Annotated in this window: 52 protein-coding genes and 4 tRNA genes (2 of these 56 only partly in view); 35 read left to right on the forward strand and 21 right to left on the reverse strand. The window is 72.2% G+C overall.

Annotated elements, in window-relative coordinates:
- From sucB to FS793_RS01295, 3 genes are all read right to left on the reverse strand, one after another.
- A protein-coding gene (sucB, locus tag FS793_RS01285) for a 2-oxoglutarate dehydrogenase, E2 component, dihydrolipoamide succinyltransferase (RefSeq protein ID WP_144717787.1) crosses the window boundary here: on the reverse strand, window positions 1-869 show its start. 940 nt of this gene lie to the left of the window's left edge; 869 of the gene's 1,809 nt are visible here — the first part of the coding sequence; the start codon lies at window positions 867-869; its stop codon lies off the left edge, out of view.
- Between the two features lie 9 nt (window positions 870-878).
- Window positions 879-2,249: a dihydrolipoyl dehydrogenase gene (gene lpdA, locus FS793_RS01290; protein WP_144717789.1), complete on the reverse strand. Its 1,371-nt coding sequence runs from the start codon at window positions 2,247-2,249 to the stop codon at window positions 879-881.
- Window positions 2,250-2,369: 120 nt separating this feature from the next.
- Entirely contained in the window at window positions 2,370-3,842 is a 1,473-nt protein-coding gene (locus FS793_RS01295; RefSeq protein ID WP_144717791.1) for a leucyl aminopeptidase, read from the reverse strand.
- 69 nt (window positions 3,843-3,911) lie between these two features.
- On the opposite strand from FS793_RS01295, the gene FS793_RS01300 reads away from it, so the two are divergent.
- The 6 genes from FS793_RS01300 (at window position 3,912) to FS793_RS01325 (ending at window position 10,066) form a co-directional block, all read left to right on the forward strand.
- Window positions 3,912-4,823 carry a PAC2 family protein gene (locus FS793_RS01300; protein ID WP_144717793.1) on the forward strand — a complete coding sequence of 304 codons (912 nt, stop codon included), beginning with the start codon at window positions 3,912-3,914 and terminating at the stop codon, window positions 4,821-4,823.
- A gap of 51 nt (window positions 4,824-4,874) precedes the next feature.
- Window positions 4,875-6,197, forward strand: a complete 1,323-nt coding sequence (locus tag FS793_RS01305) for an MFS transporter (protein ID WP_260979967.1) — start codon at window positions 4,875-4,877, stop codon at window positions 6,195-6,197.
- 155 nt (window positions 6,198-6,352) lie between these two features.
- On the forward strand, window positions 6,353-7,684 hold the full coding sequence (locus FS793_RS01310; RefSeq protein ID WP_144717796.1) for an RNA polymerase sigma factor: 1,332 nt from the start codon (window positions 6,353-6,355) through the stop codon (window positions 7,682-7,684).
- Window positions 7,685-7,786: 102 nt separating this feature from the next.
- Complete coding sequence (locus tag FS793_RS01315) at window positions 7,787-8,617, forward strand: amino acid ABC transporter substrate-binding protein (RefSeq protein WP_144717798.1); 831 nt, start codon at window positions 7,787-7,789, stop codon at window positions 8,615-8,617.
- Window positions 8,618-8,640: 23 nt separating this feature from the next.
- Complete coding sequence (locus tag FS793_RS01320; RefSeq protein WP_144717800.1) at window positions 8,641-9,297, forward strand: amino acid ABC transporter permease; 657 nt, start codon at window positions 8,641-8,643, stop codon at window positions 9,295-9,297.
- Window positions 9,287-10,066: an amino acid ABC transporter ATP-binding protein gene (locus tag FS793_RS01325; protein WP_144717802.1), complete on the forward strand. Its 780-nt coding sequence runs from the start codon at window positions 9,287-9,289 to the stop codon at window positions 10,064-10,066. The genes FS793_RS01320 and FS793_RS01325 overlap by 11 nt, the downstream gene beginning before the upstream one ends.
- Window positions 10,067-10,150: 84 nt before the next feature.
- On the opposite strand, the gene FS793_RS01330 is transcribed toward FS793_RS01325, so the two are convergent.
- Window positions 10,151-10,366: a DUF7455 domain-containing protein gene (locus FS793_RS01330; protein WP_144717804.1), complete on the reverse strand. Its 216-nt coding sequence runs from the start codon at window positions 10,364-10,366 to the stop codon at window positions 10,151-10,153.
- A 156-nt stretch (window positions 10,367-10,522) separates the two neighbouring features.
- Between FS793_RS01330 and FS793_RS01335 the strand changes: the two genes are divergently transcribed.
- On the forward strand, window positions 10,523-12,625 hold the full coding sequence (locus FS793_RS01335) for a DNA gyrase/topoisomerase IV subunit B (RefSeq protein WP_144717806.1): 2,103 nt from the start codon (window positions 10,523-10,525) through the stop codon (window positions 12,623-12,625).
- A 6-nt stretch (window positions 12,626-12,631) separates the two neighbouring features.
- Here the strand turns inward: FS793_RS01335 and FS793_RS01340 are convergent, their stop codons facing one another.
- Window positions 12,632-13,540 carry a LysR family transcriptional regulator substrate-binding protein gene (locus FS793_RS01340; protein WP_144717808.1) on the reverse strand — a complete coding sequence of 303 codons (909 nt, stop codon included), beginning with the start codon at window positions 13,538-13,540 and terminating at the stop codon, window positions 12,632-12,634.
- 71 nt (window positions 13,541-13,611) lie between these two features.
- On the opposite strand from FS793_RS01340, the gene FS793_RS01345 reads away from it, so the two are divergent.
- Complete coding sequence (locus tag FS793_RS01345; protein WP_144717810.1) at window positions 13,612-14,550, forward strand: DMT family transporter; 939 nt, start codon at window positions 13,612-13,614, stop codon at window positions 14,548-14,550.
- 9 nt (window positions 14,551-14,559) lie between these two features.
- Here the strand turns inward: FS793_RS01345 and FS793_RS01350 are convergent, their stop codons facing one another.
- On the reverse strand, window positions 14,560-16,974 hold the full coding sequence (locus tag FS793_RS01350) for a DNA gyrase/topoisomerase IV subunit A (RefSeq protein WP_144717812.1): 2,415 nt from the start codon (window positions 16,972-16,974) through the stop codon (window positions 14,560-14,562).
- A gap of 11 nt (window positions 16,975-16,985) precedes the next feature.
- Between FS793_RS01350 and FS793_RS01355 the strand changes: the two genes are divergently transcribed.
- Both FS793_RS01355 and FS793_RS01360 read left to right on the forward strand, forming a co-directional pair.
- On the forward strand, window positions 16,986-18,080 hold the full coding sequence (locus tag FS793_RS01355; protein WP_144717814.1) for an alkaline phosphatase family protein: 1,095 nt from the start codon (window positions 16,986-16,988) through the stop codon (window positions 18,078-18,080).
- On the forward strand, window positions 18,080-18,853 hold the full coding sequence (locus FS793_RS01360; protein WP_144717816.1) for a phosphatase PAP2 family protein: 774 nt from the start codon (window positions 18,080-18,082) through the stop codon (window positions 18,851-18,853). The genes FS793_RS01355 and FS793_RS01360 overlap by 1 nt, the downstream gene beginning before the upstream one ends.
- A 29-nt stretch (window positions 18,854-18,882) precedes the next feature.
- Here FS793_RS01360 and FS793_RS01365 read toward each other — a convergent pair whose 3' ends face one another.
- The 3 genes from FS793_RS01365 to sepH form a co-directional block, all read right to left on the reverse strand.
- Window positions 18,883-19,806 carry an NAD(P)-dependent oxidoreductase gene (locus FS793_RS01365; RefSeq protein ID WP_144717818.1) on the reverse strand — a complete coding sequence of 308 codons (924 nt, stop codon included), beginning with the start codon at window positions 19,804-19,806 and terminating at the stop codon, window positions 18,883-18,885.
- Complete coding sequence (locus FS793_RS01370; protein WP_144717820.1) at window positions 19,803-21,161, reverse strand: MFS transporter; 1,359 nt, start codon at window positions 21,159-21,161, stop codon at window positions 19,803-19,805. The genes FS793_RS01365 and FS793_RS01370 overlap by 4 nt, the downstream gene beginning before the upstream one ends.
- Before the next feature lie 145 nt (window positions 21,162-21,306).
- Window positions 21,307-22,416: a septation protein SepH gene (gene sepH / locus FS793_RS01375; RefSeq protein ID WP_186329271.1), complete on the reverse strand. Its 1,110-nt coding sequence runs from the start codon at window positions 22,414-22,416 to the stop codon at window positions 21,307-21,309.
- Between the two features lie 162 nt (window positions 22,417-22,578).
- Here sepH and FS793_RS01380 point away from each other — a divergent pair, with 162 nt between their 5' ends.
- The gene (locus tag FS793_RS01380) at window positions 22,579-22,866 is read left to right on the forward strand and encodes a DUF4193 domain-containing protein (protein ID WP_092501522.1); all 288 of its coding nucleotides are present in this window, start codon (window positions 22,579-22,581) and stop codon (window positions 22,864-22,866) included.
- A gap of 98 nt (window positions 22,867-22,964) precedes the next feature.
- Here FS793_RS01380 and FS793_RS01385 read toward each other — a convergent pair whose 3' ends face one another.
- A complete protein-coding gene (locus FS793_RS01385) occupies window positions 22,965-23,402 on the reverse strand; it encodes a DUF3093 domain-containing protein (protein WP_186329272.1) in 438 nt (145 codons plus the stop codon).
- 31 nt (window positions 23,403-23,433) lie between these two features.
- On the opposite strand from FS793_RS01385, the gene dut reads away from it, so the two are divergent.
- The 8 genes from dut (at window position 23,434) to FS793_RS01425 (ending at window position 32,110) form a co-directional block, all read left to right on the forward strand.
- A complete protein-coding gene (dut, locus tag FS793_RS01390) occupies window positions 23,434-23,880 on the forward strand; it encodes a dUTP diphosphatase (RefSeq protein WP_144717826.1) in 447 nt (148 codons plus the stop codon).
- Window positions 23,873-24,460 (forward strand): DUF3710 domain-containing protein, encoded by a 588-nt coding sequence (locus FS793_RS01395; protein WP_144717828.1) that lies wholly within the window; start codon window positions 23,873-23,875, stop codon window positions 24,458-24,460. The genes dut and FS793_RS01395 overlap by 8 nt, the downstream gene beginning before the upstream one ends.
- Window positions 24,457-25,200 carry a DUF3159 domain-containing protein gene (locus tag FS793_RS01400; protein ID WP_144717830.1) on the forward strand — a complete coding sequence of 248 codons (744 nt, stop codon included), beginning with the start codon at window positions 24,457-24,459 and terminating at the stop codon, window positions 25,198-25,200. Before FS793_RS01395 ends, FS793_RS01400 begins: the two co-directional genes overlap by 4 nt.
- A gap of 157 nt (window positions 25,201-25,357) precedes the next feature.
- Complete coding sequence (locus tag FS793_RS01405) at window positions 25,358-28,219, forward strand: aconitate hydratase (protein ID WP_144717832.1); 2,862 nt, start codon at window positions 25,358-25,360, stop codon at window positions 28,217-28,219.
- Between the two features lie 119 nt (window positions 28,220-28,338).
- Complete coding sequence (locus FS793_RS01410) at window positions 28,339-29,532, forward strand: SPFH domain-containing protein (RefSeq protein ID WP_144717834.1); 1,194 nt, start codon at window positions 28,339-28,341, stop codon at window positions 29,530-29,532.
- A 19-nt stretch (window positions 29,533-29,551) separates the two neighbouring features.
- Window positions 29,552-30,931, forward strand: a complete 1,380-nt coding sequence (locus tag FS793_RS01415) for a TFIIB-type zinc ribbon-containing protein (protein WP_144717836.1) — start codon at window positions 29,552-29,554, stop codon at window positions 30,929-30,931.
- A 5-nt stretch (window positions 30,932-30,936) separates the two neighbouring features.
- Window positions 30,937-31,227, forward strand: a complete 291-nt coding sequence (locus FS793_RS01420) for a hypothetical protein (RefSeq protein WP_144717838.1) — start codon at window positions 30,937-30,939, stop codon at window positions 31,225-31,227.
- A gap of 22 nt (window positions 31,228-31,249) precedes the next feature.
- Complete coding sequence (locus FS793_RS01425; protein WP_313959357.1) at window positions 31,250-32,110, forward strand: ADP-dependent NAD(P)H-hydrate dehydratase; 861 nt, start codon at window positions 31,250-31,252, stop codon at window positions 32,108-32,110.
- Here FS793_RS01425 and FS793_RS01430 read toward each other — a convergent pair.
- The 5 genes from FS793_RS01430 to FS793_RS01450 form a co-directional block, all read right to left on the reverse strand.
- Complete coding sequence (locus FS793_RS01430) at window positions 32,071-33,594, reverse strand: DUF7059 domain-containing protein (RefSeq protein WP_144717840.1); 1,524 nt, start codon at window positions 33,592-33,594, stop codon at window positions 32,071-32,073. The genes FS793_RS01425 and FS793_RS01430 overlap by 40 nt on opposite strands.
- Window positions 33,595-35,736, reverse strand: coding sequence for a 3-hydroxyacyl-CoA dehydrogenase NAD-binding domain-containing protein (locus tag FS793_RS01435; RefSeq protein WP_440130434.1), 2,142 nt, complete (start codon window positions 35,734-35,736; stop codon window positions 33,595-33,597). It abuts the gene before it with no gap.
- Window positions 35,733-36,944 (reverse strand): thiolase family protein, encoded by a 1,212-nt coding sequence (locus FS793_RS01440; RefSeq protein ID WP_144717842.1) that lies wholly within the window; start codon window positions 36,942-36,944, stop codon window positions 35,733-35,735. The genes FS793_RS01435 and FS793_RS01440 overlap by 4 nt, the downstream gene beginning before the upstream one ends.
- A 74-nt stretch (window positions 36,945-37,018) precedes the next feature.
- Entirely contained in the window at window positions 37,019-38,272 is a 1,254-nt protein-coding gene (locus tag FS793_RS01445) for an HRDC domain-containing protein (RefSeq protein ID WP_440130435.1), read from the reverse strand.
- The gene (locus tag FS793_RS01450; RefSeq protein WP_260979968.1) at window positions 38,269-38,859 is read right to left on the reverse strand and encodes a DUF3000 domain-containing protein; all 591 of its coding nucleotides are present in this window, start codon (window positions 38,857-38,859) and stop codon (window positions 38,269-38,271) included. The genes FS793_RS01445 and FS793_RS01450 overlap by 4 nt, the downstream gene beginning before the upstream one ends.
- A gap of 22 nt (window positions 38,860-38,881) precedes the next feature.
- Between FS793_RS01450 and FS793_RS01455 the strand changes: the two genes are divergently transcribed.
- A complete protein-coding gene (locus FS793_RS01455; RefSeq protein WP_144717844.1) occupies window positions 38,882-40,021 on the forward strand; it encodes an alpha/beta hydrolase family protein in 1,140 nt (379 codons plus the stop codon).
- Here FS793_RS01455 and FS793_RS01460 read toward each other — a convergent pair.
- Both FS793_RS01460 and FS793_RS01465 read right to left on the reverse strand, forming a co-directional pair.
- A complete protein-coding gene (locus FS793_RS01460; protein WP_144717846.1) occupies window positions 40,018-40,449 on the reverse strand; it encodes a SufE family protein in 432 nt (143 codons plus the stop codon). The genes FS793_RS01455 and FS793_RS01460 overlap by 4 nt on opposite strands.
- Window positions 40,446-41,345: a sulfurtransferase gene (locus FS793_RS01465; RefSeq protein ID WP_144717848.1), complete on the reverse strand. Its 900-nt coding sequence runs from the start codon at window positions 41,343-41,345 to the stop codon at window positions 40,446-40,448. The genes FS793_RS01460 and FS793_RS01465 overlap by 4 nt, the downstream gene beginning before the upstream one ends.
- 140 nt (window positions 41,346-41,485) lie before the next feature.
- Between FS793_RS01465 and zapE the strand changes: the two genes are divergently transcribed.
- On the forward strand, window positions 41,486-42,490 hold the full coding sequence (gene zapE / locus FS793_RS01470; protein WP_144717850.1) for a cell division protein ZapE: 1,005 nt from the start codon (window positions 41,486-41,488) through the stop codon (window positions 42,488-42,490).
- 10 nt (window positions 42,491-42,500) lie between these two features.
- Here zapE and FS793_RS01475 read toward each other — a convergent pair whose 3' ends face one another.
- Window positions 42,501-43,697: a Na+/H+ antiporter NhaA gene (locus tag FS793_RS01475; RefSeq protein ID WP_144717852.1), complete on the reverse strand. Its 1,197-nt coding sequence runs from the start codon at window positions 43,695-43,697 to the stop codon at window positions 42,501-42,503.
- A gap of 167 nt (window positions 43,698-43,864) precedes the next feature.
- On the opposite strand from FS793_RS01475, the gene FS793_RS01480 reads away from it, so the two are divergent.
- Window positions 43,865-45,091: an ammonium transporter gene (locus FS793_RS01480; protein ID WP_144717854.1), complete on the forward strand. Its 1,227-nt coding sequence runs from the start codon at window positions 43,865-43,867 to the stop codon at window positions 45,089-45,091.
- Window positions 45,092-45,176: 85 nt separating this feature from the next.
- On the opposite strand, the gene FS793_RS01485 is transcribed toward FS793_RS01480, so the two are convergent.
- Both FS793_RS01485 and FS793_RS01490 read right to left on the reverse strand, forming a co-directional pair.
- On the reverse strand, window positions 45,177-45,764 hold the full coding sequence (locus FS793_RS01485) for a hypothetical protein (RefSeq protein WP_144717856.1): 588 nt from the start codon (window positions 45,762-45,764) through the stop codon (window positions 45,177-45,179).
- 138 nt (window positions 45,765-45,902) lie between these two features.
- Window positions 45,903-45,978: transfer RNA gene (locus tag FS793_RS01490), tRNA-Val, on the reverse strand.
- 243 nt (window positions 45,979-46,221) lie between these two features.
- On the opposite strand from FS793_RS01490, the gene FS793_RS01495 reads away from it, so the two are divergent.
- From FS793_RS01495 to FS793_RS01520, 6 genes are all read left to right on the forward strand, one after another.
- Window positions 46,222-46,293 (forward strand) — tRNA-Gly (locus FS793_RS01495).
- A gap of 50 nt (window positions 46,294-46,343) precedes the next feature.
- Window positions 46,344-46,414, forward strand: a tRNA-Cys gene (locus FS793_RS01500).
- 7 nt (window positions 46,415-46,421) lie between these two features.
- Window positions 46,422-46,496, forward strand: a tRNA-Val gene (locus FS793_RS01505).
- Window positions 46,497-46,634: 138 nt separating this feature from the next.
- A complete protein-coding gene (locus FS793_RS01510) occupies window positions 46,635-47,921 on the forward strand; it encodes an MFS transporter (protein ID WP_440130451.1) in 1,287 nt (428 codons plus the stop codon).
- Window positions 47,922-48,007: 86 nt separating this feature from the next.
- The gene (thrS, locus tag FS793_RS01515) at window positions 48,008-49,912 is read left to right on the forward strand and encodes a threonine--tRNA ligase (RefSeq protein ID WP_222123700.1); all 1,905 of its coding nucleotides are present in this window, start codon (window positions 48,008-48,010) and stop codon (window positions 49,910-49,912) included.
- A gap of 80 nt (window positions 49,913-49,992) precedes the next feature.
- Window positions 49,993-50,511 (forward strand): HIT family protein, encoded by a 519-nt coding sequence (locus FS793_RS01520; RefSeq protein WP_144719709.1) that lies wholly within the window; start codon window positions 49,993-49,995, stop codon window positions 50,509-50,511.
- A gap of 21 nt (window positions 50,512-50,532) precedes the next feature.
- Here FS793_RS01520 and FS793_RS01525 read toward each other — a convergent pair whose 3' ends face one another.
- The gene (locus FS793_RS01525; protein ID WP_144717862.1) at window positions 50,533-51,063 is read right to left on the reverse strand and encodes a hypothetical protein; all 531 of its coding nucleotides are present in this window, start codon (window positions 51,061-51,063) and stop codon (window positions 50,533-50,535) included.
- Window positions 51,064-51,135: 72 nt separating this feature from the next.
- Between FS793_RS01525 and FS793_RS01530 the strand changes: the two genes are divergently transcribed.
- The 7 genes from FS793_RS01530 to secD all read left to right on the forward strand — a co-directional run.
- Complete coding sequence (locus FS793_RS01530; RefSeq protein WP_144717864.1) at window positions 51,136-51,765, forward strand: hypothetical protein; 630 nt, start codon at window positions 51,136-51,138, stop codon at window positions 51,763-51,765.
- 32 nt (window positions 51,766-51,797) lie between these two features.
- Entirely contained in the window at window positions 51,798-52,565 is a 768-nt protein-coding gene (locus FS793_RS01535; protein WP_144717866.1) for a YebC/PmpR family DNA-binding transcriptional regulator, read from the forward strand.
- Between the two features lie 26 nt (window positions 52,566-52,591).
- Window positions 52,592-53,134: a crossover junction endodeoxyribonuclease RuvC gene (gene ruvC / locus FS793_RS01540; RefSeq protein WP_260979970.1), complete on the forward strand. Its 543-nt coding sequence runs from the start codon at window positions 52,592-52,594 to the stop codon at window positions 53,132-53,134.
- Between the two features lie 70 nt (window positions 53,135-53,204).
- Window positions 53,205-53,777 carry a Holliday junction branch migration protein RuvA gene (gene ruvA / locus FS793_RS01545; protein WP_144717868.1) on the forward strand — a complete coding sequence of 191 codons (573 nt, stop codon included), beginning with the start codon at window positions 53,205-53,207 and terminating at the stop codon, window positions 53,775-53,777.
- Window positions 53,774-54,787, forward strand: a complete 1,014-nt coding sequence (gene ruvB, locus FS793_RS01550) for a Holliday junction branch migration DNA helicase RuvB (protein WP_144717870.1) — start codon at window positions 53,774-53,776, stop codon at window positions 54,785-54,787. Before ruvA ends, ruvB begins: the two co-directional genes overlap by 4 nt.
- 74 nt (window positions 54,788-54,861) lie before the next feature.
- Window positions 54,862-55,245 carry a preprotein translocase subunit YajC gene (locus tag FS793_RS01555; RefSeq protein WP_144717872.1) on the forward strand — a complete coding sequence of 128 codons (384 nt, stop codon included), beginning with the start codon at window positions 54,862-54,864 and terminating at the stop codon, window positions 55,243-55,245.
- On the forward strand, window positions 55,245-56,720 hold the 5' portion of the coding sequence (gene secD / locus FS793_RS01560) for a protein translocase subunit SecD (protein ID WP_144717874.1). 201 nt of this gene lie beyond the right edge of the window; 1,476 of the gene's 1,677 nt are visible here — the first part of the coding sequence; its start codon is at window positions 55,245-55,247; its stop codon lies beyond the right edge, outside the window. The genes FS793_RS01555 and secD overlap by 1 nt, the downstream gene beginning before the upstream one ends.

Consider the following 56,720-nt stretch of genomic DNA (forward strand, 5'->3'; position numbering starts at 1 on the left):
GGTGCTGCCGGCGCCGGGGCTGCAGCCGGAGCCGCGGGGGCCTCCTGCTTCGGAGCGGCCGGAGCCTCGGGAGCCTTGGGGGCGGGCGGGATCTCCTGCACCGGGGCCGGTGCCTGCGCGGGAGCGGACTCCTGCTTCGGCTCCTCGGCCTTCGGCTCCTCCTGCTTCGGCTCCTCGGCCGGCGCCTCCTGCGCGGGTGCCTCGGCCGGAGCCGAGCCGCCTGCGGAGCCGCCGACGCGCGCGATGACCGAGCCGACGTCGACCGTGTCGTCCTCGTTCGCGAGGATCTCGGAGATCGTGCCGGCGACGGGCGACGGCACCTCGGTGTCGACCTTGTCGGTCGAGATCTCGACGAGGGGCTCGTCGACCTCGATCGTGTCGCCGACCTGCTTGAGCCAGCGCGTGATCGTGCCCTCGGTCACGGACTCGCCCAGGGCGGGCAGCGTGATGTCGGTCGCGTCGCCTCCTGCGTCGTTCGCACCCGCCTCGGGGGCGGCTGCGGGCTGCTCGGCCTCGGTCGACGGAGCCTCGGGCTCCTCGGTCTCGGCCTCCGACGTCGTGCCCTCCTCGGCGGCCGGTGCGGCCTCCTCGGCGGCGGGCTCCTCTGCGGGAGCGTCGTCGGCGGGAGCGTCGCCCGCGTCGCCCACTCGGGCGATGACGGCGCCGACGTCGACGGTGTCGTCCTCGTCGGCCAGGATCTCGGTGATCGTGCCCGCGATGGGCGACGGGACCTCGGTGTCGACCTTATCGGTCGAGATCTCGACGAGGGGCTCGTCGACCTCGACCGTGTCGCCGACCTGCTTGAGCCAGCGGGTGATGGTGCCCTCGGTGACGCTCTCGCCGAGCGCGGGCAGGGTGATGTCAGCCATGCGGGTCTCCTAGATGGCGTGGAGCGGCTTGCCGGCGAGCTTCAGCATCGTCTCGCCGAGCGACTCGCCCTGGGTCGGGTGGGCGTGCAGCAGCGATGCGACGTCCTCGGGGTAGGCCTCCCAGTTCACGATGAGCTGGGCCTCGCCGACGAGCTCGCTGACGCGGCGGCCGATCATGTGCATGCCGACGACGGGGCCGTCCTTCACGCGCACGGCCTTGACCGTGCCGGAGGTGCCGACGATCTCGCTCTTGGCGTTGCCGGCGAGCGAGTACTCGTAGGCCTCGATCGCGTCGGCGCCGTACTGCTCCTTCGCCTTGGCCTCGGTGAGGCCCACCGACGAGATCTCGGGGTCGCTGTACGTGACCTTGGGGATGTTCACGTCCTCGACGATGCGCGGCTCGAGGCCCGCGATCTCCTCGGCCACGAAGATGCCGTGCTGGTAGCTGCGGTGCGCGAGCTGCAGGCCGGGGGTGATGTCGCCGATGGCGTACACGCCGGGCACCGACGTCTGCAGACGGTCGTCGACCGTCACGAAGCCGCGGTCGGTCGCGATGCCGACGTCCTCGAGGCCGATGTCCTGCGTGACGGGGCCGCGGCCGACGGCGACGAGCATGAGGTCGGCGTCGATCGTCTCGCCCGACTCGAGCGAGACGTGCACGCCGGAGTCGTCCTGCGTCACGCCCGAGAAGCGCGCACCGAGCTTGAACTGGATGCCGCGCTTCTTGTACTGGCGCTCGAGCTGCTTCGAGATGGACTCCTCCTCGTTGGGGACGAGGTGGGGGAGGCCCTCGATGATCGTGACCTCGGCGCCGAAGCCGCGCCAGACGCTCGCGAACTCGACGCCGATGACGCCGCCGCCGAGCACGATGACGTGGCGGGGGATCCAGTCGAGCTGCAGCGCCTGCTCGCTCGTGATGACGCGGCCCTCGATGGCGAGGCCCGGGAGGGTCTTCGAGAACGAGCCGGTCGCGAGCACGACGTTGCCGGCCTCGATCGTCTGGTCGCCGACCTGCACGGTCGTCGGGGACGTGATGCGGCCCGCGCCCTCGATGACGGTGACGCCCTTGGCCTTGATGAGGCCCTGGAGCCCCTTGAACTTCTTCGCGACGATCTCCTCGCGGAAGCCCTTCACGGCCTCGATGTCGATGCCCTTGAGCTCGGCCTGCACGCCCGCGTGCGCGGCGTCGCGCACGACGTCGGCCACCTCGGACGAGTGGAGCATGGCCTTCGTCGGGATGCAGCCACGGTGCAGGCACGTGCCACCGAGCTTGTCCTTCTCGATGATCGCGGCGGTCTTCCCGAGCTGGATGGCGCGCAGCGCGACGGCGTAGCCGGCGCTGCCACCTCCCAGCACGACGATGTCGAACTTCTCGGCCACGTGCACGCACTCCTCGATGTCTCGCTGGCGGGCGTCGGCGCGTCGCCGCCGCCGTCTCCCAACCCTACCTGCTGGCGTCCGCGTGCTGCGTCGCCCTGGAGAGCGCTGAGAGCGGACGGGCTATCGGCCGGCCTCCGCCGTCCGCGGAGCCCTCGACAGCGCCGTGAGCGAGCCGAGCAGGCCGCGCACGACCACGCCCGTCGCGCCCTTCGGCGCCGTGCCCTTCGCGGCGCCCGTGTTCATGGCGGGTCCCGCGATGTCGAGATGCGCCCACGGGATGGGCGCGCCGTCGCGCTCGCCGACGAACGTCGACAGGAAGACGCCGGCGAGCAGCATGCCCGCCGAGCGGTTGCCGATCTTCGCGTTGGCGATGTCGGCGACGGGCGAGTCGAGCACGGGCAGCAGGTCGTCGGGCAGTGGCATGGGCCACACGTCCTCGTCGGCGGCGTCGTGCGCGGCGCGGATGGCGTCGACGAGCGCGTCGTCGTTGCCCATGAGCCCGGAGTAGCGGTCGCCGAGCGCGATGACCTGCGCGCCGGTGAGCGTCGCGACGTCGATGATGGCGTCGGCGCCCGTCTCGGAGGCGAGCGCGATGGCGTCGGCCATGACGAGGCGGCCCTCGGCGTCGGTGTTCGTGACCTCGACGGTGCGGCCGCCGCGGATCGTGAGCACGTCGTCGGGGCGGATGGCGGTGCCCGAGGGCATGTTCTCGGCGAGGCACAGATAGGCGGTGACGCGCACGGGCAGCTGCAGCGCCGCGGCGGCGGCGGCGACGGCATAGACCGTCGCGGCGCCCGTCATGTCGAACTTCATGTGCTGCATCGACGCGGCGGGCTTCAGCGAGAGGCCGCCGGTGTCGTACGTGATGCCCTTGCCGACGAGCGCGACGTGACGCTCGGCACCCGCGGGCGCCCACTCGACGGTCACGAGCCGCGGCGGCCGCGACGATCCCTGCCCGACGCCCACGAGGCCGCCGAAGCCCTCCTGCGCCAGCGCGACCTCGTCGCGCACCGTCACCGTGAGGCCCGTGGTCGACGCCTCGTCGCGCACGAGGTCGGCGAAGATCGCGGGGCTCAGGTCGCGCGGCGGCGTGTTCGACAGGTCGCGCGTGCGCTCCACGGCCTCGGCGACGATGCGGGCCCTGCGCACGACGGCGTCGGTCACGTGCACCTCGCCGACCACGACGGCGACCTCGGCCGGAGGCGTCGAGGACGCATCCTCTGCCTTGTAGCGGTCGAAGCGATACGCGCCCAGCGCGGCGCCCTCGAGCACCGCGGCGACGTCGTCGGCGTCGGTGACGGGGAAGGCGATCGCCACGGTCGGCGTGCCGGCGAGCGCGCGCGTCGCGGTCGCGGCGGCGTCGCGCAGGGAGCGCGTCGTCGCCGCGGCGCCGAGGCCGACGAACGCGACGGTGCGGCCGTCGACGACGGCGCGCACGACCTGGCCGGGCTTGCCGGTCGCGCCGATGGCGACGAGCAGGTCGGCGTCGACGCCCGACGCTGCGGGCGCGTCGCCTGCGAGGACGCCGCGCACGAGGACGTCCGCGGTGGCGTCGTCCGAGGCGGCGATGAGCGAGAGTGCGGGGATGGGCATGCCTCGAGCCTATGCGCGCCCGTCGGGGCCGCGGCATCGTCGGCGTCGAGCGCTGGCTACGCTGGATGCATGGTCAGGCCCGAGGATCTCATCGCGTTCTCCGACGAGGAGTCGGTGCCCGCAGGCCTCGACCTCGTCGTCGCGATGCACGGGTTCGCCGATGCGGGGGCCGCCGCCGAGCTGGCGGCCGCGACCATCGTCTCGACGCTGCCGCACACGTCGGTCGTCGAGTTCGACACCGACCTGCTCGTCGACCACCGCTCGCGCAGGCCGCACATCCTCTTCGACGAGGACCACATCGAGGAGTACGTGCCGCACGCGCTCACGCTCTCGCTCTGCGAGGACGACGCGGGCAAGCCGTTCCTGCTGCTCTCGGGCCCCGAGCCGGACTGGATGTGGGAGCGCTTCGCCGACGCGGTGCGCACCGTGGCGGAGCGCCTGCAGGTCGCGGCGACGACGATCGTGCTGTCGATCCCGATGCCCGTGCCGCACACGCGTCCGCTGGGCGTCACGGTGTCGGGCAACCGCAAGGAGCTCGTCGAGGCGTTCTCGGTGTGGAAGCCCACGTCGACCGTGCCCGCGTCGGTCATGCACCTGCTCGAGCATCGGCTCGCGCCCGAGATGCCCGTCGCGTCGTTCGTGGTGCTCGTGCCGCACTACGTCGGCGAGTCCGGCACCGCCGGTCCCGCGCTCGCCGCCCTCGACGGCGTCACGAACGCGACGGGGCTCGTGTTCCGCACCGAGGAGCTGCGCGGCACCGAGCGCGAGTTCCAGTCGCTCGTCGCGCAGCAGATGGCGACGAACGAGGAGCTGCAGCGCCTCGTGGCGACGCTCGAGGCGCGGTACGACGCGTACATGGAGAACGCCGGCGTGCGCTCGCCGCTCACCGACGAGGACGGCTCGCTGCCGACCGCCGACGAGATCGCCGCCGAGCTCGAGCGCTACCTGGCTCGCAGGCGCGCCGACCCGACGCAGCCGTGACCCGCGCGACCGGGGCTCGTTCGTGACCGGGGCAGACGGATGAACGGGCGGATGGCCTGGATCACGTGGGTGGTCTGCCTCGTCGCGTACCTCGTCTCGACGCTGCACCGCTCGTCGCTCGGTGCCGCGGCGCCCGACGCGATCGTGCGATTCGACGCCACGGCGGCGCAGCTCTCGAGCCTGGCGGTCGTGCAGCTCGTCGTCTACGCGGCCCTGCAGATCCCGGTCGGCGTGCTCGTCGACCGCTTCGGTCCACGCACGCTCATCGCCGTCGGCGGCGGGCTCATGGCCGCGGGCCAGGCCCTGCTCGCCGTCACGGACCTCGTGCCCGTCGCGATCGCGGCGCGCATCCTCGTCGGCATGGGCGATGCCGCGACGTTCATCTCGGTGCTGCGCCTGCTGCCGTCGTGGTTCTCGGGGCCCCGGCTGCCGCAGCTGTCGCAGTGGACGGGCAACATCGGCCAGCTCGGGCAGCTGTTCTCGGCCGTCCCGTTCGTGTGGATGCTGCAGCACCTGGGGTGGACGCCGTCGTTCCTCGCCATCGCCGGCTCGGGAGCGGTCGTCGCCGTGCTCGTGCTCGTCGTGGTGCGCAACGCGCCGCGCGGCGTCGACGCGCCGCGCACCGACAGCATCCAGCTGCCGGCGTCGTGGTGGCGCCGACTGCGCTCGGCGATCTCGCTGCCCGGCACGCAGCTGGGCTTCTGGGCGCACTTCACGACGCAGTCGCCCGGCACGGTCTTCTCGCTGCTGTGGGGCTTCCCGATCCTCGTGTCGGGCCTCGGCTACACGCGCGGCGAGGCCTCGGGGCTCGTCGTCGTCATCATCGCGACCGGGCTCGTGTCCGGCCCGCTGCTCGGCCTGCTGTCGGCACGGTTCCCGAGCCGTCGCTCGAACCTCGTGCTCGCGATCGTCGCGCACATGGCGCTCGCCTGGGCCGTCGTGCTGCTGTGGCCGGGACTGCCGCCGACGGGCGTCGTCGTGTGGATGCTCATCGCGATCGGCATCGGCGGCCCGGGCTCGCTCATCGGCTTCGACTTCGCGCGCACGTTCAACCCCGTGCGATCGCTCGGCTCCGCGAACGGCTTCGTCAACGTCGGCGGCTTCACGGCGTCGTTCTGCCTCATGGCGCTCATCGGCATCGCGCTCGACGTCATCCATCACGTGCGCCTCGATGCGGGGGAGCAGGCGGGCCTCTACGACTGGGAGGCGTTCCGCATCGCGCTGTCCGTCCAGTTCGTCGCGCTCGCGCTCGGCTCGGCGATGCTGCTGCACGCGCGGCACCGCACGCGCAGGCGCATGCAGGAGGAGGACGGCGTGACCGTGGCACCATTGTGGACGGCGCTGCTCGGCGTCCTGCGACGACGCCGGGGCTGATCGGCGGGAGCCCGCCGGGGAGCCGATGCGGGCGAGCGGGAATGCTCGAGCCCTGCGCGGCGCTATAATGGTACACATCGGCCCGTCGGGCGCAAGAGGCATCTTGTCGTCGACGGGCATCCGCATCCTTGCCCGCCGAACCTCCAGGAGGTGCCATGGCGACCCGCACCAGCACGAAGGCGAAGACCGACGTCGAGGCCGAGGCCACGACGACGACCGCTGCGAAGACGACGACCGCGAAGACCACCGCGGCCAAGAAGACGACGGCCACGAAGGCCACCGCCGCCAAGACGACCGCTGCCAAGAAGCCCGCGGCGAAGGCGCCTGCGAAGGCCCGCACGACGGCGAAGGCCCGCACGAAGGCTGCATCCGAGACGGCTGCCGACGCGGCCGACGAGGACGCTCAGGTCGCGCCCGAGACGCCCGACGTCGAGGACGACGACGACGAGACGGCACCGCGCCGCCCCGGCCAGAAGTCGGCCGACACGTCGTACGACGAGAAGCTGCCCACGGGCGCCCTCGTGCTGTCGACGACCGACGACGAGGAGGTGCCGGTCTACTCCACGACGATCACCGGCGCCACCGCCGACCCGGTCAAGGACTACCTGAAGCAGATCGGCAAGGTGCCGCTCCTCAACGCCGCAGAGGAGGTCGACCTGGCCATGCGCATCGAGGCCGGCCTGTTCGCGGAGGAGCGTCTCGGCAGCGACGAGAAGATCGCACCGAAGCTCACGCGCGAGCTCAAGTCGATCGCTCGCGACGGCAAGCGCGCCAAGAGCCACCTCCTCGGCGCCAACCTGCGTCTCGTCGTCTCGCTCGCGAAGCGCTACACGGGTCGAGGCATGCAGTTCCTCGACCTCATCCAGGAGGGCAACCTGGGCCTCATCCGTGCCGTCGAGAAGTTCGACTACACGAAGGGCTTCAAGTTCTCGACCTACGCGACGTGGTGGATCCGTCAGGCCATCACCCGCGCCATGGCGGACCAGGCCCGCACGATCCGCATCCCCGTGCACATGGTCGAGGTCATCAACAAGCTCGCCCGCGTGCAGCGCCAGATGCTGCAGGACCTGGGTCGCGAGCCCACGCCCGAGGAGCTCGCCCGCGAGCTCGACATGACGCCCGAGAAGGTCGTCGAGGTGCAGAAGTACGGCCGTGAGCCCATCTCGCTGCACACGCCCCTGGGCGAGGACGGCGACAGCGAGTTCGGCGACCTCATCGAGGACACCGAGGCCGTCGTGCCCGCCGACGCCGTCGGCTTCACGATGCTGCAGCGTCAGCTCGAGTCGCTGCTCGACTCGCTCTCGGAGCGCGAGGCCGGCGTGATCAAGATGCGCTTCGGCCTGGGCGACGGCATGCCGAAGACCCTCGACCAGATCGGCGACACGTTCGGCGTCACGCGCGAGCGCATCCGCCAGATCGAGTCGAAGACGATGGCGAAGCTGCGCCACCCGTCGCGGTCGCAGGCGCTGCGCGACTACCTCGAGTAGGCCGACCGCGAACACGCGTCGTCGTGGGGCGTCATCCGTCAGCGGATGGCGCCCCATCGTCGTATGATCTCCTTCTACCCCCAAGAAGGAATGCCGATACCCATGCTCCGTTCGAAGTCGCTGCGCATCGCAGCCGTCACCGCCGCCGTCGCGTCCCTCGCCCTCGTGGGCTGCTCGTCCGACTCGTCGCCCGAGGCGTCGGAGGAGGCGGGCGGCCTCACGCTCGCCGACGTGCAGGAGGCCGGCGTGCTCGTCGTGGGCACCGAGGGCACGTACTCGCCGTTCTCGTTCCACGCCGACGGCGGCACGGGCGAGCTCACGGGCTACGACGTCGACGTCATCACCGCGATCGCCGAGGAGCTCGGCGTCGAGGTGCAGTTCGAGGAGACGCAGTGGGACGCGATCTTCGCGGGCCTCGACTCGGGCCGCTGGGACGTCATCGCGAACCAGGTGTCGATCAACCCCGAGCGCGAGGAGCGCTACTCCTTCTCGACGCCCTACACGTACTCGCCTGGCGTGCTCATCGTGCCGACCGACAGCGACATCCAGTCGTTCGCCGACCTCGAGGGCGCCACGAGCGCGCAGTCGCTCACGTCGAACTGGGCCGAGGTCGCCGAGGAGAACGGTGCCACCGTCGAGGGCGTCGAGGGCTTCGCGCAGGCCGTCGAGCTGCTGCGCACGGGCCGCGTCGACGCGACGATCAACGACCGCCTCACGTTCCTCGACTACGAGACGGCGCAGGGCGGCGACATCGGCGTCGAGATCGTCGACGAGACCGACGAGGTGTCCGAGAGCGCCGTCACCTTCCGTCAGGGCAGCGACGACCTCGTCGCCGCCGTCGACGAGGCGATCGCGACGCTCACGGCCGACGGCACGCTCGCCGAGATCTCCGCGCGCTACTTCGGCGAGGACGTCTCCGTCCCGGAGGCGTGACCTCCCGGCCATAGGCTCTCGCCATGGACTGGGACCTCGTCCTCGAGTCGATCGGGCCGATCGCCCTCGGTGGGCTCACCGCGACGATCCCGCTGACCCTCATCACGTTCGCCCTCGGGCTCGTGCTGGCGATCGGGCTCGCACTCATGCGGATCTCGGGCGTGCGCGTCCTCTCGGGCATCGCGCGCGTCTACATCTCGCTCATTCGCGGCACCCCGCTGCTCGTGCAGCTGTTCCTCGTGTTCTACGGCCTGCCGTCGGTCGGCATCGTCATCGACGCGTGGCCGAGCGCGATCATCGCGCTCTCGCTCAACGTGGGCGGATACGCGGCCGAGGTCGTGCGCGCAGCGATCCTCTCGATCGCTCGGGGGCAGTGGGAGGCTGCGTCGATGCTCGGCATGAGCCGCGGTCAGGCGCTGTGGCGCATCATCCTGCCGCAGGCGTCGCGCGTCGCCGTGCCACCGCTGTCGAACACGTTCATCTCGCTGGTGAAGGACACGTCGCTCGCGTCGGTGATCACCGTCACGGAGCTGTTCCGCACCGCGCAGCAGATCGCGGCGCCGAGCGGCGAGTTCCTCGTCATCTACGGCGTCGCCGCCGTCGTCTACTGGGTGCTGTGCACGATCCTCGCGTTCGGCCAGGACCTGCTCGAGAGGAGGCTCGACCGCCATGCCGTCTGACGTCCCCACCGCGTCGCAGCCGCTGCTCGCCGTGCGCGGGCTGCGCAAGTCGTTCGGTGACCTCACGGTGCTGCACGGCGTCGACCTCGACCTGTGGCCCGGGCGCGTGCACGCGCTCATCGGCCCCTCGGGGTCGGGCAAGACCACGGTGCTGCGCTCGCTCAACGGCCTCGAGGTCGCCGAGCAGGGCACGCTCACGACGCCCGACTGGTCGATCGACCTCGCGCGCGGCCTCTCGCGCGCCGACCGCGCCCGTCTGGCGGCGCTGTCGTCGATGGTCTTCCAGCAGCACCACCTCTTCCCGCACCTGACGGTGCTCGACAACGTCGTCGTCGGCCCGAGCGTCGTGCAGAAGGTGCCGCGACGCGAGGCCGTCGAACGCGCCATCGCGCTGCTCGAGCGCGTCGGCCTCGCCGAGAAGGCCGCTGCTCGCCCGTCGGAGCTCTCCGGGGGACAGCAGCAGCGCGTCGGCATCGTGCGTGCTCTGGCGATGCGTCCGCAGATGCTGCTGTTCGACGAGCCGACGAGCGCCCTCGACCCCGAGCTCGTCGGCGAGGTGCTCAAGGTCGTCGGCGAGCTGGCCGATGACGGCTGGACGATGGCGATCGTCACGCACGAGCTCGCGTTCGCCCGCGCCGTCGCCGACACCGTCTCGTTCTTCGACCACGGCGTCGTCGTCGAGCAGGGCACGCCCGAACAGCTCTTCGACGACCCGCAGTCGGAGCGTCTGCAGCGCTTCCTGCGTCGCCTCACCGACCCGCTCGGCTGAGTCGGGATCCCGCGCGGCCGCTGGTCGCCGGACACGCAGAAGGGCCCGCCTCGCGGCGGGCCCTTCCTCGTCGTGCCAGCGGACTCAGTCCTGCTGCAGACGCTCGCTCTCGTCGTGCCACACCAGCGCGAGCGGCGCGAGCTTCTCGCGGTGCTTCGTCGCGTGGTGGGCGCAGAAGAGGAGGACGCCGGACTCCATGGTCGCTCGCACGTATGCCTGCGCACCGCAGCTGTCGCAGCGGTCGAGACCGGTGAGCGGTGCCGTGGCCTCCGACTCGATGGTCGAGATGGTGTCGTTCACGGTGTACCTCCTTCTCCTGACGTTCACCCACTCTGCCACGTCGTCTGTTGCATCCGCGTGACATCTGGCGTCGTTTCGCGCGCGGCGTACGCCGCGTGCCTGTGCCGTGGGTTCGTCGCCGGTCCATAGGCTGGATGTCGAGCAGAAGGAGCATCCTTGGCGTCGAACGACTACACCGCCAGGCACCTGTCGGTCCTCGAGGGACTCGAGGCGGTGCGCAAGCGACCCGGCATGTACATCGGGTCGACCGACTCGCGCGGCCTCATGCACTGCCTGTGGGAGATCATCGACAACTCGGTCGACGAGGCGCTCGCAGGCCACGGCACGCGCATCGAGGTGCAGCTGCACGCCGACGGCTCCGTCGAGGTGCGCGACCGCGCCCGCGGCCTTCCCATCGACGTCGAGCCCCGCACGGGCCTCACGGGCGTCGAGGTGATCTTCACGAAGCTGCACGCGGGCGGCAAGTTCGGCGGCGGCGCCTACGCGTCGTCCGGCGGCCTGCACGGCGTCGGCGCCTCCGTCGTCAACGCCCTGTCCGAGCGCCTCGACGTCGAGGTCGATCGCGACGGCGCGACGTGGGCGATGAGCTTCCACCGCGGCGAGCCCGGCGAGTTCCTCGACGGGAAGGACGAGGCGTCGCCGACCGCGACGTTCGTGCCGTTCGTCGACGGCTCGCGCCTGCGCAAGGTCGGCAAGGTCGCGAAGGGCGTCACCGGCACGCGCGTGCGCTACTGGGCAGACCCGCAGATCTTCACGCGCGACGCCGCCTTCCAGCTCGACGGGCTCGTGCGCCGCGCGCGCCAGACCGCGTTCCTCGTGCCGGGCCTCGAGCTCGAGATCGCCGACGACCGCACCCCCCTCGCCGAGGGCGAGGCGGCGGCCGACCGCATCCAGACCTTCCGCTACGACGGCGGCATCTCGGAGTTCGTCGACTTCCTCGCCCCCGACCCGTCGCTCACGGCCACGTGGCGCATCCAGGGCGAGGGCGGCTTCGCCGAGACCGTGCCCGTGCTCGACGAGCAGACGGGCCACATGGTCTCGCGCGAGGTGCAGAGAACGTGCGAGGTCGACATCGCCATGCGATGGGGCACCGGCTACGAGACCGTCGTGCAGTCGTACGTCAACATCATCGCGACACCCAAGGGCGGCACGCACCAGACGGGCTTCGACCAGGCACTCACGAAGGTGCTGCGCGACCAGGTCGCCGCGAACGCCCGCCGCCTCAAGGCCGGCACCGACAAGCTCGAGAAGGACGACATCTCGGCGGGCCTCACCGCCGTCGTGACCGTGCGCCTGCCCGAGCCGCAGTTCGAGGGCCAGACGAAGGAGGTGCTCGGCACGCCCGCCGTGCGCCAGGTCGTCTCGAAGGTGCTCACGCAGGGCCTGCTCGACCGCTTCACGTCTGCCAAGCGCGACGACAAGGCGCAGTCGGGGCTCGTGCTCGAGAAGGTCGTCTCGGAGATGAAGGCGCGCCTCTCGGCCCGCCAGCTCAAGGAGACGCAGCGCCGCAAGACGGCGCTCGAGTCCTCCTCGCTGCCGCCCAAGCTCGCCGACTGCCGCTCGTCGGACACGACGCAGAACGAGCTGTTCATCGTCGAGGGCGACTCGGCGCTCGGCACCGCCAAGCCCGCGCGCGACTCCGAGTTCCAGGCGATCCTGCCCATCCGGGGCAAGATCCTCAACGTGCAGAAGGCCTCGATGGCCGACATGCTCGCGAACGCCGAGTGCGCCGCGATCCTGCAGGTCATCGGCGCGGGCTCCGGCCGCACGTTCGAGCTCGAGGCCGCCCGGTACGGCAAGGTCATCATCCTGTCCGACGCCGACGTCGACGGCGCGCACATCCGCACGCTGCTGCTCACGCTGCTGCATCGCTACGCGCGTCCGCTCATCGAGGGCGGCCGCGTCTTCGCCGCCGTGCCGCCGCTGCACCGCACCGTGGTGAAGGCGCGCGGCCGCACGCCCGGCGAGGTCGTCTACACGTACTCCGACGCCGAGAACACGGCGCTGCAGGCGCGGCTCGCGAAGCAGGGCCGCACGTTCGACAAGCCGCAGCGCTACAAGGGCCTCGGCGAGATGGACGTCGACCAGCTGGCCGAGACGACGATGGATCGCCGCAAGCGCACGCTGCGCCGCGTGACCATCACCGACACGGAGCGCGCGACCGAGGTCTTCGAGCTGCTCATGGGCAACGACGTCGCCCCGCGCAAGGAGTTCATCGTGAACGCGCCCGGCTTCGACCGCGAGCGCATCGACGTCTGACCCGGGTCAGGGCGCGGCGCTCGACGCCCGTGCCGCCACGGCGACGAGCGCCTCGATCGTGCGGCGCACCGCGGCGGATGCGAGCGCGTCGGGCCTCGCCAGGGCGTCGACGTGCCGCACCAGGTCGACGTCGGCGAGGCGACGCAGCACCACCCCGTCGGTCGCGAGCGACCGCGCCGCCGCGCTCGGCATGATCGCGATCGCAGCACCCGCGCGCACGACCTCGGCCGTCACCGAGAAGTCGTTGATGCGGTGCAGGATGCGCGGCGGTCGCGCTGCGACGGCGCCGACGTGCGCGATGACCCCCGCGAGCGGGAACCCCTCGTGCACCGACACCCACGGCTCGTCGGCGACGTCCGCGGCCGTCAGGCGACCGCGGGCGGCGAGCGGATGCGTCGTGGGCATCGCGACCGCGAGGGGCTCGGCGAGCAGCGGCGTCGCGACGACGCGATCGCGCGGCCACTCGGCATCGTGCGACAGGCGGTGCGCGACGACGACGTCGTGGTCGAGCGTGAGCGCGGGGAAGTCGCGATGGGCGACGTCGGCGTCGGTGAGCAGCAGCGACGGGCCGTCGGCGACCGCACGCAGCAATGGGCCGAAGAGCATGAGCCCCGCGCTCTGGAACGCCGAGACGCGCACCGGACGCGCGACGTCGTCGACGAACGCGCCGACGGCCTCGCGGGCGCCGACGAGCGCCTCCTCGACGCGAACGCCGGCGGCGGCGAGCGCCTCGCCGGCGGGCGTCAGCACGAGCACGCGACCGCGTCGCATCGTGAGCGGCACGGGGGAGCGCGACTGCAGCACGGCCAGTTGCTGCGAGACGGCCGAGGCCGAGACGTGCTGCGCTGCCGCGACGGCGGCGACGCTGCCGCGTGCGGCGAGCTCGCGGAGGAGGCGCAGGTGCATGGGATCCATGAGGCTGACCTTACGGGTTCGTGAAGACACTGGCCGTTGCTCTCCCGCGTCTGCGCGGCGAGCGTAGGAGCATGCCCCGCTCCCGCATCCCCGAGTCGGTCGTCGACCTGCTGCTCGTGGCGGTGGCGGCGGTCTGGGGCGCGAGCTTCCTCGTCGCGAAGGAGCTGACGAGCGAGGTCGGCGTCGCCTCGACGCTCGCACTGCGCTTCCTCGCGGCGGCCGTCGGCCTCGCGCTCCTGTGCCTCGTCCGTCGCGAGCGACTGCCGCGCGGTCGAGGCCTCGCGATCGCGGCGGCGCTCGGCTGCTCCCAGGCGCTCGTCATCGGTCTCGAGACGTGGGGCGTGCACCGCACGTCGGCGACCAACGCCGGCCTGCTCATCAGCCTCGCGCTCGTGTGCACGCCCGCGCTCGAGAGCGTCGCGTCGCGATCGTGGCTGCCGCGCTCGTACTTCGTCGCCGCGGTCGCCGCCGTCGTCGGCGTGGCGCTGCTCGTCTCCGACGGCGGCCTCCGCATGCCGACCGTCGGCGATCTCCTCGTGATCCTCGCGGCGGTCGTGCGCGCGCTGCACGTCACGGCGAGCGCGCGCCTGACCCGCACGCGCACCGACTCGACGCTCGGCGTCGTCATGGTGCAGCTCGTGGTGTGCGCCGTCGTCTCCTGCGCGATCGCCGGCCCGCCGCTCGGCGACGCCGCAGCGCGGCTCTCGCCCGGCGGATGGGCGAGCGTCGCCTTCCTCGGTCTGCTGTGCTCGGTCTTCGCGTTCGTCGTGCAGCTGTGGGCCGTGCGCCGGACGTCGGCGACGCGCGCGAGCATCCTCATGGGCACCGAGCCCGTCTGGGCACTCGCGGCGGGCGTCGCGCTCGGCGGCGAGTCGCTGGCGCCCATCGGGCTCGCGGGCGCCGCGCTCATCGTCGCGGCGTCGTACGCGGGCCAGGCGATCGAGCGTCGGCATCGCCGCGCACAGGATGCGCCAGGCGTCGACGAGGAGCGGCTGACGACCGCGGCCTGACGGCCGCGGTCAGCTGCCGAGCGTCGTGCCGATCGCTCCGATGGGCTGCTCGACGGCGATGCCCGAGCCGGTGCGGGTCGTCGGCTCCGGCAGCGCGCGCTGGCTGCCGTCGCTGCCGACCGCGAGCGGCGCCGTGCCCGCCCATGCCGCGGCCAGGGTCGTCTCGCCCTTGAGGAAGCGGTGGCCGGCGACGCCGCCCGTCGCGCGCCCCTTCGCCGGGAACTCGTCGATGAGCGACACCTTCACGCGCGCGTCGTCGAGGCCCGCGAGCGTCTCGGCCGCCGCGGTCACCGTGACGATCGCCGCAGCGTCGGTCGCGACGCCTGCGAACAGCACGGTGGCGTCGCCCTTGAGCGAGATGCCCTTCATGCCCGCGGCGCCAGGCCCCTGCGGGTTGACGTCCTTCGCCTTGAAGCGCAGCACCTGCGCGTCGGAGGCGACGAGCACGACCCAGTCGTCGTCGGTCGCGTGCCCGACGCCCACGACGCGGTCCTTGGGCTTCAGCGCGATGATCTCGGTCTCGTCGCGGTCGGCGAGCGCCGACGGCAGCGTGCGCTTGACGGTGCCCTGCGCGGTCGCGACGAGGATCGGCCGCTCGTCGGCGAGCGACACGATCGAGACGACGTCCTCGCCGCGCTCGAGCGCCACGAGGTCCTTGACCTTGAGGCCGGCGGTGAGGCCGATCGAGGTGGCCGGCACCGACGGCAGGTCGACGGGCGTCGTGCGCAGCACGCGACCCGCGGTCGTCACGACGCCGAACGCGCCGCGCGTCGTGGTGCGCACCTCGGCGCGGATGGCGTCGTGCCGCGAGCGCCGAGCCGGCGCGGGCAGCGGCTCGGTCGTGTCGACGCGCACGAGGCGGCCCGTCGCCGACAGCACGACGGCGGTCGGCTCGTCCGCGACCTCGAGCTGCGCCTGCTGCGCCTTCGTCGTGGCCTTGGGGCGCGCCTCCGTCAGCAGCGTGCGGCGCGGCGTGCCGAAGCGCTCCGCGACGTCGTCGAGCTCGTCGGCGACGACGCGGTTCAGCAGGCTGCGGTCGGCGAGGATGCGCTCGAGCTCGGCGATGCGCCGCCGCAGCTCGTCGGCCTCCTGCTCGAGCTCGATGCGCGAGAACCGCGTGAGGCGGCGCAGACGCAGCTCGAGGATGTACTCGGCCTGCGCCTCCGACAGGTCGAAGACGTCCTGCAGGCGCGTGCGCGCCTGGCCGGCGTCCTCGCTCGTGCGGATGACCTGGATGACCTCGTCGATGTCGACGATCGCGATGAGCAGGCCCTCGACGAGGTGCAGGCGATCCTTCGCCTTCTGCAGCCGGAAGGCGCTGCGACGTCGCACGACCCGCAGGCGGTGGTCGAGGTAGACGCGCAGCAGGTCGACGAGCCCGAGGGTGCGGGGCGTGCCGTCGACGAGCGCGACGGCATTGATCGAGAACCCGTCCTCGAGCGGCGTGACGCGGTAGAGCTGCTCGAGCACCGCCTCGGGGCTGAAGCCCGTCTTCACGTCGACGACGAGGCGCAGGCCGTGCTTGCGGTCGGTGAGGTCCTGCACGTCGGAGAGCCCCTGGAGGCGCTTCGACTGCACGCCGTCCTTGATCTTCTCGATGACGCGCTCGGGCCCCACGAGGTAGGGCAGCTCGGTGAACACGAGCTGCGACCTGCGACCCGTGCGCTCGATCGACACGCGTGCGCGGGTCTTGAACGAGCCGCGGCCCGTCGCGTAGGCGTCGCGCACGCCGTCGAGGCCCGCGATGATGCCGCCGCCGGGCAGGTCGGGACCGGGCACGAACGCCATGAGGTCGTCGACGGTGGCATCGGGATGCTCGAGCAGGTGCTTCGCGGCCTGCACGATCTCGACGAGGTTGTGCGGCGCCATGTTCGTCGCCATGCCGACGGCGATGCCGGCGGCGCCGTTCACGAGCAGGTTCGGATACGAGGCGGGCAGCACGACCGGCTGCTGGAACTCGCCGTCGTAGTTCGGCTCGAAGTCGACGACGTCCTCGTCGAGGCCGGCCGTGAGCGAGAGCCCTGCGGCGTCGAGGCGCGCCTCCGTGTAGCGCGACGCGGCGGGACCGTCGTCGAGCGAGCCGAAGTTGCCGTGGCCGTCGACGAGCGGCACGCGCATCGTGAAGGGCTGCGCGAGGCGCACGAGCGCGTCGTAGATGGGGGAGTCGCCGTGGGGGTGGAGCTTGCCCATGACGTCGCCGACGACGCGCGCCGACTTCACGTGGCCACGATCGGGCGTGAGCCCCATCTCGGCCATCTGGAAGAGGATGCGCCGCTGCACGGGCTTGAGCCCGTCGCGCGCGTCGGGCAGGGCGCGCGTGTAGATGACGGAGTAGGCGTACTCGAGGAAGGAACCCTGCATCTCGGTCGCGACATCGACGTCTTCGATGCGCTCGCCGTCGGAGGGTGCTGCGATGTCGGTCATAGGCTGTCCAGATGCTACCTGCGGCCAGCCCTGCCGGCGTGCGCCTCGCCGACGTGCTCGCCTCCCAGGTGCTCTCGGCGACCGGCGCACGCAACGCCCTCGGCCTGCCGCGTGCGCGTCGCAGCGTGCTCGTCGTCGTCGACGGCCTCGGGGTCGCCAACCTGAACGCGAGGGCGGGACACGCGCGCACGCTCGTCGCCGGGCCGCGCAAGGGCATCGTGTCGGGCTTCCCGACGACGACCGCCGCGGCGCTCACGTCGCTGTACACCGGCACGGCGCCGGGCACGCACGGCATCGTCGGCTACGACGCGCTCGTGCCCGGCGTCGGCGTGCGCAACCAGCTGCGCGACTGGGGTGCCGACATGGAGCCCGAGACGTGGCAGCGCAGCGCCCCGCTGCTCGCCGACGTGCCCAGCACGGTCGTCAACGAGCCTCGCTACGTGGACTCGGGCTTCACCCGCGCCACGCTGCGCGGCGCCGACTACGTCGCCGCCCGCACCATCGACGACCGCATCGACGCCGCGATCGAGGCCGTGCACGCCCGTGACGGCATCGTGAGCTGCTACGTGCCCGACCTCGACCGCATCGGCCACGAGCGCGGCTGGCAGTCGGATGCATGGATCGACGCGCTCGAGCGCCTCGACGGCGCGATCGCGCGGCTCGCCGATCGCATCCCGGCCGGCGCCGGCATCCTCGTCACCGCCGACCACGGCATGGTCGACGTGCCCGAGCACCGCCACGTCGTCGTGCCCCCCGCGCTGCTCGACGGCGTCGCGCACGTCGCGGGGGAGCCGCGCTGCCTGCAGCTGCACCGCGACCCGTCGTGGAGCGGCTGGGAGGCGACCGTCGCGGCGTGGCGCGCGGCGTTCGACGACGTCGCATGGGTCGCGACGCGCGACGAGCTCGTCGCGTCGGGCTGGCTGGGCGACGTCGACGACGCGGTGCTGCCGCGCATCGGCGACCTCGTGGTCGCGATGCGCGGCAGCGGCGCGCTGTACGTGCGCGAGGACGACCCGGCGCGCGGGATGGTGGGCCAGCACGGCTCGTTCACGTCGGAGGAGCTGCGCGTGCCGCTCGTGCGCCTCGGCGCCTACTCGGGGTCCTGATGGCGCAGGCGGAGGTGCAACAGCCGGCGCGCGGCTGGCACGCGCGCCTCATCGTCGAGGAGCGGTACCGGACGCGCGCCCAGCGGCGGCGGCTGCTGGTGCTCGCCGCCGTGCTCATGGGCGTGGGGCTCGTCGGCTTCGCCGTCCTGCTCGCCGCCGTCGTGCCCACCCGCGGCCCGCTGCCGGTGGACCAGGCGGTCGACGCCTGGCTCGACGAGCGGCGCACGACCGGGCTCACGAGCGTCTCGACGGTGCTGGCGCTCGGCTTCGGCCCCATCGGCATGCCGATCGTCGTGCTCGTGACGCTCGCGATCTGGATCTGGCGCGCCCGCCACCTGTGGCGGCCGCTGCTCATCGCCGGCGGCATGCTCGTCGGCGTCGCCCTCGCGCAGGGCATCGCGCCGCTCGTGCAGCGTCCCAGGCCGCCGGCCGCGGAGATGCTCCTCGACGTCGACCGCACCTTCTCGTTCCCGTCGGGCCACGTGCTCGGGATGTCCGACTTCTTCCTGCTGACGGCCTTCCTGCTCGCGAGCCGCATCGCCGGGCGGTGGGTCACGGTGCTCGCGACGACCCTCGCCGTGCTGCTCGTCGCCGCGCAGGCAGCGAGCAGGCTGTACCTCGGCTACCACTGGCTCACCGACGTCAGCGCGTCCGTCGCGCTGTCGCTCGTCGTCGTCGGGGCGATCGTCGCCCTCGACACGCGGAGGACGGTGCGCGTCGAGGGCGAGCGGATCGACGGACCGCTCTCCGCGCCGCAGCACGACGGCACCTGACGATCCGGGATCGTCGCATGCCGTCGGCGCTACGCGTCGGTGGACGGGTCGAAGCCCTCGAGCGTGCCGTCGGGCGATGCGAAGCGCGCGACGAGCGTGCAGTCGAGGGCGCCGAGGCCCTCGGCCTGCAGCGCGCGCAGCTGCTCGAGCACGATGCGCGCCGCCGGCACGTGGACGCCCGTCTCGTCGGCGCCCGTGACGGCGAGCGACAGGTCCTTCTCGGCGAGGTCGGTCGAGAACCCCGGCGCGAAGCCGCGGTTCGCGGGGCTCGAGTCGACGATGCCGGGCACGGGGTACCACGTGCGCAGCGGCCACGAGTCGCCCGACGAGACGCTCGCGACGTCCCAGAACGCCTGCGGGTCGAGCCCGAGGTGCCTCGCGAGCTGCGAGCCCTCCGAGACGGCGAGCATGCCGATGCCGAGCATCATGTTGTTCACGAGCTTCGCGGCGATGCCGTGCGTCGCGGGACCGACCGCGATCGTCGAGCCCGCGAAGGGCTCGACGACGAGCGCCGCGTCGGCGACGTCGACCGTCTCGCCGCCGAGCATGACGGTGAGCGTGCCGGCCTCGGCGCCGCTCACGCCGCCCGACACCGGGGCGTCGACGAAGCGGTGGCCGCGTGCGACCGACTGCTCGTGGCACCACCGCGACGTCGCGACGTCGACCGTCGAGGTGTCGAGCACGAGCGTGCCGGGTCGCGCATGCGCCCACGCGCCGTCGGGGCCGTCGAGCACCTGCCGCACGTGCTCGCCCTTCGGCAGGCTCAGCACGACGACGTCGGCGTCGCGCACGGCGTCGGCGACCGACGCGGCCGCGACGATGCCGTGCGCGACGGCCGCGTCGACCAGCGCGGGCACGACGTCGACGCCGCGCACGTCCTGCCCTGCGGCGGCGAGATGCGCGGACATGCGTCCGCCCATCGCGCCGAGGCCGATCCAGGCGACGACGCTCATGCCTCGCCCCGCTCGGCCACGAGGCGCCGACGGTCCTCCTCGTCGACGGCGCGCAGCGACGTGCCCTTCGTCTCGCGCATGACGAGCACGGCGATGAACGTGACGGCGGCGGCGCACGCGAGGTAGATCGCGATCGGCACGGAGCTGCCCGCGGCGCTCAGCAGCGCGACGGCGATGATCGGCGCGAGGGATCCCGCGAGGATCGACGTCACCTGGTAGCCGAACGAGACGCCCGAGTAGCGCATGCGCGTCGGGAACATCTCGGCCATGATCGCCGGCTGCGGCGCGTACATGAACGAGTGGATGACGAGGCCGAGGCACACGGCGGCGATGATGATCGCCGGCTGCTCGGTGTCGAACATCGGGAAGGCGACGAAGCCCCATCCTGCCGCGAGCACGGCACCGATGCCCGACAGCGGTCGCCTGCCGACGCGATCGGAGAGGAAGCCGACGCACGGCACGACGAGCATGTGCAGCACGTGCGCCGCGAGCATGAACCGCAGGATCGACGCGGTGTCGTAGCCGTGCTGCGTCGCGAGGTAGGTGATCGAGAACGTGACGACGAGGTAGTACATGATGTTCTCGCCGAACCTCAGGCCCATGGCCGTGAGCACGCCGCGGGGGTAGCGGCGCAGCACCTCGAAGACGCCGTACGACTGCGCCTTCGACTCGGCGACCTCCGCCTTGACCTCCTGGAAGATCGGGGCGTCGTCGATGCGGGTGCGGATGTAGTAGCCGATGATCACGATGACGACCGACAGCCAGAACGCGACGCGCCAGCCCCAGCCGAGGAACTGATCCTCGGGCAGCGTGCTCGAGAGGATGAGCAGCACGATCGTCGCGAGCAGGTTGCCGATCGGCACGGCCGCCTGCGGGAAGCTCGACCAGAAGCCGCGCGAGCGGTCGGGGGAGTGCTCGGCCACGAGCAGCACGCCGCCGCCCCACTCGCCGCCGACGGCGAAGCCCTGCACGAAGCGCAGGAGCACGAGCAGCGCCGGCGCGAGGAACCCGACCTGGTCGAAGGTGGGCAGGCAGCCCATGAGGAACGTCGCGGCGCCGACCATGACGATCGCGAGCTGCAGCAGGCGCTTGCGGCCGTACTTGTCGCCGAAGTGCCCGAACACGATGCCGCCGAGCGGGCGGGCGACGAAGCCCACCGAGTAGGTCGCGAACGCCGAGAGGATCGGCACGAGCGGATCGTCGGTCTGCGGGAAGAAGATGAGGTTGAACACGAGCGTCGCAGCGCTCGCGTACAGGAAGAACTCGTACCACTCGACGACGGTGCCCGCCATCGAGGCGGTCACCACCCGTCGCAGTCCGCCGGGCTTGGTCGTCGTCGTCGTCGACGCGGTCATGCCTACCTCCTCGTAGGGCCAACGCTGGTCGCGAGCCACGGTACCTGACCGCTCGTTCAGGTCGCCGGAGGCGTGCACAGGTGCCGCGACGCGACGATGCCCGCCGCGCGAGGCGACGGGCATCGGTGGGGATGCGGCGAGGGCGTCAGGCGGGCTCGTCGTCGCCGCGGGCGCCGAAGACGATCTCGTCCCAGCTCGGCATCGACTGGCGGCTGCCGCGCTTGGTGCGACCGCCCGAGAGCGGGCTCGTGTGGTGCACGCCCGGCTGCTCGTCGTCCTTCGCAGGCTCCGCGGGTGCGTCGAAGAGCGTGTCCTGGCTCTTGGGCAGGTCGGGGACGGTGCCCGTCTCGGCCTGCTGCAGCGCTGCCTCCCGCTCGCCGCGTCGGCGTCGCAGCGCCTCGAGCAGGTCGGCGGTGTGGTTCGGCGCCTGCGCGGGACGGGCCGTCGACACGGCGGCCTCGACGACCGCCGCCGGCTGCCCCTGGGCGGCGTCGCGCAGCACCGGGTTCGGCGTCACGGGCTTCGACGGCCCCTGCTGGCCGACGCGGAACGCGCCGGAGTCGAAGCGCTCGCCCTCGACGCGCGGCTGCGGCCTCGTCTGCTGCGGCGCGGGCTCCTGCGGCGCGGCCTCGACCGAGGCGGGCCCGACGGGCGCCTGCTGCTGCTGCTGGTGGTCGACGGCCCGCAGGCGCGGCATGAGCACCGTGGAGGCGTCGCCGCGCGTGCTGAGCGCCGTGGCCTCCTTGTCGCGCGGCGTCAGCGCCGCCTTGCGCGGCTCGAAGGTCCAGGTCGCGACGTGGTCGATGCCCTGCGCGTGGAAGCGCAGTCGCACGACCCACGCTCCGGCGCCCTCGCGCCATGCGAACCAGGCCTCCTCGCTGGCGCCGAGGTCCTGCAGGCGCGCCTCGAGGGCGTCGCCGAACGTCGTCTCCTTCGCCAGCGGATCGATGTCGCCCGAGGCGACGGCGACCTGCAGCGCCTGGTCGAGCACGTGGTCGCGCTCGGCGACGACGGGGCCCTCGAAGCGGCGCACGAACTCGAGGTCCTCGCCGGTCTCGGCGGCGACCTCCTCGGCGGTCTGGCCGCCGCGCAGCGCCGTCTGGATCTCGCGCGGCGAGGCCTTGCGCTGCGACGGCTGCGCCTTGGGCCTCGGCAGGTCCGGCAGCGCCGCGACGTCGATCGCGAAGCGCGCGCCGTCGGCGGCCTCCACGACGAGCAGGTCGTCCTCGACCCCGATCACACTGAGCTTGTCCATGCGCCTCACGTCCCGGTCCATCAGGTCTCCGTCAGCATCCCACCGTCGTCGGATCGGACGCGGGAATGACCGTGGCGTGCCGCGAGTTGCAATCGACGGATCGAACGTGCAGACTGTGCGCCGAATCCCCCGAACACTGGCCGAAGGAACGCTGAGCACGCAATGGCAACCGACTACGACGCACCGCGCAAGAACGACGACGACGCGGAGTCGATCGAGGCGCTCAAGGAGCGCGTCCCCGCCAAGGCGCAGACGGCCACCGATGACGACGCCGACAACCCCGGCAGCTTCGATCTGTCGGCCGCAGACCTGTCGGACGTCGAGCTCGAGACGATCGTGCTGCCGGCGCAGGAGGACGAGTTCACCTGCGTGAGCTGCTTCCTCGTGAAGCACCGTCTGCAGTTCGACCACGAGTCGAAGCTGGGCCCGATCTGCAAGGAGTGCGCATAGCGCACGGGGACGCACGCGTGACGCCCTGAGCGAACGACGCGCAGCGCGAAGGCCGCCTCCCTCGGGAGGCGGCCTTCGTCGCGTCGGGCGTCGAGCGGTCAGGCCCGCGCGTCGCGGATCGCGGCGGCGAGCGCCTCGGGTCGTCGCGTCGACAGCACCCACGCCGACGTCGGGTCCGCGTCGTCGACGACGGGGATGCGCACGAGCAGCGGCGCCCACGGCACGGTCGAGTGGAACGCGCGCGCATCCCAGTCGGCGTGCAGCAGGGCGTAGGAGCCTGCGCGGTCGAGCACCTGCGGCTCGCCGAGGGCCGCGAGCGGGATGCGCGCCCGCCCGGCCGAGAGCGTGGCGTCGTCGACGGCGACCACGGGGGCGGCCACGACGAGCGCGCCCGCGATGCCGAGGTACAGGACGATGGCGACGATCCACCCCCACACGGGGTCGATCGGCAGGAAGACGAGCACGGCCGCCGGCACGACGAGCAGGCAGACGGCGAACAGCCAGACGGGTGGCAGGAGACGCTCACGATGACGCACCCCTCCATCCTGCCCGCTAGCCTTGGCTCCCGTGGACGAGGTCGAGGTGCTCATCGTCGGCGAGCCGCCGACATACGCGCATCCTGGCGACGCGGGTGCCGACCTGCACGCCGCGGAGGCGATCACGCTGCAGCCGGGGGAGCGAGCCATGGTCGGCACGGGTGTGCGCATCGCGCTGCCCGACGGCCACGTGGCGTTCGTGGTCCCGCGCAGCGGCCTGGCCGCCAAGCACGGGATCACGATCGTGAACGCGCCCGGCACCGTGGATGCGGGCTACCGCGGCGAGATCAAGGTCATCCTGCTCAACACGGGCAGCGAGCCCCACGGCATCGCGGTGGGCGATCGCATCGCGCAGGTGATCGTGCAGCGCATCGAGCGCGCGCGCTTCGTGCAGGTCGACGAGCTGCCCGGCTCCGACCGCGGCGAGGGCGGCTTCGGCTCGAGCGGGTTCGGACGGACGAAGGAGACGCATGCCTGACGAGATCGACGACCAGCTCGACGAGGAGTCGTACGAGAAGAGCGCGCCCGAGGATCGCGACGAGGCGGGACCGCTCGACGAGGCCGAGGCGCCCGTGCGCCCGTACATCGACCTCGGCGGCCTGCGCATCGTGCCCCGCCAGGGCCTGCAGATGCGGCTCGAGGTCGAGGAGGCGACGAAGCGCGTCGTGGCCGTGACCCTCGAGCACGACGGCTCGACCGTGCAGCTGCAGCCGTTCGCGGCGCCGCGCTCCGAGGGCATCTGGGGCGCCGTGCGCGCCGTGGTGTCGGAGCAGCTCACGCGCCAGGGCGCGACGGTCGAGGAGGCCGACGGGCTGCTCGGTCCCGAGCTGCGCTGCACGCTGCAGCCCGGCCCCGACGGCCAGCCGCGCGCCGTGCGCGTCGTGGGCGTCGACGGCCCGCGCTGGATGCTGCAGGGCATCGTCGGGGGCAAGGCCGCGACCGACGACGACGCCGTCGCCGGCATCGTCGAGATCTACCGCTCGACGGTCGTGTGCCGTGGCGAGACGCCGATGCCCCCGCGCGAGCTCATCCCGCTCCACGCGCCCAAGCCCGCATGACCGACGCGCAGCGACCGGCCGACGACGCCGAGGGCGTCGAGCGCGATCGCGCCGACGAGGCGATCGCGAACGCGATCCGTTCGTCGAAGCTGGGCCACATCGCCCCCGGAGAGGCGCCCTCGGGCGGCGCGATCCTGCGGGCGATGGGCGGCGTGCGCGGCATCGTCGAGTCGCTGCTGCCCGGCCTGCTGTTCCTCGTGCTCTTCACGATCACGCAGGACGTGTGGATCTCGGTGCTCGTGCCGCTCGCCGTGTCGGTCGTGGCGGTGCTGCTGCGCGTGCTCACGAAGGGGCAGCCGGTGCTGGCCTTCGCCGGTCTCATCGGCGTCGGCATCTCGGCGGCCGTCGCCCTCTTCACGGGCAACGCCAACGACAACTTCCTCTGGGGCTTCATCGTCAACTCGCTCGGCGTCGTCGCCCTGACGATCTCGCTCATCGCGCGACGGCCGCTCATCGGCCTCATCGCGGGCGGGCTCACGAGCACGCCCTACGCCTGGCGCACCGAGCCGGCGCGCAGGGCCGTGGCCGTGCGCGCGACGATCCTGTGGATCTGCGTGCTCGCCGCGCGCCTCGCGGTGCAGGTGCCGCTCTACGCGGCCGAGGCCACGCAGGCGCTCGCCACGACGAAGCTGCTCATGGGCGTGCCCCTCTACGGCGCAGCGCTGTGGGTCACGTGGCTCATGGTGCGCGCCGTGCCCGAGCCCGAGGCCGAGCAGCGCGACGCGCCCGCATCCGCCTGACGCGGCCCGCGACACGCCCGCATCCGCCGGTCGGGCGCGCGGTCGCCGCTCGGACGGCGTAGGATGTCTTGACGTCAAGATACTTTCGGCCGCGGCCTCCAGCCCGCGGCTATGCTCGGACGCGCACAGCGTCAGGACGATCGTGTGGGGAGTCACCGTGTCGGCAGTGGACAGCTTCGGAGCCCGCAGCACCCTTCAGGTGGGCGGCCAGGACTACGAGATCTTCAGGATCGACCAGGTCGAGGGGCACGAGTCGCTGCCGTTCTCGCTCAAGGTCCTCCTCGAGAACCTCCTGCGCACCGAGGACGGTGCGAACGTGACGAAGGCGCAGATCGAGGCGCTCGGCGCGTGGAAGGCCGATGCCGACCCCGACACCGAGATCCAGTTCACGCCCGCTCGCGTCGTGATGCAGGACTTCACGGGCGTGCCCTGCATCGTCGACCTCGCCACGATGCGCGAGGCCGTGACGACGCTCGGCGGCGACCCCGACAGGATCAACCCGCTCTCGCCCGCCGAGATGGTCATCGACCACTCGGTCATCGCCGACCTCTTCGGCACCGAGAACGCGCTCGAGCGCAACGTCGAGATCGAGTACGAGCGCAACGGCGAGCGCTACCAGTTCCTGCGCTGGGGCCAGACCGCCTTCCAGGACTTCAAGGTCGTGCCGCCCGGCACCGGCATCGTGCACCAGGTGAACATCGAGCACCTCGCGAAGGTCGTCTACGACCGCACCGTCGACGGCGTGCTGCGCGCCTACCCCGACACGTGCGTCGGCACCGACTCGCACACGACGATGGTCAACGGCCTCGGCGTGCTCGGCTGGGGCGTCGGCGGCATCGAGGCCGAGGCCGCGATGCTCGGCCAGTCCGTCTCGATGCTCATCCCGCGCGTCGTCGGCTTCAAGCTCACGGGCGACATCCCGGCGGGCGTCACGGCGACCGACGTCGTGCTCACGATCACCGACATGCTGCGCCAGCACGGCGTCGTCGGCAAGTTCGTCGAGTTCTATGGCGAGGGCGTCGCCTCGGTGCCGCTCGCGAACCGCGCGACGATCGGCAACATGAGCCCCGAGTTCGGCTCGACGGCCGCGATGTTCCCCATCGACGACGTCACGCTCGACTACCTGCGCCTGACCGGCCGCGACGAGCAGACCGTCGCGCTCGTCGAGTCGTACGCCAAGGAGCAGAAGCTCTGGCACGACCCGTCGCGCGAGCTGCGCTTCTCGGAGTTCATGGAGCTCGACCTCTCGACGGTCGTGCCCTCGATCGCGGGCCCGAAGCGTCCGCAGGACCGCATCCTGCTGTCGGAGTCGAAGTCGCAGTTCGAGCGCGACGTGCTCAACTACGTCGCCGGCGGCTCGACCGACGAGGCGACGGCCGACGTCGTCGACGCGGCCTCGATGGACTCGTTCCCCGCCTCCGACCCCGGCATCGTCCCCGGCGACGAGCACGAGCACCACGAGCACGTCGCGACGAAGGTCGCCCCGCTGCGCTCGGGATCGTTCGCCGGCGCCTCGACGCCCGCGCACGTCACGACGCCCGACGGCCTCGAGTACGAGCTCGACAACGGCGCCGTGACCCTCGCGGCCATCACGTCGTGCACGAACACGTCGAACCCGTCGGTCATGATCGCCGCGGGCCTCGTCGCCCGCAAGGCGCGCGCCAAGGGCCTGGACCGCAAGCCGTGGGTCAAGACGACGCTCGGCCCGGGCTCGAAGGTCGTCACCGACTACTACGAGAAGTCCGGCCTCGACGAGGACCTCGAGGGCATCGGCTTCTACACGGTCGGCTACGGCTGCACCATCTGCATCGGCAACTCGGGCCCCATGATCGAGGAGGTCTCGGAGGCGATCAACGCCAACGACCTCGCCGTCGCCGCCGTGCTCTCGGGCAACCGCAACTTCGAGGGCCGCATCAGCCCCGACGTGAAGATGAACTACCTCGCGTCGCCGCCGCTCGTGGTCGCCTACGCGCTCGCCGGCTCGATGCACTTCGACTTCGAGTCCGACGCGCTCGGCACCGACCAGGACGGTCAGGACGTCTTCCTCAAGGACATCTGGCCCACCCCCGACGAGGTGCAGGAGATCATCGACTCGTCGATCTCGCGCGAGCAGTTCATCACGCAGTACGCCACCGTCTTCGACGGCGACGAGCGCTGGAAGAGCCTGCCGACGCCCGAGGGCCCCATCTTCGAGTGGGACGAGGACTCGACCTACGTCCGCAAGGCGCCGTACTTCGACGACATGACGATGGAGCTCACGCCCGTCGCCGACATCCACGGCGCGCGCGTCATGGCCGCGCTCGGCGACTCGGTCACGACCGATCACATCAGCCCCGCAGGCAACATCAAGGCGGGCACGCCCGCCGCGCAGTACCTCACGGAGCACGGCGTCGGCCAGCGCGACTTCAACTCGTACGGCTCGCGCCGCGGCAACCACGAGGTCATGATCCGCGGCACGTTCGCGAACATCCGCCTCCGCAACCAGCTCACGGCAGCGGTCAACGACGGCAAGGCCGTCGAGGGCGGCTACACGCGTGACTTCACGAAGCCCGAGGGCCCGCAGTCGTTCATCTACGACGCGTGCCAGTCGTACGCCGAGCAGGACACCCCGCTCGTCGTCTTCGGTGGCAAGGAGTACGGCTCGGGCTCGAGCCGCGACTGGGCCGCGAAGGGCACGCGCCTGCTGGGCGTCAAGGCCGTCATCACCGAGTCGTTCGAGCGCATCCACCGCTCGAACCTCATCGGCATGGGCGTCGTGCCGCTGCAGTTCCCGGCGGGCGAGTCGTGGGAGTCGCTGGGCCTCGACGGTACCGAGGTCGTGTCGATCACGGGCCTCGAGCAGCTCAACGATGGCGTGACGCCGAAGACCGTGCGCGTCACGGCCACGCCGAGCGAGCACTCCGCCGCCGGCAAGGAGCCGATCGAGTTCGACGCGGTCGTGCGCATCGACACCCCGGGCGAGGCGGACTACTACCGCAACGGCGGCATCCTGCAGTACGTGCTGCGCTCGCTCGTCTGAGCGTTCGTCCCGCGCCGAGGCGCAGGGAGGCGTGACCCCCGCAGGCTCCCAGCCTGCGGGGGTCTCGTCGTCGTAGCCTGGGCGCGAGCGCGACGACCGCGCCGAGCGAGGGAGACGACATGGGCCTCTTCAGGGCAACGCTGGACGCGGCGGGCGGCGTGCTCGCCGACCAGTGGAAGGACTTCCTCACCGTCCCCGAGGGCCTGAGCCCGACCGCTGCGCTCTTCGCCGCCGTGCCGCGCGGCCAGAACGCCGGCCGCGGCTCGAACACGTCCGCCTCCGACGGCATCATCACGAACGGCTCGCGCATCGTCGTGCCCGAGGGCTACGGCCTGCTGCTCATGCAGGAGGGCGCCATCACGGGCTTCGCCTCGATGCCGGGCGGCTACGAGTGGCGCACCGATGCGCAGGAGTCGCAGTCGATCTTCGCAGGCGACGACCTCATCGGCTCGCTCGTGCGCACGTCGTGGGAGCGCTTCAAGTTCGGAGGCCGCCCCGCCGCGCAGCAGCAGGCGTTCTTCGTGAGCCTCAAGGAGCTGCCGAACAACCGCTTCGGCACGCAGTCGGAGATCTACTGGGACGACGCCTACATGGGCGCGCAGGTCGGCGCGGTGACGCGAGGCACGTACACGCTGCAGATCGTCGACCCCATCCTCTTCGTGAAGTCGTTCGTGCCGGCGTCGTACCTGCGTCCCGGCGTCGTGTTCGACTTCGCGGACCTCGAGAACGATGCCGCCGCACAGCTCTTCAACGAGGTCGTCGCGTCGCTCGCACCCGCGTTCTCGATGTACACGAACGATCCCGCGAAGGGGAATCGCATCACGCGCATCCAGCAGGACTCGCTCGGCTTCGCGCAGAGCCTGTCGGCAGCCGTCGAGCAGGGCTATCGCTGGACGACCGACCGCGGCATCACGATCGTGAAGACCGCGATCGTCGCGATCGAGTACGACGCGCAGACGCGCGAGCTGCTGCGCAACGTGCAGCGTGCGGATGCGCTGTCGGGCCAGCGCGGGAACGCGAACCTGCAGGCGTCGGTCGCGCAGGGCTTCGAGTCGGCGGGGGAGACCCAGGGCACGGGCGGCATCCTCGGCATGGGCATCGCGGCGGGCTCCGCTGGCCTCGGCGGTCTGCAGCAGCCCGTGCCGGCGCAGCCGGCCCCGCAGCAGGCGGCGCCAGCGCAGGCCTCCGCGCCCGCAGCCCAGGGCGACGAGGACCCTGTGGCGGTGCTGACGCGCGCGAAGGCGATGCTCGACGCCGGCCTCATCACGCCCGAGGACTACGAGGCAGCGAAGGCGAAGGCGCTCGGGCTCTGACGCCCGCGCACGCAGACGCATGACCCTGCCACCCCCGCAGGCGCCGCCGCCCGGACCCTCGGGCGGCGGCGCGCCGCAGCCGCATCCACCGCACCCGCGCGCCGTGCCGGTCGTGCCGCGGCAGCCCCTGCCGCCGCCGAACCCGACGCAGCGCCTGTCGGCACCCGCCGCGGCCGCGGCCGCGCCGCAGGTGCCGACCGAGCTCGCGCTGCCGCCGCAGGGGCCGCAGACGCAGAACGAGCGGCTGCAGGACGGCATCAACCGCTGCCCGCGCTGCGGCTCGACCGACATCCGCCTCGCGATGCAGGGCGGCATGCTGCGGTGCGGCTACTGCCGCAACGAGTGGTCGGAGGAGCGGGTCGAGGAGCGCCTGGGTCTCGGCGAGGGCATCCGCGACCTGCGCGGCACGCTCGTCGCATCGGGGGCGCAGGACATCCGGCCCGACGTCTCGAGCATCCTCACGATCGCGTGCGCGGGCTGCGGCGCCGAGGTCGTCATCGACACGAACGACGCCATGAGCGCGCGCTGCCACTGGTGCAGGCAGCGGCTCGACGTCAACCGCCAGATCCCCAACGGCGCCGTGCCCGACGCCGTGCTGCCCTTCGCGCTGCCGCACGCCGAGGCCGTCGCGCGCATCCGCGCCTTCGCCGAGGCCCGTCGCGGCTTCGCGCACGCGCGCTTCAAGGCGGAGTTCGCGCCCGAGAACGTCGTGGGCGTCTACCTGCCGTACATGGTGGTCGACGCGCACGCGTCGACGCGCCTCGAGGGTCTCGGCGAGGTCGAGACGCGGCGCTACACGCGCGGCACGAAGAACAACCGGCGCACGTACTACGACGCCGACGTGGTGCGCGTGCGGCGAGCCGTCGACTTCACGGTCGACGACCTCACGCTCGAGTCCTCGGCCGAGCGGTCGAACCTCGACGTGCACCGGTCGACGAACAACATCGTGAACTCGATCCTGCCGTTCGACACGAAGAACGCCGTCGACTGGAACGCGGCCTACCTCGCGGGGTTCACGTCGGAGCGGCGCGACCAGGACGTGCGCGCGATGCATCCGCGGCTCGAGGACCAGCTCATGTCCGTCGGTCGCGCGCAGGTGCGGGGCACGCTCGGCGCCTTCGACCGCGGCGTGCGGTGGGAGACCGAGGCGCTCGACGTGCACGGCACGCGCTGGGTCGCCATGTACCTGCCGGTGTGGCTGTACTCCTACCACCACGTCGAGGGCGGGCAGGGCATGGTGCACTACGTCGCCGTCAACGGGCGCACGGGCGAGACGATGGGCAGCATCCCGCTGGCCAAGGGGAGGCTGCTCGCCGTCGCGATCGGCGTGGGTCTGCTCGTCGAGGCGCTCGTCGTGCCCATCGTGGCCGCGACCGTGTTCGCGTCGGTGTGGCGGTGACGGGCATGGACGCTCTCGCGCAGGTCGCGGCGGTCGTCGCGTCGTCGGACGGCGAGGGGTTCCTGCTCGCGCTCCTCGCCGCGGGACCCGCCGTGGGCATCGCGATCTACACGACCGTGCACCGCCGCTACCGCAACCAGGACAAGACGCACGTGTTCGAGCAGGAGACGCACATCGCCGCGGCGCCCGTGCAGGGCGACGACGTGAAGGTCGACGAGGTGAAGGGCACGCGTCGCCGCCGCATCGAGGGCGACGTCGCCGACCAGCACCGCATGCGCGTGCGGCGCGTGCCGTAGCCTCCGACGAGAGGAGGTCACCGTGGTCTGGAGCGTCGACGACGCACGTGCGTGGCTGCGCATGCCGCAGGCTGCCGACGACAAGTACGCCCGCGGCGTCGTGGGGCTCGTGACCGGGTCCGACGCGTATCCCGGCGCCGCCGTGCTGGGCGTCGAGGCCGCGCATCGCTCGGGTGCCGGGATGGTGCGCTACGTCGGGCCGCGGCGCGCGGCAGACCTCGTGCTCGCGCGCCGCCCCGAGACCGTCGCGGGCACGGGTCGCGTGCAGGCGTGGGTGCTCGGCTCGGGCACGGATGCCTCGCACCGGTCCGCGTCGCTCCGCTCGACGCTGCACGGGGCGCTCGCCGACGGCGTGCCGGCGGTGCTCGACGCCGGGGCGCTCGACCTCGTGCGCGTCGGTGCGGGGCCGAGGCTCCTGACGCCGCATGCGGGTGAGCTGCGCACCCTGCTCGCGGCGTCCGGCGTCGACGTCGAGCGCTCCGCGATCGCGTCGGACCCGGAGCGATGGGCGCGCGAGGCGGCGAGCCGCACGGGCACGACGGTGCTGCTCAAGGGCGCCCGCACGGTCGTCACCGACGGCGAGCGCGTCGTGGTCGTCGAGGCGCCCACGCACTGGCTCGCGACCGCGGGCACGGGCGACGTGCTCGCGGGCGTCGCCGGCTCGCTGCTCGCAGCGCGTGCCGACGCCGTGCTCGCCGATCCCGCGTCGCTCGTCGACCTCGGCGCGACGGCCGCGTGGCTGCACGGCGAGGCGGGTGCTCGCGCGTCGCGGGGCGGACCGCTCGTCGCGCTCGAGGTCGCCGAGCACGTCGCCGACGTCGTGCGCGACGTGCTCGCCGACGATCAGCCGGCGTCGTCCTCCGGGTCCGCCTCCGCGAGGTAGCCGCGGATCCACAGCTCGCGGACCGCGGGCAGCGCCTCCGACGAGAGCGCCGTGGCGTCGACGTCGAGCAGCGAGGCGATGGCGTCGAGGATCGCGCCCACCGACAGCTCGCCGTCGCACGCGCCCACGAGCGCGGCGACCGCCGTGTCCACCTGGGTCGTGCGGCCGAGCGACCCGCCCTGAGTCAGCTCGATGACGGTCGGACCCGTCGCGCCTGGCCGCAGATGGCGCAGCTCCGTGACGTCGGCCTGCGCGACGAGGTGCAGGTCGCGCAGCGCGTCGTCGTCGAGTGCGGCGAGGCGCTCCTGCACCTCGATCGACGCCTGGAGGTGCGCGCCGGCATGCTCGAGACCGATCGCATGGCCGACGTGCTCGACGCGGATGCGCGGAGCGAGGGCGCCGTCGCGGGCCTGCGCAGCGACCCAGCCGAGGCCGATCGACCGCACGCCGCGCGCGGCGAAGTCGTCGAGCCAGGTCGTCAGCAGCGGGGCGTGGTCGTCGTCGCCGGGTCGCGTGCCGCCATCGCGCAGCCACAGCTCGGCGTAGCGCACGACGTCGAGCGACTCGCGCTCGAGCACCCAGCCGTCCACGCCGCCGGCGTCGAGCCAGCCGCGCACGCGATCGAGGCCCGCAGCACCGGCGAGCGACTCCCAGTTGCCGAGCAGGCGCGCGGCACCACCGGGCGCGAGGTGCGCACCCAGGGCCTCGACGACCTCCTGCATGAGCGCGTCGCCCGTGCGGCCGCCGTCGCGATACTCGTAGGCCGGCACGCCCTCGGCGCGCGGCGTGATGACGAAGGGCGGGTTCGACGCCACGAGGTCGAAGCGCTCGCCCGCGACGGGATCCCAGAGGTCGCCCTGTCGCGTCTCGACGCGGTCGACGCCGTTCAGCGCGCACGTCAGGCGCGTCATGGCGAGCGCACGCTCGGAGAGGTCGGTCGCGACGACGCGGTCGGCGAGGCGCGCGAGGTGCAGCGAGACGATCCCGCATCCCGAGCCGAGGTCGAGGGCCGATCCGGCGCGCACGGGCGGCAGGATCGCCGCGAGCGTGCGGGCCGCGCCGCCGACGCCGAGCACGTGGTCGGGCCGCAGCGGATGCACGCCCGAGAGCTCGTCGAGGTCGCTCGCGATCCACCACTCGCCCGACCCGAGCGCGTCGCGGAACGCGTACGGCCGGATCGTCAGCAGGGGAGCGACGTCGTCGCCGCGGCGCTCGACGATCCCGAGGCTCTCGGCGCCGGCGACGCCGACCGTCGGCAGCGCCGCGGCGGCGGCCTCGACGGGCACGGCGTCGCCGAGCCAGAGCAACCGCACGAGCGTCGCGAGCGGGTCGGACGCGTCCCCGAGCGCGCGGCGTGCGGGCGTCGCCACCATGCGTGCGAGCGCATCCGACGCATCCGCCCCGACGCGCGCCGAGACGCCCCCGCCCACGTACCCGGCGGTGGCCAGGTCGTGGGCGAGGGCGTCGACGCGGGCGCGATCCACCTAGGCGGCCGGGCCCGCGATGCGCGGCTCGTGGAACGCGCCGCCGAACGCACGCTCCGAGGCGCCCTCGCGGTCGAGGTACGGCGTGATGCCGCCCATCTGGAAGGGCCAGCCCGCGCCCAGGATCATGCAGAGGTCGATGTCCTCGGCTCCCACGACGACCTCGTCCTCGAGCATCCGGTGGATCTCGTCGGCGAGGCCGACCTCGAGCCGCTCCCGCAGCTGCTCGGCGGTGGAGGGCGTCGCGCCCTTCGGCGTGTGCTTCCTGACGATCGCGACGGCCCGCTTGTCGATGCCCTTCGCCTCGCCCTTGCGGTCCTTCTCGAGCAGCACGTTCGCCTCGGCCAGCTCATGGAGCGCCTTCGACTCGAAGAAGCGGTCGGGGAAGGCGCCGTGGTGCGTGTCGAGCACGTGCGCGCCGACCTTGAGGCCCACGAGGTCGAGCAGCACGAACGGATCCATCGGCAGGCCGAACGGCTGCTGCGCCGCGACGACCGTCTCGAAGGGCGTGCCCTGCTCGACGGCGTGCATCGCCTCGCCCAGCAGCTTCGCGAGCACGCGGTTCACGACGAAGCCGGGGGTGTCGCGCGTGATGACGGCGGTCTTCCTCAGGTCCTTCGCGACCCGCATCGCAGTCGCGAGCGCCGCGTCGTCGGTCGCCGGCGTGCGCACGACCTCGATGAGCGGCATGACGGCCACGGGGTTGAAGAAGTGGAAGCCGACGAGGCGCTCGGGATGCGCGAGGCGCGCGCCGATCGACTCGACCGAGAGGCTCGAGGTGTTCGTCGCGATGATCGCCTCGGGGCTCAGGTGCGGCTCGACCTCGGCGAAGACCTGCTGCTTGACGCCCAGCTCCTCGAAGACGGCCTCGATGACCCAGTCGCAGTCGGCGAAGTCGGCCTTGTCGACCGTGCCCGACAGCAGCCCCGAGAGTCGGTTGGCCGTGTCGCCGTCGAGGCGACCCTTCTCCTGCAGGCCTGCGAGCTCCGTGCGGATGCCCGCGAGCGCCGCATCCACGCGACCCTGGTCGAGGTCGGTGATGACGACGGGCACCTGCAGACGGCGCAGGAACAGCAGCGCGAACTGGCTCGCCATGAGGCCGGCGCCGATGATGCCGACCTTCGTGACGGGGCGAGCGAGCTCCTTGTCGGGCGCGCCGGCGGGGCGCTTCGCACGCTTCTGCACGAGGTCGAACGCGTAGATCGACGCGTGGAACTGGTCGGAGGCGATGAGCTCGGTGAGCGCGGCGTCCTCGGCGGCGAACGCCTCGGCGCGCGAGGCCTTCTTCGCGCCCTGCAGCAGCTCGAGCGCCTTGTAGGGGGCGAGGGCGACGGTGCCGATCCTCGACTCGAGCGACTTGCGCGCGATGCCGATCGCCACGTCCCACTTCACGGCGCGCTCGAGTCGGCCGGGCGAGTTCGGACGCTCGACCTTCGCGCCACCGAGCACGCCGTCGGCCCAGGCGAGCGACTGCTCGAGGAACGACGGGGCGCCGAACATCGCATCGGCGATGCCGAGCTCGAGCACCTGCTCCGGCTTCAGCACGCGGTTCTGCTTCAGCGGGTTCTCGATGACGACCTTGAGCGCGTGCTCGATGCCGATGAGGTTCGGCAGCAGGTAGGCACCGCCCCAGCCGGGGATCAGGCCGAGGAACACCTCGGGCAGCGCGACGGCGGGCGCCGTGGCGTTGATGGTGCGGTAGTCGGCGTTGAGGCCGATCTCGAGGCCGCCGCCGAGGGCGAGGCCGTTGATGAACACGAACGTCGGCACCCCGGCCTCGTGCAGCAGGCCGAGCACGCGGTGGCCGAGGCGACCGAGCTCCGCGCCCGTCTCGCGGTCGGGCAGCAGCCCGACGTTCGACAGGTCGGCGCCGGCGGCGAGGAAGTACGGCTTGCCCGTGACCGCGATCGCGTCGATCTGGCCCGCGGCGGCACGGCCGCGCTGCGCCTCGAGCACGTCACCGAGCTCGAAGAGCGTCGCGGGGCCCAGCGTCGACGGACGCGTGTGGTCGCGACCGTTGTCGAGCGTCACGAGCGCGATCGTGCGACCGGATGCGAGGGCGACGTCGCGCACGTACGAGTGCGTGACGACCTCGTCGAACTGCGCCGCTGCGAGGCGCGGGAACTCGTCGGCGATGCTCACTTGCGCTTCCTTCCGGTGAAGTGGGGGTTCTCCCAGATGACGGTGCCGCCCTGGCCGAGGCCGACGCACATGGCCGTGAGGCCGTAGCGCACCTCGGGGTGCTGCTCGAACTGCCGGGCGAGCTGCACCATGAGGCGCACGCCGCTCGACGCGAGCGGGTGGCCGATTGCGATCGCGCCGCCGTAGGGGTTGACGCGCGGGTCGTCGTCGTCGATGCCGAAGTGGTCGGTGAACGACAGCACCTGCACCGCGAAGGCCTCGTTGAGCTCGAACAGGCCGATGTCGTCGATCGACAGGCCGGCCTTGCGCAGCGCCTTCTCGGTGCTCGGCACGGGGCCGATGCCCATGATCTCGGGGTCGACGCCGGCGAACCCGAACGAGACCAGGCGCATCTTCGTCTGCAGGCCCAGCTCCTTCGCGGCATCCGACGACGCGAGGATCGACATCGTCGCGCCGTCGTTGAGGCCGGATGCGTTGCCCGCGGTGACGCGACCGAACTCGCGGAACGGCGTCTTGAGGGTGCTGAGGCCCTCCATCGTCGTCTCGGGGCGCGGCGCCTCGTCGGCGGTCGCGAGCCCCCAGCCCTCGGCCGTCTGCAGCGCGACCGGCACGAGGTCGGGGGAGATGTCGCCTGCGGCGAGGGCCGCCGCGTACTTCTGCTGGCTGCGCAGCGCGTAGCGGTCGGCGCGCTCCTTCGTGAGGTGCGGGAACCGGTCGTGGATGCGCTCGGCCGTCTTGCCCATGTTGAGGGCGTCGGCCGAGACCATGCGCTCCGCGACGAATCGCGGGTTCGGGTCGGCGTCCAGGCCCATGGGGTGACGCCCCATGTGCTCGACGCCGCCCGCGATCGCCACGTCGTAGCCGCCGAGCGCGATGCCGCCCGCGACGGCCGTCACGGCCGTCATGGCGCCCGCGCACATGCGGTCGATCGCGTAGCCGGGGACCGACTTCGGCAGCCCGGCGAGCATGCCCACCGTGCGGCCGAGCGTGAGCCCCTGGTCGCCCGTCTGGGTCGTCGCCGCGACGGCGACCTCGTCGATCCGATCGGTCGGCAGCGACGGGTTCCGCTCGAGGAGCCCGACGAGCGCCTTCACGGCGAGGTCGTCGGCCCGCGTCTGCCAGTACATGCCCTTCTCGCCCGCACGCCCGAACGGGGTGCGAACGCCGTCGACGAACACGACGTCGTGTGCCACTGAAGCCTCCTGCATGGGTGGATGCACGTCACGGTGCACGCTCGAGCCTAGGGAGGGTCGCTGCGCCCGGGCAGGCGGTTGCGGATTCCCTACGAGTCGGCGTCCGACGCCTCGTCGGGCGTTTGGTCGGCCTCTACAAAAGCGGCGGCGATTCGTTGTGCGGTCGCGTCAACCTGCCACGGGCGTGCGCCGAGGGCGACGAGCCCCTCGCCGACGGCCTGCGGCGTCGGCTCGCCGCGGAAGTCCCAGGTGAGCCTGCGCAGCGTGTCGGGCGTCAGCAGCTGCTCGTTCGGCATCGACAGTGCGTCGGCGACCGACTGCACCGCGGCACGGGCGCGCTGCAGGCGCGCAGCGGCCTCCGGGCGCTTCTGCCTCCAGAAGCGCGGCGGCGGCGGGCCGTCGGCGGGCGTGCGCAGCACGGGCAGGTCCTCGCTCGCGCGACCGGCCTCGAGCGCGGCGAGCCAGCGGTCCATCTGCGAGCGCGACGCGCGGCCGTGGAAGCCGCTCGTCGAGCCGAGCTGCGCCTTCGTGCGCGCTCCGCTCGTGGCGGCGGCCATGAGCGCGGAGTCGGGGATGAGGCGGCCGGGCGCGCCGTCGATCTCCTGCGCGTACGCATCCCGCGCCATCCACAGCGCCCGTGCGATCGCGAGCGTGCGGCGATCCTTCACGGCGTGCAGGCCCGAGAGGCGACGCCACGGCTCGGCGGCAGGCGGCTTCGGCAGCCGCGTGCGCGCCGCCTCGAACTCCTGGCGTGCGATCTCGGCCTTGCCCTGGGCCTCGAGGTCGGCAGCCATGGCGTCGCGCAGGTCGACGATGAGCTCGACGTCGAGCGCCGCGTAGGCGAGCAGGGCGGGCTCGATCGGCCGCCGCGACCAGTCGGACGCTGCATGCTCCTTCGCGAGCCGGATGCCGAGCAGGCGCTCGACGACCGCGGCGAGGCCCACGCGCTCGTAGCCCGCGAGGCGCGCGCCGAGCTCGGTGTCGAAGAGCGAGCCGGGCTCGAGGCCCAGCTCGCGCAGGCACGGGAGGTCCTGCGAGGCGGCGTGGAGGATCCACTCCTCGTCACCGATCGCATCCTGCAGCTCCGACCACGCCGCGATGCCGATCGGGTCGAGCAGCACGGTGCCCGAGCCGCGGCGATACAGCTGCACGAGGTACGCGCGAGACGAGTAGCGGAAGCCGTTGGCGCGCTCGGCGTCGACGCCGATCGGGCCCGTGCCGGCCCGCAGTCGCTCGATGGCGGCGCGCAGCCCCGCGTCGTCGACGACGGTCTCGAGCGGCCCGACGGGCACGGCGTCGACGAGCTCCGGCTGGGGTGCGTCGGTCTGCTGGGCGTCGGTCACCGCTGGAGCCTCCGTGCGTCGAGGCTGATGGCGCCGGGCTGCAGCGGCATGCCGGCGGAGGCGCAGACGAGGTCGCACCACGCGGCGAGGTGCCGCTCGATGTCGTGCGAGGTCGGCGTCCACGACGCGCGCAGCTCGAGCTGGGCGCCCTCGCCCTGCTCGGCGAGCTCGCCGAACCCGGTCGACAGCACGCGCGTGGCCGTGCCCGACGCGGAGTGGTAGCCGGCGTCGCGCTGGTCGAGCGCCTCGAGCAGCCACGACCACGTGACCTCGGGCAGCATGGGATCGGGCGCGATGTCGAGATCCTGCGTCGCCTGCGTGAAGGTGACGACGCGGAACGCGCCGCCCCACGCCTCGGGCTCCTCGGGGTCGTGCATGAGGATGAACCGGCCGGTGCCGCGGTCGGAGTCGCGGCCGTGCTCGGGGGATCCGACGTCGGCGGCGACCGCGTACGACCAGGGCGCGATGCGCCCGGGAGCGGGGATCTCGCGCACCGTGAGCTCGGCGCGCGTGTCGGCGCTGCGCATCCGCTCGACGGCGGCGAGGAAGATCGCCGGCGCCTCGGCCGACTCCGAGCCTGTGTCCACGTCGAAAGACTAGGCTGACGCCGTGAGCAGACCAGCGAGGCGCGCCGCAGCCCTCGCCGCCGTCGGCCTCGCCGCGGGAGCGGCGATCGTGACGGGTCTCTCGGCCGTGCTGGCCCGCACGCTCATCACGCCGCCGAGGCACAAGGACGACGTCGAGATCGTCTCCATCGGGCCCGAGGGCATCCGTCTCCTGCGCACGCCCGACACCGAGCTGCCCGGCCGCTACGCCCTCTGGATCGGCGATCGCCTCGTGCGCATCGGCGAGATCGTCGACGAGGACGAGACGACGGTGCTGCGCGAGATCACCGGCAAGGGCCGCGTGCGCGTCGGCGGCCGCGCGAGCGCCCGCTTCTCGGGCTACCACCTGTACCGGCCGCGCGATCTCGAGCTGCCGTTCCGGTCGGTCATCGTCGACACCGAGCTCGGGCCGGCGCCGGCGTGGATCGTCGGCGACGAGTCGTCGCCGACGTGGTGCATCCAGGTGCACGGTCGCGGCGTCAACCGGCGCGAGCCGCTGCGTGCCGTGCCGATCCTCGCCGAGCGCGGCATCCCCTCGATGTGCGTCGCGTACCGCAACGACGGCGAGGCGCCCAGCACCGCCGACGGCACGTATCGCCTCGGGCTCGACGAGTGGCGCGACGTCGACGCGGCGATCGACGTGGCGGTCGCGGCGGGCGCCGAGCGCATCCTGCTCATGGGCTGGTCGATGGGCGGGCAGATCGTGCTGCAGCTCGCCCGCCGCTCGCGGCATCGCCGCCGCATCGTCGGCATCCTGCTCGACTCGCCCGTCGTGTCCTGGGGCCCGACGCTGCTCTTCCACACGCGGCTCGCCCGCGTGCCCGTCGCGCTCGTGCACACCGCGACCGCGCTGCTCGAGTCGCCGGCGGCGCGCCTCGCGGGCGGCGACGCGCTGGACTTCGGCGAGCTCGACGGCATCGCCTACGCCGACTCGTACGCCGTGCCGATCCTGCTGCAGCACTCGGCCGACGACGGCTTCGTGCCGCCGGACGCGTCGCGCGCGTTCGCCGAGGCGCGGCCCGACATCGTCGAGTACCACGAGTGGCACGGCGCGAAGCACTGCAAGCTGTGGAACCTCGACGAGCCGCGCTACCGCGAGATCGTGCACGGCTGGCTCGACCGCACGGGACTCGTGCGGGGCTAGTCCCCGGCGGTCCGTTCGCGGATCTGCCGCTGGATGCGGCCGAGCATGCCCGACATGCCGCGCAGCCGCAGCGGCGAGACCGCCCGCTCGAGGCCGAGCATCGACGACAGGTCGGCGGGCACCGCGAGCGCCTCGTCGGGGGTGGCGCCGTCGAGGCCGCGCACGAGGATCGACGCGAAGCCGCGCGTCGTCGGCGCCTCCTCCGGGGCCGTCGCGTGCACGTGCACGACGCCGCCGTCGACCTCGACGAAGAGGAAGACGGGGGACTGGCACTCGAGGACGCGCTCGAGCAGGTCGGGATGGTCGGCGTAGCGCGCGGGGAGCGCCAGCAGCGCGTCCGCGTGGTCGAGCAGCAGCATGAGCCTGTCCTGCTCGCCGACGGCGGCGAAGTCGTCGACGAACTCCTGCAGCACGGGGGTGAGGCTCATCGCGCGGGCGCCTCGCCCGGCTCGGCGCCGATCGCGATCGGCACGCGCACGAGCGAGCCCCACTCGGTCCACGAGCCGTCGTAGTTGCGCACGCTGGGGTAGCCCAGCAGGTGCGTCAGCACGAACCACGTGTGGCTCGAGCGCTCGCCGATGCGGCAGTACGCCACGACGTCGTCGGCGTCGCCGAGGCCCGCGTCGTCGCGGTAGATGGCCTCGAGCTCGGCACGGGAGCGGAACGTGCCGTCCTCGCGCACGGCCTTGCCCCACGGCACGTTCGCCGCCGTCGGGATGTGACCGGCGCGCAGCGCGCCCTCCTCGGGGTAGGCGGGCGCCGTCGTGCGCTCGCCCGAGTACTCCTCGGGGCTGCGCACGTCGACGAGCGGCTTGCCGATGTGGGCGAGCACGTCGTCGCGGAAGGCGCGCAGCGTCGTGTCGTCGCGCTCGACGACGGGGTAGTCGGTCGCGGGCCGCTGCGTCGCATCCCGCGTCATCTCCCGACCCTCGGCGACCCAGAGGTCGCGGCCGCCGTCGAGGATGCGCGTGTCGTGGTGGCCGTAGAGCGCGAGCACCCACAGCGCGTACGTCGCCCACCAGTTCGACTTGTCGCCGTACAGCACGATGGTGTCGTCGCGGCCGATGCCCTTGCGGCGCATGAGCTCGGCGAACGCCTCGGGGGAGAGGTAGTCGCGCGTCACGGGGTCGTTGAGGTCGGTGTGCCAGTCGAGCTTCACGGCGCCGGGGATGTGGCCCGTCTCGTACAGCAGCACGTCCTCGTCGGACTCCACGACCACGAGGCCGGCGTCGCCGCGGTGCTCCGCGAGCCACGCGGTCGACACGAGCCGCTCGGGGTGGGCGAACTCGGCGAACTGCGCCTCGGTCTCGGTCGTGCTCGGCATCGCTCTCGACTCCTCATCCGGCCGCGCCGATCGGCGCACGGCCACTCGTCTACCCTGGAACGCGGCGACGACGCCGATTCTTCCACCCGTACGCCCGGCCCCGTGCCGGGTGCGCATCCCTTCGTTCGGAGCCTCCCGACGTGCCCACGCTCACGCGCATCGCAGACCGCCAGCCCACCACCGACGCCGCGCGCATCGTCGCGAACCTCCGGCCGCCGCGCCAGTTCGACGGCGCGACGTTCGAGTCGTACGTGACCGACCCCTCGCATCCCTCGCAGGCCCACGCGGTCGAGCGGATGCAGGAGCTCGCGACCATCTGGCGCGGCGGCGGGCGCAAGGGCCTGTTCCGCAAGGCGCCGCAGGTGAAGCCCGGCATCTACCTCGACGGCGGCTTCGGCGTGGGCAAGACGCACCTGCTCGCGTCGCTGTGGAAGACGATGTCCGGCACGAAGCACTTCGGCACCTTCATCGAGTACACGGCGCTCGTCGGCGCGCTCGGCTACCAGGGCGCGGTGCAGGCGCTCTCGGGATCGACGATCGTCTGCATCGACGAGTTCGAGCTCGACGACCCGGGCGACACCATGGTCATGACGCGCCTGCTGGGCGAGCTCGTCGCGGGCGGCACGAAGATCGCGGCGACGAGCAACACGCCGCCGAACGCGCTCGGCGACGGTCGCTTCGCGGCCAAGGACTTCCTGCGCGAGATCCAGGCGATCGCCGACCGCTTCGAGATCATGCGCATCGACGGCGACGACTACCGCCAGCGCGACGTCTCGGGCGAGGCGCCGGTGGTCGACGACGACGCCGTGGAGTCGACGCTCGCAGAGCGCGGCGAGTCGGTGGCGCTCGACGACTTCGACGAGCTCGTCGCGCACCTCGCCTCCGTGCACCCGTCGCGCTACGTCGACCTCGTCGCGGGCCTCGACGCCGTCGGCTGGCACGGCGTGCGCACGCTCACCGACCAGAGCCAGGCGCTGCGGCTCGTGGCGCTCGTCGATCGCCTCTACGACGCGCAGGTGCAGATCGTCGCGTCGGGCGTGCCGCTGAACCACGTCTTCTCGGAGGACATGCTCGGTGGCGGCTACCGCAAGAAGTACCTGCGCGCGATCTCGCGCCTCATCGCGCTCACGACCGGCCAGGCGTAGCCGCGAGGCGTCACTCGCCGTCGGTGCGGCGGCGATCCTCCTCGGCGTCCGACGCTCGGCGCGTCGCAGCGTCGACGGGTGCGCGGCGAGCGCTGCGGATGCCCGCGACGGTGCCGCCGACGAGCACCGAGACGAGCGAGCCCACGAGCACGCCGAGCGTGCCGTCGACGATGAGCTCCTCCGCGCTGCGATGCGCGAGCTCGTTCATGAGCAGCGAGACGGTGAAGCCGATGCCGCCGAGCAGCGCCACCGTGACGATGTCGCCGAGCGGCATGCGCTCCTCTCGCGGCGTGCGCAGCGCGACCTGGCCGAGCCATCCCGCAGCCGTGATGCCCACGAGCTTGCCGACCGGCAGCGCGACCGCGATGGCGAGGAACACGGGGCTCAGCTCGCCCAACGGCACCTGCGGGATGGCGACGCTCGCCGCGACGAACGCGAACAGCGGCAGCACGATGGCGTTCACGAGTGGCTCGAGCCGGTGCCTCGCGGACTCCGCCGGCGCCGGGGCGAGCACGAGGCCGGCTGCGACGCCTGCGATCGTGGCGTGCACGCCCGACTGCAGCACGAGCCACCACAGCGCGACGCACGCGATGGCGATGGCGATGCGCAGCGGCCACGAGCCGCGACGCGAGCGGTAGACGCGGCCGAGCGCCCACACCACGACGACCATCGCCGCTGCGGCGACGAGCGCCCAGACCTGCAGGTCGGTCGTGAACAGGATCGCGATGAGCCCGATAGCGATGAGGTCGTCGATGACCGCGAGCGCGAGCAGCAGCGCCCGCACCGCGACGGGCAGGTTGCGGCCCACGATCGCGAGCACGCCGAGCGCGAAGGCGATGTCGGTCGCCGTGGGGATGGGCCAGCCGCTGGCGAGGTCGCCGGGCACGAGCGCCACGAAGAGCAGGGCGGGCGCCGCGACGCCGCCGACGGCGGCGATGGCGGGCACGAGCGCCTTGCGCCGATCGGCGAGCTCGCCCTGGGTGAGCTCGTAGCGCAGCTCGATGGCGGCGACGAAGAAGAAGACGGCGAGCAGGCCGTCGGTGACCCAGTGCGCCGCGGACAGGTCGACGCCCGCGAACGGCGTCGGATGCCAGTGCTTCAGGGCGTCGAGCCCGGCCGCGAGCGGCGAGTTCGCCGCCACGAGCCCGAGCACCGCCGCTGCGAGGAGGATCGCGGCGGCCACCTGCGGGTTGCGGATCCAGGTCACGGCATCCATCCAACCAGCGCCGCGGCATCCCCTTGCGCCGAAACATCCCCGCAACATCGCGGCGGGTTTCGTTACGTCGCGGAAACACGCCGCGCGGGCTGCCGAAATGACGTTCGCTCAGGCTGAGCAGCAATCCCTGACCGGAACACCCCCAAGGAGTCCATTCCATGGATGCAGGAAGCATCGCCTTCGGCGTCGCAGCCACAGCCCTCGTGCTGTTCATGACGCCCGGCCTCGCGTTCTTCTACGGCGGCCTCGTCCGCGCGAAGAGCGTCATCAGCATGATGATGATGTCGTTCGGATCCCTCGGCCTCATCGGCGTGCTGTGGATCCTCTACGGCTACAACATGTCGGCCGTCGACAGCCCCTTCGCCTTCGCGGGCAACCCCTTCTCCGACTTCGGCCTCTCCGGGCTCGCAGCCGGGGAGACCGCGAACACCGACTTCGTCGGCGTCGCGTACGGCTCGACCTTCGCCATCATCACGGTCGCGCTCATCTCGGGTGCCATCGCCGACCGCGCCAAGTTCGGTGCGTGGATGCTCTTCGCGGGCGTCTTCGCGACGCTCGGCTACTTCCCGATCGCGGCATGGGTGTGGGGCGGCGGCTGGATCTACAGCCTCGGCGACATGATGGGCCTCCCGAGCGTCATCGACTACGCAGGCGGCACCGCCGTGCACATCAACGCAGGCGCGGCAGCACTCGCCCTCGCGTTCGTGCTCGGCAAGCGCGTCGGCTTCGCCAAGGGCTCGCACAAGCCGCACAACGTGCCGTTCGTGCTCCTGGGCGCCGCGATCCTGTGGTTCGGCTGGTTCGGCTTCAACGTCGGCGCCGAGTGGCTCAACGAGATGGGCAACGCCGGCCTCATCACGATCAACACGATCGGTGCGACCGCGGCCGCCGTGCTCGCATGGCTCGTCGTCGAGAAGATCAAGGACGGCAAGCCCACCGCCGTCGGCGCCGCATCGGGTGCCGTCGCCGGTCTCGTGGCGATCACGCCGGCCTGCGCGAACCTCACGCCCGGCTGGGCCCTCGTGCTCGGCGTCGTCGCCGGTGCGGTCTGCGCCATCGCGATCGAGCTGAAGTTCAAGCTCGGCTTCGACGACTCGCTCGACGTCGTGGGCATCCACCTCGTCGGCGGCCTCATCGGCACGCTCTACCTCGGCTTCTTCGCGACCGACACGGGCCTGTTCCTTGGTGGCGGCGGCGGCCAGCTCCTCGTGCAGCTCATCGCCGCGCTCGGTGCCATGGTCTACGCGTTCATCGTGGCCTTCGTGGTCGGCTTCGCGATCGAGAAGACCATCGGCTTCCGCGTGAAGTCGGAGGACGAGCTCGCCGGCGTGGACTCGATCGTCCACGGCGAGGACGCGTACGCGTACGAGATCGAGAAGGTCTGATCGCCCAGCCGATCGCCTGACGCGCAGGAGGGCCCGGATCCCGAGGGATCCGGGCCCTTCCGCTCGCGGCGTCCGCCGCGCCGCCTCAGTCGCGCGGCGGCGCGTCGGGATGCGCGGAGTCGAGCCCCAGCGTGCGCAGCTCGTCGTGCAGCGCCGCGAGGCGCTCGTCGCGATCGGGGTCGACGACGTCGGGGGCGACGTCGAGGATGCGCAGCGCGGAGTCGAACATGTCGTCCATCGCGCTGCGGCGCGCGGCGCGCACGAGGTCACGCACGACCTGCTCGTCGGCGACGCGCTCCTCGAGCCGCTCGACGAGCAGCGCGGCGATGCGTGCACGGCGCTCGAGGGGTGCGACGTCGCGGCGGCGGAAGTCGGCGCTGTGCAGCGCGTGGCCGTGCCTGCGCGCGGCCTGCTCGCGCGTGCGGTCGATGAAGTCGATGGCCGCGCGCTGCTCGGCGACGATCGCCGCAGCGTCCTCGCGCACGCCGGCGACGACGGCGTCCTCGTCGAAGTCGTCGCGGTCGCGCAGCGCCTCGAGCACGATGCGGTTGCGGGTCGACAGGCGCAGGCCCGTCATGACGATGAGGAGACCCTCGTCGACCTGGGGGCCGAGCTCGTCGTCGGTGGGCGGGGGAGCGGGCTCCTCGCGGCGGCGACGGAACGGCCAGACCACGCCGACCCCCTCCCGCGTACGCCGCGCCCGCTGCGGGTCGCGCTCCACGTCCGAGCCTACGGCGCGGCGAGCGATGGCCGACGCGATTGGCGCGGGAACGACGAAGGCCCCGGTCCGTGGGGACCGGGGCCTCGTGCGTGGTGGGCGATACCAGACTCGAACTGATGACCTCTTCCGTGTGAAGGAAGCGCGCTACCAACTGCGCCAATCGCCCTCGACCGCTCCATCCTGCCACAGGTCGGAGGCCTTCCGTGACCATCCTCGCGCGCGATCCCGACGCGCGTCCGACCGTCTCGGGATCCTCGTCGGACCGGGCCTGGCGTGCCCGTGTGCGGGCATCGGCATGCCGAGATCCGCGGAATCACACCGATGTGACCGTGTGTCGTCGCTCGATTTGCCGAGCGTCGAACCGTGGGCTACTGTTGGTCGAGTCCGAGGGGGAGACCCCGAGAGACATGCGGATGTGGCGCAGTGGTAGCGCATCACCTTGCCAAGGTGAGGGTCGCGAGTTCGAATCTCGTCATCCGCTCGAGAGATCATCTCGAAGGTCGCCCCCGGTTCGCCGGGAGCCACCGACAGGGTGGGGTGGCCGAGTGGTCAGGCAGCGGCCTGCAAAGCCGTCTACGCGGGTTCGAATCCCGTCTCCACCTCGCATGAGGGCGATTGGCGCAGCGGTAGCGCGCTTCCCTGACACGGAAGAGGTCACTGGTTCGATCCCAGTATCGCCCACCACATCGGAAGCCCCGGTCCTGCAAGGACCGGGGCTTCTGTCGTACCGGGCGCCCGCGCCGTGCGAACGGCAGCATCTCGACGGCACCGGGCCGGATCTCGACGATCGGATCGCCGACCGCTTGCGCGCGACCGTGCAGAATCGCTGACGTGCACACTCCGGTCGGGCAGCGCCGACGCCTCCTCCACCCGGCCTGGATCGTCGCGGCGGTCGCGTTCCTCGCCCTCGTCGGCGCCGCAGGCTTCCGGGCAGCACCGAGTGCGCTCATGGTGCCGCTCGAGGAGGAGTTCGGCTGGACGCGCACGGAGCTCTCGCTCGCCGTCACGGTGAACCTCGTGCTCTTCGGCCTCACGGCGCCGTTCGCCGCCGCGCTCATGGCGCGCTTCGGCATGCGCCGCGTCACGACCCTCGCACTGCTGCTCGTCGCCGGCGGCGCCGCGCTCTCGGTGCTCGCGACGACGCCGTGGATGCTCGTGGCCACATGGGGCGTCATGATCGGCCTCGGCACGGGCTCGATGGCGCTCGTGTTCGCCGCGACCGTCGCCGACCAGTGGTTCGTGCGCAGCCGTGGCCTCGTCGTCGGGGTGCTCACGGCCGGGTCTGCGACCGGCCAGCTCGTGTTCCTGCCGTTCATCGCGCTGCTCGTCGAGGGTGCGGGATGGCGGCAGGCGTCGATCCTCGTCGCCGCGGGCGCGCTCGTCGTCGTGCCGCTCGTGCTGCTCTTCCTGCGCAACCGCCCCGCCGACCTCGGCACGACCCCGTACGGCGCGCCCGAGGGATGGACGCCGCCGGTGCGCTCGAGCGGCAACGCCGTGCGCACCGCGCTGTCGACGCTGCGTCGCGCGAGCAGGTCGCGCACGTTCTGGGCGCTCGCCGCCGGCTTCGCCATCTGCGGCGCCACGACGAACGGCCTCGTCGGCACCCACTTCATCCCGAGCGCGCACGACCACGGCATGGCCACGACGACCGCCGCGGGCCTCCTCGCGCTCGTCGGCATCTTCGACATCGTCGGCACGATCGCATCCGGCTGGCTCACCGACCGCGTGGACCCGCGCATCCTGCTCGGCGTCTACTACGCCGGTCGCGGCATCGGCCTCGCGATCCTGCCGCTGCTGCTGTCGGACTCCGTGAGCCCGCCGCTCATCCTCTTCGTCGTCGTCTACGGCCTCGACTGGGTCGCGACCGTTCCGCCGACCGTCGCGCTGTGCCGCGAGCTCTTCGGCGCCGACGGACCCGTCGTCTTCGGCTGGGTCTTCGCCGCGCACCAGATCGGCGCCGCCATCGCTGCGACGGTCGCGGGCACGATCCGCGACGCGTCGGGGGAGTACACGCTGGCCTGGTTCGGCGCCGCGGGCCTGTGCGTGGTCGCCGCGATCCTGAGCATCGCGATCAGCCGCCGCGCGCAGCCGCTCGCCACGACCGCCTGACGCGTGCCGCGGTGCGGCCGATGCGCGCCTAGGATCGATGGGTGACCACCGGATTCGATCGCTTCTCCGACCGTGCCGTCGTCGCCATGCGCGTCGACGGCGAGCTCCAGGACCTCGCACGCGAGATCACGGACACGCAGACGGTCGAGCCCGTGACGATCGACTCCGAGGACGGCCTCGCCATCCTGCGCCACTCGGCCGCGCACGTGCTCGCGCAGGCGGTGCAGCGCATCAACCCCGAGGCGCGCCTGGGCATCGGCCCGCCCGTCACCGACGGCTTCTACTACGACTTCGACGTCGCGGAGCCGTTCACCCCCGAGGACCTCAAGGGCATCTCGAAGGAGATGGACCGCATCATCCGCGAGGGCCAGCGCTTCACGCGTCGCGTCGTCACGGAGGACGAGGCGCGCGCCGAGCTGGCGAACGAGCCGTACAAGCTCGAGCTCATCGGGCTCAAGGGTCCGAACGACGAGGCTGCCGTCGAGGTGGGTGGCGGCGAGCTGACGATCTACGACAACGTGAATCGCGAGGGCGAGACGGTCTGGAAGGACCTCTGCCGCGGGCCGCACCTGCCCTCGACCCGCATGGTCGGCAACGGCGCGGCGCTCATGCGCATCGCCGCCGCCTACTGGCGCGGCAAGGAGACGAACCCGCAGCTGCAGCGCATCTACGGCACCGCATGGCCGACGAAGGACGAGCTGCGCGCCTACCAGGCACGCCTCGAGGAGGCAGCGAAGCGCGACCACCGTCGCCTCGGCAAGGACCTCGACCTGTTCTCCTTCCCCGAGGAGGTCGGCTCCGGCCTGTCGGTGTGGCACCCCCGCGGCGGCATCGTGCGCCAGGAGATGGAGCAGCACGCGCGCCGTCGGCACCTCGAGGGCGGCTACTCCTACGTGTACACGCCGCACATCTCGAAGGCCGACCTCTTCGCCGTCTCGGGGCATCTCGAGACGTACAAGGAGGGCATCTGGCCGCCCATCCACATGGACGAGGTCGTCGACGCCGACGGCGTGGTCGCGAAGCAGGGCTCCGACTACTACCTCAAGCCCATGAACTGCCCGATGCACATCCTGATCTACAAGGAGCGTGCCCGGTCGTATCGCGACCTGCCGATGCGTCTCGCCGAGAACGGCACGGTCTACCGCAACGAGCTCTCGGGCGCGCTGCACGGCCTCACCCGCGTGCGCGGCTTCACGCAGGACGACGCCCACCTGTTCGTCACCCCCGACCAGCTCGAGATCGAGTCGGGCAAGGTGCTCGAGTTCGTGCTGTCGCTGCTGCGCGACTTCGGCCTCACCGACTTCTCGCTCGAGCTGTCGATGCGCGACGACGAGAAGTCGAAGTGGATCGGCGACGAGGAGCAGTGGGCCGAGGCGACGGATGCGCTGCGCCGCGTCGCCCAGTCGAGCGGGCTCTCCCTCACCGAGGTGCCCGGCGAGGCGGCGTTCTACGGCCCGAAGATCGACCTGAAGACCAAGGACGCCATCGGGCGCACGTGGCAGCTGTCGACCGTGCAGATCGACTTCAACCTGCCTGAGCGCTTCGCGCTCGAGTTCACCGACCGAGACGGCTCGAAGCAGCGGCCGGTCATGATCCACCGAGCCCTCTTCGGATCGATCGAGCGCTTCTTCGCGATCCTGCTCGAGCACTACGCCGGCGCGTTCCCCGCCTGGCTCGCGCCCGTGCAGGTCGTCGGCATCCCCGTCGCGAGCGACTACGCCGACTACCTCGACGACATCGCCGCCCGCCTGCGCGCGCAGGGCGTGCGCGTCGACGTCGACCACTCCGACGAGCGCATGCAGAAGAAGATCCGCACGCACACGCTCGCGAAGGTGCCCTTCCAGCTCATCGCCGGCGGCAAGGACGCGGAGGCGGGCAGCGTCTCGTTCCGCTTCCTCGACGGCACCCAGGAGAACGGCGTGCCGGTCGACGACGCCATCGCGCGCATCGTCGCAGCCATCGCGTCGCGGCAGACCGAGCTGGTCGCCTGATGCCGAGCGCCGACGGTCGCGGCCCCGAGGACTTCCCCGCGGCCGACGACCCGGCGCGCGAGGCCGGGGCGCCGACGTGGATGTCGTCGGAGCTCGCGGGCGTGCCCGACCGCTACCAGCGGCTCTGGACGCCCTACCGGATGGCGTACATCCAGCAGGGACAGCAGCCCGAGCGCGACGCGTGCCCGTTCTGCGTCGCGCCGACGCTGCCCGACGCCGACGGCCTCGTCGTGCATCGGGGCACGAGCGCGTTCGTGATCATGAACCTGTACCCGTACAACACCGGGCACGTGATGGTCTGCCCGTACCGCCACGTCGCGACGTACGACCTCGCGACCGAGGAGGAGACGGCCGAGATCGCGCTGCTCACGCAGCAGGCGATGCGCACCATCTCGCTCGTGTCGAACAACGACGGCGTGAACATCGGCATGAACCAGGGCCGCGTCGCGGGGGCCGGCATCGCCGACCACCTGCACCAGCACATCGTGCCCAGGTGGGCGACCGACGCGAACTTCTTCCCGATCATCGCGCAGACGAAGGCGCTGCCTCGCCTGCTCGAGGAGGTGCGGGCCGAGCTCGCGGAGCGCTGGGTCTCCTGACGCGACCCAGCGCTCGCCCGATCAGCTGCAGGGGACGGAGAACGCGACGGATGCGGTGCCCGCCGTGAAGGTGTCCATCGTGATCGTCGTCGTGAAGACCCCGTCGGCGTAGGTCGCCGGCGCGGACTCCTCGGTCTGGATGTACGCCGTCGAGCCGATGACCATCGAGAAGGTGTCGGCCGTCCACGTGCCGCCCGAGTCGGTGAAGAAGCCCGAGACGACGTCCTCGCCGCTCTCGGGTGCCGACGCCATGATGGCGCTCGTGCCGTAGAGCACGCAGTCGAGCTCCGCGACGAGCTCGGCAGGCGCGGTCGCACCGTCGATGAGGATGCTCGCGCCGCCCGCTGCCGGAGCGCTCGTCTCGGTCGGCTCGGGCGACGTGCTCGGCGGGTCGCTCGCCGGCGGCGTCGACGTGGGCGCCGTGGTCGGGTCGGACGACGCCGTCGGCGTCGTCTGCTGCGGAGCGACGGCGGGCGGGGAGACGATGCATCCCGTGAGCGCGAGGGCGCCGACGACGATGCCGGCGAGGGGGAGGATGCGAGTGCTGGGCATGCACGCATCGTGGCACCGTCGTCTGGACGCGTGCCGACCTTCGGGCGCGGCCGCCGCCGGTAGCCTCACGACATGCAGCTCTACTCGGCTCGCCCCGACCGCCGCGCATGGCAGATCGTCGGCGATCTCGTCGCGATCGGCGTGCTCGTCGCCGCCATCTGGCTCTCGGGCGAGGTCACGCGAGCGATCGACTCCCTCGCGCGCTTCGGCGTGCAGATGCAGGACACCGGGTCGACGCTCTCGGACACGCTGCTCGGTGCGGCCGACGGCCTCGAGGGCATCCCGCTCGTCGGGTCGGGCCTGGGGGCGCCGTTCGTCGAGGCCGCGGGGGCTGCGGAGGGCCTGACGACGGCGGGCATCACGCTCGAGACGGCCATCCACGCGCTCGCCGCCGGCGTGGGCGCCGCGGTGTGGATCGTGCCGGTGCTCGTGCTGATCGCGGCGTGGCTCGTGCCGCGCATCCGCTTCGCCCTGCGCTCGGCCGAGACGGCGCGCGTCGCCGCGACGCCCGCGGGCCGCGACCTGCTGGCGCTGCGCGCGCTCGTCGCGCGACCGCTGCCCGAGCTGCAGGCCGTCGCCCCCGACCCGCTGCGGGCGATCCGCGAGGGCGACGACGCCGTGCTCGACGCCCTCGCCGGGCTCGAGCTCTCGGCGGCGGGCGTGCGGCAGCGCCTCGCACCCGCGCCCAGCGGACGCCGGTAGTCTGGATCGTCGATCAGAACCGGGAAGGCAGCATGTCCGGACATTCCAAGTGGGCGACGACCAAGCACAAGAAGGCGGTCATCGACCAGCGCCGTGCGAAGTCGTTCGCGAAGCTCATCAAGAACATCGAGGTGGCCGCGAAGCTCGGCGGCGCCGATCTCGCCGGCAACCCGACCCTGTACGACGCCGTGCAGAAGGCCAAGAAGACGTCGGTGCCGAACGACAACATCGATCGCGCCATCAAGCGCGGCGCCGGCATCTCGGGCGAGTCGATCGAGTACACCACGATCATGTACGAGGGCTACGCCGGTGGTGGCGTCGCGCTCATGGTCGAGTGCCTCACCGACAACAAGAACCGCGCGGCCGCCGAGGTGCGCACGGCCATGACCCGCAACGGCGGCACGATGGCCGACCCCGGCTCGGTCGCCTACAACTTCCACCGCAAGGGCGTCGTGTCGGTCACGAAGACCGACGACGTCTCCGAGGACGACATCCTGCTCGTCGTGCTCGATGCCGGTGCCGAGGACGTCGTCGACCAGGGTGGCGGGTTCGAGATCCTCTCCGAGCCCACCGACCTCGTCGCCGTGCGCTCGGCGCTCGTCGACGCAGGCATCGACTACGACTCGGCGGAGGCCGAGTTCGTCGCCGACCTCAAGGTCGAGGTCGATGCCGAGACGGCGCGCAAGGTCATGCGTCTCATCGACGCGCTCGAGGACTCGGACGACGTGCAGAACGTCTTCTCGAACTACGCCCTCACGCCCGAGGCGCAGGCCGAGCTCGACGCCGAGGACGAGGACTAGGGCTCGGCGGCGACGAGGGACGCACCGTGCGCATCCTCGGCATCGACCCCGGCCTCACGCGCTGCGGCGTGGGTGTCGTCGACGCCGAGGGTCGCGCGGTGCGACTCGTCTCGGTCGACGTGCTGCGCTCGGCGGCCGACGAGCCGCTCGAGCACCGCCTGCACCGCATCGCGTCGGGCGTCGAGGCGGCGATCGCGGAGCACCGGCCGGATGCGGTGGCGCTCGAGCGCGTGTTCGCGCAGCACAACGTGCGCAGCGTCATGGGCGTCGCGCAGATCTCCGGCCTGGTGCTGCGCGCCGCGGCTGCGAGCGGCATCGCCGTCGAGCTGCACACGCCCAGCGAGGTCAAGGCGGCGGTGACGGGCTACGGGCAGGCCGACAAGCGGCAGGTGGGGGCCATGGTGCAGCGCATCCTCGCCCTCGATGCCATGCCCAAGCCGGCCGACGCCGCCGACGCCCTCGCGATCGCGATCTGCCACGCGTGGAGCGCCCGCAGCGCCGCCCCGACCGCCGCCCTCACCCCCGCGCAGCGCGCCTGGCAGGCCGCCGAGCGCGCCAGCAGGCGCTGACGGTCGAGGCGGCACCGCGCGACGGCGCGGCGACCGGGCTGCGTCATCCGTCGAACCTAGGCTGGAGCCCATGATCGCGAGGCTCGACGGCACGGTGCTGGGCGCGACGGGCAGCCGCCTCGTCGTGGGCGTCGGCGGCGTCGGCCTCGCCGTCGCCGTGACGCCGCAGCAGTCGCTCGTCGCCGCCGTGGGCTCGGCGATCGCGCTGCACACCACGTTGATCGTGCGCGAGGACGACCTCTCGCTCTACGGGTTCGCGACGCAGGCGGAGCTCGACGCGTTCGACCTGCTCCGCAGCGTCTCGGGCGTCGGGCCGAAGTCGGCCCTCGGCGTGCTGAGCCACATGACGCCCGACCAGCTCGCCGACGCCATCGTGCGCGAGGACGAGCGCGCGTTCAAGGCGGTCAGCGGCATCGGCCCGAAGACCGCGCGCCTCATCATCGTGCAGCTCGCGGGCAAGCTCCACGCGTCCGCCCCCGCGGCGGCGACGCCGTCGGATGCGGGCGCCGACGTGCTCGTCGCGCTCACGGGCCTCGGCTGGCCCGAGCGGCAGGCGCGCGCCGCCCTCGACGCCGTGGGCGCCCAGCCCGACGCCGGCTCGCTGCTGCGCGCAGCGCTCGCCGAGCTGGGACCGCGCGGATGACCGACGAGCTCACGCAGCCGGAGGCCACGGGCGACGAGATCGCGTTCGAGGGCGCCCTGCGCCCCGGGTCGCTCGGCGAGTTCGTCGGCCAGCCGAAGGTGCGCGGGCAGCTCGAGGTGCTGCTGCGCGCCGCCGCGCTGCAGGACCGCAGCCCCGACCACATCCTGCTCGCAGGCCCTCCCGGCCTCGGCAAGACGACGCTGGCCATGATCATCGGCGCCGAGACGGGACGAGCCGTGCGCCTGTCGTCGGGTCCCGCCATCCAGCACGCGGGCGACCTCGCCGCCGTGCTCTCCGCGCTCACGCCCGGCGACGTGCTCTTCGTCGACGAGATCCACCGCATGGCGCGCTCCGCCGAGGAGATGCTCTACCTCGCGATGGAGGACTTCCGCATCGACATCATGGTGGGCAAGGGCGCCGGAGCCACGTCGATCCCGCTCGAGCTCGCGCCGTTCACGCTCGTCGCCGCCACGACGCGCTCCGGCATGCTGCCGAGCCCGCTGCGCGACCGCTTCGGATTCACGGCCCATCTCGAGTTCTACGACCCGGCCGACCTCGAGCGCGTGCTGCACCGCTCGGCGAGCCTGCTCGGCGTGCCGCTGCCCGACGAGGCGATCGTCGAGCTCGCTCGACGGAGCCGCGGCACGCCCCGCATCGCCAACCGACTGCTGCGGCGCGTGCGCGACTGGCTGCTCGTGCACCCCGGCAGCGACGAGCTCGAGGGCGTCCGCGAGGCGCTGCGCCTTTACGACGTCGACGAGGCCGGCCTCGACCGTCTCGACCGCGCCGTGCTGCACACGATCGCCCACCGCTTCCGCGGCGGCCCCGTCGGCCTGTCGACGCTCGCGGCGTCGGTGGGCGAGGAGGCCGACACCATCGAGTCGGTCGTCGAGCCCTACCTCGTGCGCGAGGGCCTCCTGGCGCGGACGCCGCGGGGCCGCATCGCCACGCCCGAGGGCCTCGCCCACGCGGGCGTCGTCGTCCATCCCACATTGGACGAGCGGCTATGATCGTCGGGTTCGTGCCCGCGCGCCTGCGCGCCTGCGAGCCGACCCATCCGAACTTCGACTGAAGCGACCTCACCATGCATCTCCTCACCCAGACCGCGAACGAGAACGCCCAGACCGGTGGCATCCCGTTCGACCCGCTGACGATCGGCATGCTGCTGATCCTCGCCGTGCTGATCTTCTTCATGTTCCGCAACAGCAAGAAGCGCAAGGCCCAGCAGGCGGAGCTGCAGGACAAGATGGTGCCCGGCGCGGAGGTCATGACGAACTTCGGCGTGTTCGGCACGCTGCTCGCCATCGACGAGGACAAGAACGAGGCGCTCGTCGAGGTCTCGCCCGGCGTGACGCTGCGCGTGCACCGTCAGACGCTCGCGCGCGTCGTCGAGGACGAGACGCTCGCCGACGAGTCGCCCGCCGACGACGCCGAGACGAGCGGCGACAGCACCACCGAGCGCCCGTAGTGGCGAAGGCGCGGGCGCGCTCGGGGCGCGCACTCATCTGGCTCGTCGTCATCGGCGCCGTCTTCGCGGGGCTGAACTGGGCGAGCGTGGCGACGCAGGGCGGGTCCTGGACCCCCCGCCTCGCGCTCGACCTCGAGGGCGGCACGCAGGTCATCCTCGAGCCGCAGCTGCAGCAGGGCGAGCAGGTCACCGAGGACCAGCTCAACCAGGCCGTCGAGATCATCCGTCAGCGCGTCGACGCGTCGGGCATCTCGGAGTCCGAGATCACGACGCAGGGCGGCCAGAACATCGTCGTCGCCATCCCCGGCGAGGTCGACGACGCGACGATGGATCGTCTGCAGTCCAGCGCCCGCATGGAGTTCCGCCCCGTCCTCACGGTCGCGGCAGCGCTCACGCCCGACGAGATCGCGACGAACCAGGCCGCCCAGGAGGCGACGCCGCCCGTCGACGACCCCGCCGCCGCGACGCCCGCCGACGCCTCCGACCTCGCGTGGATCACCCCCACGCTGCAGGCGGCCTACGACACGTTCGACTGCGCAGCGCTGCAGGACCCCGAGCGCGGCGAGCAGCCCACCGACGAGCCGCTCATCACGTGCTCCGAGGACGGCACGGCGCGATACATCCTCGGGCCCGTCGAGGTCGAGGGCGCCGACATCTCCGACGCCACCTTCGGCCAGGCGACGACGTCGACCGGTGCGCCCACGGGCGAGTGGGAGGTGCGCCTCCAGTTCGACGCGCAGGGCACCGAGGCGTTCGACGAGGTCACGAGCCGCATCACGAGCCTCGAGAGCCCTCGCAACCAGTTCGGCGTCGTGCTCGACGGCGCGGTCGTCATCGCGCCCGCGTCGAACGCCGTCATCACGAACGGCGAGGCATCGATCACCGGTGGCTTCACGCAGGACGCCGCGTCGTCGCTCGCCGACCAGCTGAAGTTCGGCTCGCTGCCGATCGGCTTCGAGGTGCAGTCGGAGGAGACCATCGCGGCGACGCTCGGCGAGAGCCAGCTGCAGGCGGGCATCATCGCCGGCCTCATCGGCCTGCTGCTCGTCATCGGCTACTCGATCTTCCAGTACCGCGCGCTCGCGTCGGTCACGATCGCGTCGCTCGTCATCGCCGGTGGCCTGTCGTACCTCGTCATCACGTGGCTGTCGTCGGCGGAGGGCTATCGCCTCTCGCTCGCCGGCGTCACGGGCCTCATCATCTCGATCGGCCTCATCGCCGACTCGTTCATCGTCTACTTCGAGCGCGTGCGCGACGAGCTGCGCGACGGGCGAGCGCTCACGAGCGCCGTCGAGGCCGGCTGGCGTCGTGCGTGGCGCACGATCGTCGCGTCGAAGGCGCTCAACCTGCTCGCCGCCGTCGTGCTCTACCTCGTCGCGGTCGGCAACGTGCGCGGCTTCGCGTTCACGATCGGCATCACGGCGATCATCGACCTCGTCGTCGTCGCGCTGTTCACGCACCCGATGCTGCAGCTC

This window comes from Agrococcus jejuensis (genome assembly GCF_007679035.1).
GTDB classification, from domain to species: Bacteria; Actinomycetota; Actinomycetes; order Actinomycetales; family Microbacteriaceae; genus Agrococcus; species Agrococcus jejuensis_A.

Coding starts and splice junctions, on each gene's coding strand:
- FS793_RS01555 (WP_144717872.1), top strand. CDS start 54,862: ATGCATCTCCTCACCCAGACCGCGAACGAGAACGCCCAGACCGGTGGC.
- FS793_RS01465 (WP_144717848.1), bottom strand. CDS start 41,345: ATGCCGAGCACGACCGAGACCGAGGCGCAGTTCGCCGAGTTCGCCCAC.
- FS793_RS01400 (WP_144717830.1), top strand. CDS start 24,457: ATGACCGACGCGCAGCGACCGGCCGACGACGCCGAGGGCGTCGAGCGC.
- ruvB (WP_144717870.1), top strand. CDS start 53,774: ATGACCGACGAGCTCACGCAGCCGGAGGCCACGGGCGACGAGATCGCG.
- FS793_RS01360 (WP_144717816.1), top strand. CDS start 18,080: ATGGCGCAGGCGGAGGTGCAACAGCCGGCGCGCGGCTGGCACGCGCGC.
- FS793_RS01535 (WP_144717866.1), top strand. CDS start 51,798: ATGTCCGGACATTCCAAGTGGGCGACGACCAAGCACAAGAAGGCGGTC.
- FS793_RS01300 (WP_144717793.1), top strand. CDS start 3,912: ATGGTCAGGCCCGAGGATCTCATCGCGTTCTCCGACGAGGAGTCGGTG.
- FS793_RS01365 (WP_144717818.1), bottom strand. CDS start 19,806: ATGAGCGTCGTCGCCTGGATCGGCCTCGGCGCGATGGGCGGACGCATG.
- FS793_RS01410 (WP_144717834.1), top strand. CDS start 28,339: ATGGGCCTCTTCAGGGCAACGCTGGACGCGGCGGGCGGCGTGCTCGCC.
- FS793_RS01345 (WP_144717810.1), top strand. CDS start 13,612: ATGCCCCGCTCCCGCATCCCCGAGTCGGTCGTCGACCTGCTGCTCGTG.
- FS793_RS01310 (WP_144717796.1), top strand. CDS start 6,353: ATGGCGACCCGCACCAGCACGAAGGCGAAGACCGACGTCGAGGCCGAG.
- FS793_RS01370 (WP_144717820.1), bottom strand. CDS start 21,161: ATGACCGCGTCGACGACGACGACGACCAAGCCCGGCGGACTGCGACGG.
- FS793_RS01340 (WP_144717808.1), bottom strand. CDS start 13,540: ATGGATCCCATGCACCTGCGCCTCCTCCGCGAGCTCGCCGCACGCGGC.
- FS793_RS01355 (WP_144717814.1), top strand. CDS start 16,986: ATGCTACCTGCGGCCAGCCCTGCCGGCGTGCGCCTCGCCGACGTGCTC.
- ruvA (WP_144717868.1), top strand. CDS start 53,205: ATGATCGCGAGGCTCGACGGCACGGTGCTGGGCGCGACGGGCAGCCGC.
- FS793_RS01325 (WP_144717802.1), top strand. CDS start 9,287: ATGCCGTCTGACGTCCCCACCGCGTCGCAGCCGCTGCTCGCCGTGCGC.
- FS793_RS01320 (WP_144717800.1), top strand. CDS start 8,641: ATGGACTGGGACCTCGTCCTCGAGTCGATCGGGCCGATCGCCCTCGGT.
- FS793_RS01460 (WP_144717846.1), bottom strand. CDS start 40,449: ATGAGCCTCACCCCCGTGCTGCAGGAGTTCGTCGACGACTTCGCCGCC.
- thrS (WP_222123700.1), top strand. CDS start 48,008: ATGCGCGTCGACGGCGAGCTCCAGGACCTCGCACGCGAGATCACGGAC.
- FS793_RS01415 (WP_144717836.1), top strand. CDS start 29,552: ATGACCCTGCCACCCCCGCAGGCGCCGCCGCCCGGACCCTCGGGCGGC.
- FS793_RS01520 (WP_144719709.1), top strand. CDS start 49,993: ATGTCGTCGGAGCTCGCGGGCGTGCCCGACCGCTACCAGCGGCTCTGG.
- FS793_RS01380 (WP_092501522.1), top strand. CDS start 22,579: ATGGCAACCGACTACGACGCACCGCGCAAGAACGACGACGACGCGGAG.
- sepH (WP_186329271.1), bottom strand. CDS start 22,416: ATGGACAAGCTCAGTGTGATCGGGGTCGAGGACGACCTGCTCGTCGTG.
- FS793_RS01525 (WP_144717862.1), bottom strand. CDS start 51,063: ATGCCCAGCACTCGCATCCTCCCCCTCGCCGGCATCGTCGTCGGCGCC.
- FS793_RS01480 (WP_144717854.1), top strand. CDS start 43,865: ATGGATGCAGGAAGCATCGCCTTCGGCGTCGCAGCCACAGCCCTCGTG.
- FS793_RS01350 (WP_144717812.1), bottom strand. CDS start 16,974: ATGACCGACATCGCAGCACCCTCCGACGGCGAGCGCATCGAAGACGTC.
- FS793_RS01395 (WP_144717828.1), top strand. CDS start 23,873: ATGCCTGACGAGATCGACGACCAGCTCGACGAGGAGTCGTACGAGAAG.
- FS793_RS01440 (WP_144717842.1), bottom strand. CDS start 36,944: ATGCAGGAGGCTTCAGTGGCACACGACGTCGTGTTCGTCGACGGCGTT.
- FS793_RS01420 (WP_144717838.1), top strand. CDS start 30,937: ATGGACGCTCTCGCGCAGGTCGCGGCGGTCGTCGCGTCGTCGGACGGC.
- FS793_RS01530 (WP_144717864.1), top strand. CDS start 51,136: ATGCAGCTCTACTCGGCTCGCCCCGACCGCCGCGCATGGCAGATCGTC.
- FS793_RS01305 (WP_260979967.1), top strand. CDS start 4,875: ATGGCCTGGATCACGTGGGTGGTCTGCCTCGTCGCGTACCTCGTCTCG.
- FS793_RS01295 (WP_144717791.1), bottom strand. CDS start 3,842: ATGCCCATCCCCGCACTCTCGCTCATCGCCGCCTCGGACGACGCCACC.
- FS793_RS01315 (WP_144717798.1), top strand. CDS start 7,787: ATGCTCCGTTCGAAGTCGCTGCGCATCGCAGCCGTCACCGCCGCCGTC.